General features: G+C 58.2%; 46 protein-coding genes and 2 pseudogenes (1 of these 48 running past the window's edge). 29 read left to right on the forward strand and 19 right to left on the reverse strand.

Annotated features, from left to right (window positions below; genetic code table 11):
* Positions 1–120 precede the first annotated feature (120 nt).
* From I6F33_RS34570 to I6F33_RS34580, 3 genes are all read right to left on the reverse strand, one after another.
* Positions 121–1,310, reverse strand: a protein-coding gene (locus tag I6F33_RS34570) for an IS3 family transposase (protein ID WP_225145499.1) whose coding sequence is annotated in 2 segments (ribosomal slippage) — positions 121–1,061 and positions 1,061–1,310 — 1,191 coding nt in all. Because the reading frame shifts where the segments join, the coding sequence is not laid out codon by codon here.
* 245 nt (positions 1,311–1,555) lie between these two features.
* Entirely contained in the window at positions 1,556–2,083 is a 528-nt protein-coding gene (locus I6F33_RS34575) for a hypothetical protein (protein WP_225145500.1), read from the reverse strand.
* Positions 2,070–2,312: a DUF4160 domain-containing protein gene (locus tag I6F33_RS34580; RefSeq protein ID WP_225145501.1), complete on the reverse strand. Its 243-nt coding sequence runs from the start codon at positions 2,310–2,312 to the stop codon at positions 2,070–2,072. Before I6F33_RS34580 ends, I6F33_RS34575 begins: the two co-directional genes overlap by 14 nt.
* A gap of 166 nt (positions 2,313–2,478) precedes the next feature.
* Here I6F33_RS34580 and I6F33_RS34585 point away from each other — a divergent pair, with 166 nt between their 5' ends.
* Positions 2,479–3,783, forward strand: a complete 1,305-nt coding sequence (locus I6F33_RS34585) for a hypothetical protein (RefSeq protein WP_225145502.1) — start codon at positions 2,479–2,481, stop codon at positions 3,781–3,783.
* An 84-nt stretch (positions 3,784–3,867) separates the two neighbouring features.
* On the opposite strand, the gene I6F33_RS34590 is transcribed toward I6F33_RS34585, so the two are convergent.
* Both I6F33_RS34590 and I6F33_RS34595 read right to left on the reverse strand, forming a co-directional pair.
* Positions 3,868–4,953, reverse strand: coding sequence for a HigA family addiction module antitoxin (locus tag I6F33_RS34590; protein ID WP_225145503.1), 1,086 nt, complete (start codon positions 4,951–4,953; stop codon positions 3,868–3,870).
* A gap of 25 nt (positions 4,954–4,978) precedes the next feature.
* Positions 4,979–5,419 (reverse strand): hypothetical protein, encoded by a 441-nt coding sequence (locus I6F33_RS34595; RefSeq protein WP_225145504.1) that lies wholly within the window; start codon positions 5,417–5,419, stop codon positions 4,979–4,981.
* Between the two features lie 50 nt (positions 5,420–5,469).
* On the opposite strand from I6F33_RS34595, the gene I6F33_RS34600 reads away from it, so the two are divergent.
* The 8 genes from I6F33_RS34600 to I6F33_RS34635 all read left to right on the forward strand — a co-directional run bounded on the left by I6F33_RS34600 (position 5,470) and on the right by I6F33_RS34635 (position 13,077).
* Positions 5,470–5,991, forward strand: a complete 522-nt coding sequence (locus tag I6F33_RS34600; protein ID WP_225145505.1) for a hypothetical protein — start codon at positions 5,470–5,472, stop codon at positions 5,989–5,991.
* Positions 5,991–6,386, forward strand: coding sequence for an E2/UBC family protein (locus I6F33_RS34605; RefSeq protein ID WP_128948228.1), 396 nt, complete (start codon positions 5,991–5,993; stop codon positions 6,384–6,386). Before I6F33_RS34600 ends, I6F33_RS34605 begins: the two co-directional genes overlap by 1 nt.
* Positions 6,383–7,675 carry a ThiF family adenylyltransferase gene (locus tag I6F33_RS34610; RefSeq protein WP_225145506.1) on the forward strand — a complete coding sequence of 431 codons (1,293 nt, stop codon included), beginning with the start codon at positions 6,383–6,385 and terminating at the stop codon, positions 7,673–7,675. Before I6F33_RS34605 ends, I6F33_RS34610 begins: the two co-directional genes overlap by 4 nt.
* Entirely contained in the window at positions 7,668–8,219 is a 552-nt protein-coding gene (locus tag I6F33_RS34615; protein ID WP_128948226.1) for a DUF6527 family protein, read from the forward strand. Before I6F33_RS34610 ends, I6F33_RS34615 begins: the two co-directional genes overlap by 8 nt.
* Positions 8,220–8,477 carry a multiubiquitin domain-containing protein gene (locus I6F33_RS34620; protein ID WP_225145507.1) on the forward strand — a complete coding sequence of 86 codons (258 nt, stop codon included), beginning with the start codon at positions 8,220–8,222 and terminating at the stop codon, positions 8,475–8,477. It abuts the gene before it with no gap.
* Between the two features lie 283 nt (positions 8,478–8,760).
* A complete protein-coding gene (locus tag I6F33_RS34625; RefSeq protein WP_225145508.1) occupies positions 8,761–9,951 on the forward strand; it encodes a phosphotransferase in 1,191 nt (396 codons plus the stop codon).
* Between the two features lie 331 nt (positions 9,952–10,282).
* A complete protein-coding gene (locus I6F33_RS34630; RefSeq protein ID WP_225145509.1) occupies positions 10,283–11,629 on the forward strand; it encodes a DUF4365 domain-containing protein in 1,347 nt (448 codons plus the stop codon).
* A 26-nt stretch (positions 11,630–11,655) separates the two neighbouring features.
* The gene (locus tag I6F33_RS34635) at positions 11,656–13,077 is read left to right on the forward strand and encodes a hypothetical protein (protein ID WP_225145510.1); all 1,422 of its coding nucleotides are present in this window, start codon (positions 11,656–11,658) and stop codon (positions 13,075–13,077) included.
* Between the two features lie 11 nt (positions 13,078–13,088).
* Here the strand turns inward: I6F33_RS34635 and I6F33_RS34640 are convergent, their stop codons facing one another.
* Positions 13,089–15,812: a hypothetical protein gene (locus tag I6F33_RS34640; protein ID WP_225145511.1), complete on the reverse strand. Its 2,724-nt coding sequence runs from the start codon at positions 15,810–15,812 to the stop codon at positions 13,089–13,091.
* A 518-nt stretch (positions 15,813–16,330) separates the two neighbouring features.
* Here I6F33_RS34640 and I6F33_RS38420 point away from each other — a divergent pair.
* Together I6F33_RS38420 and I6F33_RS34645 are read left to right on the forward strand one after the other, a co-directional pair.
* Positions 16,331–16,462, forward strand: a complete 132-nt coding sequence (locus tag I6F33_RS38420; RefSeq protein WP_276573712.1) for a hypothetical protein — start codon at positions 16,331–16,333, stop codon at positions 16,460–16,462.
* 14 nt (positions 16,463–16,476) lie between these two features.
* On the forward strand, positions 16,477–16,767 hold the full coding sequence (locus tag I6F33_RS34645) for a hypothetical protein (RefSeq protein ID WP_225145512.1): 291 nt from the start codon (positions 16,477–16,479) through the stop codon (positions 16,765–16,767).
* A 344-nt stretch (positions 16,768–17,111) separates the two neighbouring features.
* On the opposite strand, the gene I6F33_RS34650 is transcribed toward I6F33_RS34645, so the two are convergent.
* The 9 genes and pseudogenes from I6F33_RS34650 to I6F33_RS38685 all read right to left on the reverse strand — a co-directional run bounded on the left by I6F33_RS34650 (position 17,112) and on the right by I6F33_RS38685 (position 27,663).
* Positions 17,112–17,594, reverse strand: coding sequence for a hypothetical protein (locus tag I6F33_RS34650; protein WP_225145513.1), 483 nt, complete (start codon positions 17,592–17,594; stop codon positions 17,112–17,114).
* Positions 17,595–17,625: 31 nt separating this feature from the next.
* Positions 17,626–18,339 (reverse strand): hypothetical protein, encoded by a 714-nt coding sequence (locus tag I6F33_RS34655; protein ID WP_225145514.1) that lies wholly within the window; start codon positions 18,337–18,339, stop codon positions 17,626–17,628.
* Positions 18,340–18,420: 81 nt separating this feature from the next.
* Positions 18,421–19,704, reverse strand: coding sequence for a hypothetical protein (locus tag I6F33_RS34660; protein ID WP_225145515.1), 1,284 nt, complete (start codon positions 19,702–19,704; stop codon positions 18,421–18,423).
* Between the two features lie 461 nt (positions 19,705–20,165).
* Entirely contained in the window at positions 20,166–20,576 is a 411-nt protein-coding gene (locus tag I6F33_RS38680) for a helix-turn-helix domain-containing protein (RefSeq protein ID WP_369418311.1), read from the reverse strand.
* Positions 20,577–20,982: 406 nt separating this feature from the next.
* Positions 20,983–22,659, reverse strand: coding sequence for a helicase-related protein (locus tag I6F33_RS34675; RefSeq protein WP_346657228.1), 1,677 nt, complete (start codon positions 22,657–22,659; stop codon positions 20,983–20,985).
* Between the two features lie 12 nt (positions 22,660–22,671).
* Positions 22,672–23,222 (reverse strand): annotated as a pseudogene (locus tag I6F33_RS34680) (DEAD/DEAH box helicase); the annotation flags it as partial.
* Positions 23,191–24,513: an ATP-binding protein gene (locus I6F33_RS34685; RefSeq protein WP_225145518.1), complete on the reverse strand. Its 1,323-nt coding sequence runs from the start codon at positions 24,511–24,513 to the stop codon at positions 23,191–23,193. The gene I6F33_RS34685 and the pseudogene I6F33_RS34680, both read right to left, overlap by 32 nt.
* On the reverse strand, positions 24,510–26,576 hold the full coding sequence (locus I6F33_RS34690; protein ID WP_225145542.1) for a TerB N-terminal domain-containing protein: 2,067 nt from the start codon (positions 26,574–26,576) through the stop codon (positions 24,510–24,512). The genes I6F33_RS34685 and I6F33_RS34690 overlap by 4 nt, the downstream gene beginning before the upstream one ends.
* A 547-nt stretch (positions 26,577–27,123) precedes the next feature.
* The gene (locus I6F33_RS38685; protein ID WP_225145519.1) at positions 27,124–27,663 is read right to left on the reverse strand and encodes a DUF87 domain-containing protein; all 540 of its coding nucleotides are present in this window, start codon (positions 27,661–27,663) and stop codon (positions 27,124–27,126) included.
* 1,278 nt (positions 27,664–28,941) lie between these two features.
* Between I6F33_RS38685 and I6F33_RS34700 the strand changes: the two genes are divergently transcribed.
* The 6 genes from I6F33_RS34700 to I6F33_RS34725 all read left to right on the forward strand — a co-directional run bounded on the left by I6F33_RS34700 (position 28,942) and on the right by I6F33_RS34725 (position 36,032).
* On the forward strand, positions 28,942–30,768 hold the full coding sequence (locus I6F33_RS34700) for a hypothetical protein (protein ID WP_225145520.1): 1,827 nt from the start codon (positions 28,942–28,944) through the stop codon (positions 30,766–30,768).
* A gap of 122 nt (positions 30,769–30,890) precedes the next feature.
* On the forward strand, positions 30,891–31,898 hold the full coding sequence (locus tag I6F33_RS34705; protein WP_225145521.1) for a M12 family metallopeptidase: 1,008 nt from the start codon (positions 30,891–30,893) through the stop codon (positions 31,896–31,898).
* A gap of 79 nt (positions 31,899–31,977) precedes the next feature.
* Positions 31,978–32,214, forward strand: a complete 237-nt coding sequence (locus tag I6F33_RS34710) for a hypothetical protein (protein WP_225130035.1) — start codon at positions 31,978–31,980, stop codon at positions 32,212–32,214.
* A 228-nt stretch (positions 32,215–32,442) separates the two neighbouring features.
* Positions 32,443–33,441: a hypothetical protein gene (locus tag I6F33_RS34715; RefSeq protein ID WP_225145522.1), complete on the forward strand. Its 999-nt coding sequence runs from the start codon at positions 32,443–32,445 to the stop codon at positions 33,439–33,441.
* A gap of 706 nt (positions 33,442–34,147) precedes the next feature.
* On the forward strand, positions 34,148–35,236 hold the full coding sequence (locus tag I6F33_RS34720; protein ID WP_225145523.1) for an ABC transporter substrate-binding protein: 1,089 nt from the start codon (positions 34,148–34,150) through the stop codon (positions 35,234–35,236).
* A gap of 4 nt (positions 35,237–35,240) precedes the next feature.
* On the forward strand, positions 35,241–36,032 hold the full coding sequence (locus I6F33_RS34725; protein WP_225145524.1) for a hypothetical protein: 792 nt from the start codon (positions 35,241–35,243) through the stop codon (positions 36,030–36,032).
* A gap of 1,585 nt (positions 36,033–37,617) precedes the next feature.
* Here I6F33_RS34725 and I6F33_RS34730 read toward each other — a convergent pair.
* Together I6F33_RS34730 and I6F33_RS34735 are read right to left on the reverse strand one after the other, a co-directional pair.
* Complete coding sequence (locus I6F33_RS34730; protein ID WP_225145525.1) at positions 37,618–37,920, reverse strand: hypothetical protein; 303 nt, start codon at positions 37,918–37,920, stop codon at positions 37,618–37,620.
* 97 nt (positions 37,921–38,017) lie between these two features.
* Complete coding sequence (locus I6F33_RS34735; protein ID WP_225130044.1) at positions 38,018–38,494, reverse strand: DUF3833 family protein; 477 nt, start codon at positions 38,492–38,494, stop codon at positions 38,018–38,020.
* A 487-nt stretch (positions 38,495–38,981) separates the two neighbouring features.
* Here I6F33_RS34735 and I6F33_RS34740 point away from each other — a divergent pair, with 487 nt between their 5' ends.
* The 9 genes and pseudogenes from I6F33_RS34740 to I6F33_RS34785 all read left to right on the forward strand — a co-directional run.
* Positions 38,982–39,227 carry a hypothetical protein gene (locus I6F33_RS34740; protein ID WP_225145526.1) on the forward strand — a complete coding sequence of 82 codons (246 nt, stop codon included), beginning with the start codon at positions 38,982–38,984 and terminating at the stop codon, positions 39,225–39,227.
* 56 nt (positions 39,228–39,283) lie between these two features.
* A complete protein-coding gene (locus I6F33_RS34745) occupies positions 39,284–39,505 on the forward strand; it encodes a hypothetical protein (protein WP_225130048.1) in 222 nt (73 codons plus the stop codon).
* A 13-nt stretch (positions 39,506–39,518) separates the two neighbouring features.
* Entirely contained in the window at positions 39,519–39,941 is a 423-nt protein-coding gene (locus I6F33_RS34750; protein WP_225145527.1) for a hypothetical protein, read from the forward strand.
* A 472-nt stretch (positions 39,942–40,413) separates the two neighbouring features.
* Positions 40,414–40,734, forward strand: a complete 321-nt coding sequence (locus tag I6F33_RS38555; RefSeq protein ID WP_346657227.1) for a Fic family protein — start codon at positions 40,414–40,416, stop codon at positions 40,732–40,734.
* A 416-nt stretch (positions 40,735–41,150) separates the two neighbouring features.
* Positions 41,151–41,348 carry a hypothetical protein gene (locus I6F33_RS34765; protein WP_225145528.1) on the forward strand — a complete coding sequence of 66 codons (198 nt, stop codon included), beginning with the start codon at positions 41,151–41,153 and terminating at the stop codon, positions 41,346–41,348.
* A gap of 845 nt (positions 41,349–42,193) precedes the next feature.
* Entirely contained in the window at positions 42,194–44,326 is a 2,133-nt protein-coding gene (locus tag I6F33_RS34770) for a hypothetical protein (RefSeq protein ID WP_225145529.1), read from the forward strand.
* A gap of 222 nt (positions 44,327–44,548) precedes the next feature.
* Positions 44,549–44,755: a hypothetical protein gene (locus I6F33_RS34775; protein WP_225145530.1), complete on the forward strand. Its 207-nt coding sequence runs from the start codon at positions 44,549–44,551 to the stop codon at positions 44,753–44,755.
* Between the two features lie 449 nt (positions 44,756–45,204).
* The gene (locus tag I6F33_RS34780; protein ID WP_225145531.1) at positions 45,205–45,588 is read left to right on the forward strand and encodes a hypothetical protein; all 384 of its coding nucleotides are present in this window, start codon (positions 45,205–45,207) and stop codon (positions 45,586–45,588) included.
* Between the two features lie 568 nt (positions 45,589–46,156).
* Positions 46,157–46,462, forward strand: a pseudogene (locus I6F33_RS34785) (transposase); the annotation flags it as partial.
* A gap of 89 nt (positions 46,463–46,551) precedes the next feature.
* On the opposite strand, the gene I6F33_RS34790 reads toward I6F33_RS34785, so the two are convergent.
* Positions 46,552–47,094 carry a hypothetical protein gene (locus tag I6F33_RS34790; protein ID WP_225141948.1) on the reverse strand — a complete coding sequence of 181 codons (543 nt, stop codon included), beginning with the start codon at positions 47,092–47,094 and terminating at the stop codon, positions 46,552–46,554.
* A 233-nt stretch (positions 47,095–47,327) separates the two neighbouring features.
* Between I6F33_RS34790 and I6F33_RS34795 the strand changes: the two genes are divergently transcribed.
* Positions 47,328–47,558, forward strand: coding sequence for a hypothetical protein (locus I6F33_RS34795; protein WP_225145532.1), 231 nt, complete (start codon positions 47,328–47,330; stop codon positions 47,556–47,558).
* Between the two features lie 608 nt (positions 47,559–48,166).
* Here I6F33_RS34795 and I6F33_RS34800 read toward each other — a convergent pair.
* A complete protein-coding gene (locus tag I6F33_RS34800) occupies positions 48,167–49,972 on the reverse strand; it encodes a S8 family serine peptidase (protein WP_225145533.1) in 1,806 nt (601 codons plus the stop codon).
* Positions 49,973–50,128: 156 nt separating this feature from the next.
* On the opposite strand from I6F33_RS34800, the gene I6F33_RS34805 reads away from it, so the two are divergent.
* Both I6F33_RS34805 and I6F33_RS34810 read left to right on the forward strand, forming a co-directional pair.
* On the forward strand, positions 50,129–57,241 hold the full coding sequence (locus tag I6F33_RS34805; protein WP_225145534.1) for a methyl-accepting chemotaxis protein: 7,113 nt from the start codon (positions 50,129–50,131) through the stop codon (positions 57,239–57,241).
* 27 nt (positions 57,242–57,268) lie between these two features.
* On the forward strand, positions 57,269–57,671 hold the 5' portion of the coding sequence (locus I6F33_RS34810) for a hypothetical protein (RefSeq protein WP_225145535.1). 1,004 nt of this gene lie beyond the right edge of the window; only the first 403 of its 1,407 coding nucleotides appear in the window; its start codon is at positions 57,269–57,271; its stop codon lies beyond the right edge, outside the window.

Raw genomic sequence — 57,671 nt, forward strand, 5'->3', positions numbered from 1 at the left:
GATCGAGCCCGATGGTGATAACCTGTTTCACGGAACGGTCCCTCCTTTGTGGCGTTCGAACAACGACCACGTTCTAGCACTTTGATGCTGTTGGAGCGGGCCGTTCCACCACATCAAGTTTTATCCAATCCTGAGTTCGCTCCGGCTATTGGATTTGCCCGGTTGGGTGGTGGTAGCGACGGGAGCTGGCGCGGAGCCCTCGGCATAGCGCAGCGCCAGATCCCGGCGCGGTTGGCAGGTGACTGCAAACTCGGACGGGGTCTTCCATCCGAGCCGCGAGTGTGGGCGTGCATCGTTGTAATCGGCGCGCCAGCATCCGAGCACGACGCGGGCCTGGGCCAGCGAGGTAAACAGCGTCTCGTTCAACATTTCATCCCGCAGCCGGCCGTTGAAGCTCTCGATGAAGGCATTCTGCATGGGCTTGCCTGGCGCGATGTAGTGCCAGGCGACGCGGCTCTGATCGGCCCATGTCAGGATGGCGTTGCTGGTGAGTTCGGTGCCGTTGTCGCTGACCACCATTTTCGGCTTGCCGCGCTCCATCACCAGCCGGTCCAGCTCCCGCGCCACGCGGGTGCCGGAGAGTGAAGTATCGGCCACCAGCGCCAGGCACTCGCGGGTGCAATCATCGACAACGGTGAGGATACGGAAGCGGCGGCCGTCGGTGAGTTGATCCGACACGAAGTCGAGCGACCAGCGGTCGTTCGGCGCCATCGCCACCGTCATCGGCGCCCGGGTCCCGATCGCCCGCTTGCGGCCGCCACGGCGGCGCACCGCGAGCCGCTCTTCCCGGTACAGCCGGAACAGCTTCTTGTGGTTGACCAGATAGCCCTCCCGCTTGAGCAGCACATGCAGGCGCCGATAGCCGAAACGACGACGTTCCTGGGCGATTGCCCGCATGCGCTGGCGAAGGCCGGCTTCGTCCGCCCGGGTCGTTTGGTATCTCATGGTCATGCGGCAGCAGCCGATGGCTTTACACGCCCGCCGTTCGCTCATCCCGAACGCGCCTCGGAGATGGGCGACAGCTTTCCGCTTGGCCGCGGGCGTCACCATTTCTTTCCCACGAGATCCTTCAAGGCGGCGTTGTCCAGCATGGCGTCGGCCAAAAGGCGCTTCAGCCGTGTGTTCTCGTCCTCCAGGGTCTTCAGCCGCTTGGCCTCCGACACCTCCATTCCACCGAACTTCGCCTTCCATTTGTAGATGCTGGCGTCGCTGACGCCATGCTTGCGGCACAGATCGGCAACCGACACGCCGGCCTCATGCTCCTTCAAAATCCCGATGATCTGCTCTTCCGAAAAGCGGCTGCGCTTCATGTTCTGGTCCTTGTTGTGGGCCAGAACGAACTTCAAACTGGATTAAGCCCGTGGGGCAAGGTCAAAGCGATGCTCAGGGCAGCCAGCGAGTCCGCGATGCTATTTAAAGCAAGGTTTCGGGACTTGGGCCAGACCTCTTGCCAGGACGGGCGAACGAGATTCTTACAATAATCCTGGCGCTGCTGAAAACGGACTCGGATACGAACAAGTCCGGAGCAGCACATGCTTTGGCAGATCAATAGAATTTAAGCCGCCTTGTTGTTTTTAGCATGCTCATCCTTTTCAACCTTCTCAGCCATAGATTTGGCCCGTCGATACGCGTCGAAACCATAGCAAGCCCAAGCCACGATCCGGGGAATAGGGCCGGTTGTTGCGTAGGTCGCAATCTGGCGTCGACTGCGTCCAAGATGGGCCGCGGCCGCCTCTTGAGTCAGGTTGTTGCGCGCGAGAAAGGTTGCAAACTCCTTGGGCGTAATGATCTGCTCAGCTAGCGCATAGATCATATCCGCCGACATCGTGAGATCATCGCCACCATCCCAAATGACCGCGTCCCCATCGTCGTCGACAAGGCGCGCCGTCAAAAACCGGCCTTCCTCACGAAGCGGTTTGTAGATTTTGTAACTGAAGATTATTGGACTGATATCAATAGCATCCTCCCGCCCGGCGCGTGGACCATCCGCCCACTTCACGGCGATGGTGTAGGGAGCGAAGGGCTTAATCGATGCCATGCGAGGAAGCGGAATTCCGCTATCGATAGTCTCATTCTCGCTCATTTAGCCTTCTCCACTCTGCTGCCAGAAACGCTTGATTTTCCGCCTTCTTTGCCCACGCGATTACTTCGTCTAGATCCTTCTTCGATGCCTTCCCTTTAATGACGCTCAGCGTCACCAAATCGACAAGTGCGTTCGAATTCGGTCCTTTGATGTGGAAGTGAGGCGGGTTGTGGTCTCCCGGATAAATGTATATCTTACAGTTACTTAGACCGGCGTCTATGCTTGCCATCACAGCCTCTATAACGTAAGCCTAGTGCAATGGTTGCACAATGTAAATGAATAAATTGTGAAGCTATTGCACAATTCGAGAATTGCGGCGGTTTAGTAAGAACACAACCTTAGCGGTTATTTTGGCGCTGCAAATACCCCTTCTCAGAATGCGGCATGGGTCCATTGTGAAACACATTGCTGTTGCATCTACCGCTGAAATTCGTCGAGCTTTGGCCGACCTGCCTGGCAACGCCCTCTTTCGTGGTCAAGTGGCTCACTATGAGAAGAATGGAATTCCATCTGTCGTCACATCGTTCGACAGAAAGGGCTGCATTCCCAGTGAAATGGTCAAATGGTGCCAGTATGCGAGCAACGTGCTCGAGGCTTTCATTGGGGACTCCGTTTCCTCGTTAGACTTCACTCAGGCATTGCTGCAGCATTATGGCTGGCGATCGTTCTTTGTCGATTGCTCAGCAAGTGCGGCCGTGTCGTCCTGGTTCGCTAGCCACGTCTACTCCGAACGCGAGAGATTTGATCTCTGTGAGGATTATGAGGAGCGAGCTGTGATGCTCCTCAAACGGATGGCCCATTACGACTACGCCGAAGGAGATGGGCATCTTTATGTTTTCGACCGCCCCTTGTCTCAGAAGCTCGTCGGCGTCACAGATCTTGCAGCCCTAAAGCTTTCGAACGCACGCGCGCGTACAGAGGCGCAGAGCGCATGGCTTCTGGGGCCCCTCAACAATGCGGCGGTACCCCTCGAATGCTTTGTTGCGCATATCAGAGCAAGCCGATCCGTATTTCGTGATTACGCCTCCGAAGAAGGCTTCCTTCAGACAGATGATCTTTTCCCGTCAACAAAGGAAGATCCGATCCTGCGGGCTTTGCTAGGATTGCCGTGGAAGAGGATCGATCAGCGCAATAACGATACAGGCTTGCTCGTCTTTAGGCGCGCTCTCGAGCTTCCCGAATATCAGGACAGCTTCATCAAAATTGCGTCTGCCTCAACTGCATTCTTCCAGGGCGCTCGCGCAGCGGACCGTGGCAGCATCGACGGCTGTCGATATGGTGGCATTACAGTTGCGGTGCCCGAAGTCGTTCTGTTTGGAACCGCCGGGGCCGCTCCACTCCGTTTCCCGAAGGTTCAAGAGCTGCTCGCTAAGCATCGAAGCGTTGTATTTGAAGTCGACGAACTCATTCAGCATCCCGCGATGCGGGGCAGGGTCCTGTACCAAAAGGGGATTGCTGTTACGGCCCACGAACCGGATTTAATCGAGCTCTCCGCGCTGCTCGTCGAGCACCCCGGGCTGGACATGACGGCTGCCGGCCTGAACCGCGGTTGGTTCTATCGTGTGGGTGGGGACGGTGCTTGGAAACGGGAGTCGCACCCGGATGAGTGTGATTGCGGCAACGAACCAACTCATCTGCGTCATATCTCTTCGCTACACATCGCAGAGCACCACCTCGCTAGCGGCAATTTGGCAGACTAGAAGAAACGCTCGCTGTTCGGACTTTCTATCCAAGCTGGGCGAATAGAGGCTGCGCGAACGCTTTTGCAGTCACCGCAACAGGCGTCACTTTTTCCAAACAAACCGCTGCTTAAGATTGTTCAACTGCCTGTATGTGAGATGCTCTCTCTTCTGGAGTTGCCCCACCACGATGCCAGGGGCAATTCCCTGCTCGCTCGCAAACTCCACGACTGCATCTTCAGAAAAGTCTCCGGAGCGAATGAACCGGGCGAGCCCTGCTGCGGGGATCAAGAACTCGGTAGCCCATCGATTGGCTTCCTCTTCCTCAGTCGTGTTAGCCTCAGGATCGACGACGAAGACCGTTTTGCGGCTATGAAGGAGGAGATGCGCCGCTTCATGGAAGAACGTGAACCAGAAGTGGTCGTTAGCCTTATGTCTCATGGTTTGTTGAATTAGAGCCTTCCGCGGCGTCAACCAACGAGAGATTCCGCTTAGGGCCATCTTTCCAAGTGGACGCGCAAGCACAAATGCGACCCCCGCGCGGGAGCAAATGCTCTCGATTTGAGGAAGAACTTCGTCAACACTTTCGACCGTCAATGCTCTGAGCCGCGTAAGCGATTTCAGGAATGTCGCGCGATCGAAATCCTTGCAATCGATGGCGTCAGCCTCGATCTCGCCAATACGAAGCCACGCGTACAAGGACTTTTTATCCGTCTGGAAGGAAGGTGAGTGACGGTATGCAATCGAGTACGAAGCAAATGAAGCTTCGCACGCGTCTATGCCGGCCACTCCGAAGAATTGGAGCAGCTTGCGCACGCTATCCGCATGGTCCCTTGGCTGGGCAATCACCCCTCTTTCCTGCAATTCGCGCAGGGGAAATTCACGCGCCCAAGAAAAGCTATCGGATAGTTTGACCTCTTCGAGCTGTCTGGCGAGATGTAGGCGGTACTCGGACTCAAGATTGAGCCAGACCGTCGCATTCACATTTGTCACCTTTTCAAACTGCAAGGCTGTCTCTGGTTCAACGGGTGCCTTGCCCGAAAGTATTTCGACAATCAGTTTCGCGGAGCGCCCGCAACGGCGAGCGAGTTCTCTCGCCGAGATTCCCATCGCGTCGAGATTTTCCTCGAGAAACGTGCCTGGACTGAGCGCGTAGTCCGGCTCGAATATGTGCTGCTCCTGCGGCATCATTCTTCTCCGTTTGCTTCTCCCCGCGTCATTCGACGGCAAGGATTTTCACGGTTTTGATCGTGGATTGCGGGGTCCGGCTGCCCTCGGCCGCGAAGCGAAGCACCTTAGGGGGCAGCAGATCCAACGTGTACTCGCCGCGCGAAATCTTGTTCAGGCGGTAGGGCTGGCATGTCGGGACCATTGCCAGGTTCGGTGCGGCCCTGAGCAGCAGCAGCCGCGACTTGATCTTTCCCGAAAGACTGGGCCCGAAGCGCCGATCGAGCAGCTCGGCGGTAGAGAAGAGACGCTGCTCGGCAGCGCTTCCAAACAATATCAACAAGATAAGCCCAATGATTCGTTTAGCAATAGGAAACACTTTTTTAAGAGAGGCGCAATTGGGGATGGCGCGCGGGCCACAACCATTTGAAATGAAAAGCGTTACGCAATAGGTAACGGATTTGTTTGACTTCGCCGGCGAATCTGCCATGTTCCCCGTCACGGGGCGCCGAACCGCGCCAGACACAGGAGACCAGGCTGATGAGCCACGGCGCTAAGATCAATATCTCGGTCGAATACCTCCCGACCGGAGACAAGTTGGAGGACCATGCCGCGGACCGGAATGAGACGGTCGGTACCCTGAAGACCAGAGTGCTCGCGGCCTTCAGTCTGACGGAAGGGGTGGACGACAAGGGGCAGTTGCTCACCTATGTTCTCTTCCACGCACGCGTGCCGTTGCTCGATCCCGATGTGACGATCGGCTCTGTCGCCGGCGAGGTCGGCCACATCAAGTTGGAGCTGGAGCGGGAACGCCATTTCTTCTACTATCTGAAGAACAAGATCGTCTCGCCGACGGCAAGCGCGACCGGCGCCCAGATCAAGGCGATGATCAAGGCAGTCGACCCGTCGTTCGATCTCACCCATGTCCTGATCGAAGAGGGTCAGGGCGGCCACGAGGATCAGGCCATCAACGACAACCAGACCGTATCGTTGGAAGTCGATGCGACGCATCCAGCGAAGCATTTCTTCTCGAAGCCGCCGACGACCTTCGGAGCCGGCTGATGCTTTCGCAGGTCACGCAACGCCAGTTTGAACGGGTCCGGGAGCGCTATCCCTCGGCCACCCTGCAACCGCTACCGTCGGGCGCGGGACTGTTGAGCATTCCTGACGTGACACTGCCCACCGGTTGGTCGGCGGCGCGCACTGCGATCCACTTCTTGGTGCCGATCGGCTACCCTGGTCCCACTCCCGACTGCTTCTGGGCGGATCAGGGATTGCTCCTCTCCTCAGGCGTCCCGCCGCAAGCGAGTAACGTGACCAACATCCCGGAAACTTCGATCGTCGGCCGCTGGTTCTCCTGGCACGTGGTCGACGCGCAGAACAACTGGAATCCCAACCGGGACGACCTGATGACTTACGTGTCGATCGTCTTGGACCGCTTCAGGCAGCCTCAATGATCCGATTGGTCTTCGGCCAAGGCGACTTCGAGCGCTTGCGCCATGACATCTGGCACTCGACCCTGGAATCGGCGGCGATCCTCCTCTGCGAACCTGAGAGTCGGAGCGGTGACTGGCACTTGGCCGTACGCGAAATGCATGTCGTCCCGGAAGATCAGTACGAGGTGAGGACGGCGGTCGCAATTCGACTGAGTCCGAGTTTCGGTCTCCCGATTGAGAAGAAGGCAAGCCTGAACGGCTGGTCGCTGGTATATTGCCACACGCATCCGCATCAGGCTGCGCCTGCGACTTTCTCGCCGATCGACGACAATGCCGAGGTGGCGTTGGCGGAGTACGCGAAGAGACGCAGCCCGTCAGTTCCCCATTGCGCGTTGCTGTTCGCAAAGGAATCGCACGCCGCGCGCGTGTTGGGTTCGCAGGAGATCGTAACCGTGGGTCAAGACGACGCTGGCACCGACTACGACAGGCAAATCCGGGCCTTTGGCTCGGACGGTCAGGCCAAACTGGAGCGTCTTCGCATCGCTGTGGTGGGCGCGGGCGGCACTGGATCAGTCGTCACCCAACAACTCGCCTATCTCGGCGTAAGAAACTTCCTGCTGATCGACCCCGATACCGTCGAGCGCACCAACCTAAACCGGACCGTGGGAGCCACTCCGAACGATATCGGCAACGCCAAGGTCGCGGTGGCGCAGCGTCTCATCCATTCATTGCGGCCTGAAGCGGCAGTGCGAAGCATGGTTGCCGACGTCGTAGACGAAGCGACCGCCAAAGAATTGACGTCAGTCGATTTCATCTTCTGCTGCACGGATTCCCACGCGAGCCGTCACTTGATAAATCAGGTGAGCTACCAATACGGCATTTCCGCGATCGATATGGGCGTTGCCATCGATGCAACGGGACCTGCTGTGCGTTTCGCTGGGCACGTGAAGGCTCTAAGCGCTGAGGAGCCGTGCTTGTGGTGTCTAGGACAGCTGGACTCCCGGCAGGTCCGCGAAGAGATGATGACGCCGGAGCAAGAAAAGGCCGATCCCTACTTTTTGGGTCGCCCAGGCGTGGTGCAGCCCGCGGTGGTAAGCATCAATTCGACAGTGGCGTCGGCCGCGGTGACCATGTTTCTATCGATGGTCACGGGCCTGGACGCCCCAGCCCGGTACCTGGTCTACGACGGCAATCGCCAACGTCTGGCTCCCGTACTCGCCCAAAAAGACCCGAACTGCGTATTTTGCGGTCCCGATTCCGCGGCCGGCGCCGGCGACTCACAACCGCTGCCCGTGAGGCGCAATGGCTAGAGCCAAGACGATAACAATGCGCGGACGAGCCGAACGGCATTCCGACGCTGTCGACCTCGTCCCGAACGCCGGCGACGCCGCGCTCGTCTGGAGAGGGAGCCTGAGGTCGATGGCCATCAGGTGTCCCGACGGGTGCGGCGAGGTTATAAGCGTCAATCTTGACCCCCGAACCGGCCCGGCCTGGCGGCTTTTCGAACGGGCTGGCGCCGTAACCCTCTATCCGTCTGTCTGGCGCGAGACCGGCTGCAGGGCTCACTTCATTCTTTGGAGAAACGATCTCATTTGGTGCGACGGGCTCGACTCTCCGCGCTGGAAGGACGAGGAGCTAAAGCGACGGATAAGGAGTATTCTTCCCCCGAAAGGCGCTGCTCATAAGCATTTTGAAGAGCTGGCAGCCCAAATCGATGCTATTCCGTGGGAGGCCCTTTGGGCCTGCAATTCGCTGGTTGCGGACGGGATAGCGAGTTCATCGGTCAAGGGCTCTCGCTTCGGCTTGACCGATGACCGGCCGGCGAGGTTTTCGATCGTCGACAGGAGAGCTTAGGTGAGCAGCGACGACAAGCATGCCGTGGTTCTCAATGGCCAAAGGCTCGAGGTCCCGTCGGCGAAGGTGACCGGTATCCAGCTTCGTCTTCTCGGAGCAGTTCCGGCTGGCTATGAGCTCATCGCGGAGGGACGGGGAACTGACCCGGACCGCGTCTTGACCGATACCGAAGTGCTCGATCTCTCCGGCCCTATCCGACATGTGTTCGCGAAACCACCGACAGCGTTTGGCAGCCTGATCGATCAACGCCATGCGTAGAGATCGGTTGCTCTGGATTGGTGGTGAACCTGGGCCCCTCTGTTTAGCAGAGTGCGCTAGCAGGGCCCTCAAGATAGACCTTCTCGATACCGCGCTGTCGCTAGTTCATCGGACGCAGGGAAGAGCGATTATCATCGCACTCGATGATGGCACTGTCGAAGCGCGGCTGAGCGACGAACTGCGCATCCTGCTGAATGACGCGGCATGTCACGGCATCAAGTGCATCATCACCTGCTCATATTCGGAGTCGCCAAGAGTCGCGGAGATTCTCCAGAAGTGGCGGATGCGTGACATCGTCGACGTCAAATTGCGGGGTCAAGAAGGCCTAATCATTGAGACGATCGCAAGAATCGAGCACGAACCGCCGGTGAGCGAAACGCTCGCCATCACCGGCGCTGATTTGCTCACGGACGAAGAACTCATCCTTCTCAAGCGTGCATTTGGGGACTGCTCTTCGGTCAAATTGGTGAAGCAAACGACTGGTTCCGCAAAAGTCTATTGCGCGTTTGCCAGCCTGTTGAATTCTCGCGTGGGGCCAGTTCCTCTGCCCTTTTTCGTTAAATTCGACAAAGCTCAAAAGATTATGCGTGAGCTGACAAACTACCGGGAGTGCACCACATTGCATGTGCCGTTTAACCAACGGCCCAACCTGGATCATGATCGCTGCCTGCTCGGCCCGACGACCGGGGTCATCGCCGGCAACTTTATCGAACAATCGGAATCTCTCCAGGAGGTCGTAGACCGCGGGGCGGGCCGAGCGCCGCTGCATTCGTTGTTCGAAGGAGCTCTTCGAGGTTGGCGACGCCAGGCGTTCTACGCGCCGCACTGTGTCATCCATGCTAATATCCTGGAAAGGATGCGCCTGTCGCGGCCGAGCACCTATTCCCTGTTTCGTAAGGCCCGGCTGCGCAAGCGACGCGACCAAAATGGCCAGCACTGCGCGGAATACAACGAACTCGAATCGCTCCTGGCGGCGCTGCCGCAGATAAAACACCGTCTTGGCTTGACCCATGGTGACTTGCACGGACAAAACGTCCGGGTCGCCGGCCATGAGGCGATTATGCTTGATTTCGCCTCGATCGAGAACGGCCCGCTCACCTTAGACCCCGCAGCCCTGGATGTATCCTTGATGATCGACACACGGATCGTCAATGGCGACGATTGGATCAAGGTTGCCGAGGAAGCCTACAAGGTTGAGGCGTTGATGGCACCGGCTATCCCTCCGCGACCAGAGGATCCAAGCGCACATTTGCTCGATGCCGTTCAATATGTCCGTCAAATGGCGTTTAGCGTTCAGCTCACACCATACGAGTATCCGTGCGTGATCGCATTGCAGCTTCTGCGCAAGGCGTCCTACGGAGGGGCAGGCGAGGAGCAGGATCGGCGGCGATGCTTCGCATATCGACTCGCCGACCGCATTATCAAGGACATTGCTCGACGAATGCCGGCGCATGTCAAACATAACGTGGCCTAGCCAAGGTCCCACCTCTTTAAGTCGGGCTCCCCCTCCGCCGGCGGCCTATTCGAGCCCGCTCGAGCGTTGGTCGCCTCAGTGACAAAAGCGGCTTGCGGAGGCGTAGTCAACACGCTGGACATGGATTTACTCGCGGGCTGTTGCGCAGTCTTTTCCTCGCGAGCCTAGTGCTGGCGAATCGGCGAGCCGGCTACTAATTTGGCGGATCGGCGAGTGGCCATAGCCACGTCCCACAATAATGCATTTTCTTGCGAGCCAGATTCTTGCCGGCGTATCGCATCAACCGCACGCCCAGACCAGGGGCGCTCAGGATGTCCGTTTTGGAGCAGCGATGAAGAAGATCGGACGCAACGACATTATCGGCCAAAGAGGCATATCCCACATCCAGGATATCGTCCTCTCTATGGGTTTCATGTTCTACCAGACCGGCGGAGTTGAGACTGGCATCGACGGATACATAGAATTACGGGACGCGGAGACAGGCGAAGTCGGCAATCTGGTTCTTCAAGTGCAGGGGAAGGCGACCGAACGTGAACGCCTACAGGGCGACACTGGCGAGACCTTCGAATTTACATGCACGGATGCCGAAATAGGCTACTGGACGCAGGGCACCGCTCCGGTTCTGCTCATTTTCGTGTCGCTGAGGGACAAGAAGGCATACTGGAAGTCTTTGAAAGAGTGGTTCTCCGACCCTGAAAGAGTGAAGTCGCGGAAGGTCGTCTTTCGCAAGGTTGAGGATGAGTTCACTCGCGCCTCGAAGGACACTCTCATCTCGATCGCGTCAGCAGTTAAACCAGGTGCATCTGGTCCGAACGTAAGACGGCACGAGGAGCTTCTCGCAAATCTGGTAGGCGTCACCTTTGCCCCTCGGCTTTATTGGGCACCCACCGAGCACGCGACCGACAAGGCATTCGGAACGGAGCTTCGGGAGATTAAGAAGGACGCCGGCTCTGAGTGGATCGTACGCTCGAAATCAGTCCTATCATTTCACCCGCTCGATGAGTGGCCTTGGAATAAGCTTTGCGATTTCGGCGCGATGGAGGAGTTTGACGTCGAAGAGTGGTCCGACAGTGACGATGAGGATCGGCAGCGAGATTTCGTCGCATTGCTGAACAGAGCGTTGGGGGAGTTCGTCAGGCCCGCGCTATACAACGATCGAGACTCAGGCGTTCTCTACTTTCGAAAGCCAGGCGACCGAGATATTTTGAATTTTGCATATCGAAGCTTGCAGAATACGACGACGCGTCGCGTTGTCGGGAATTACGGAAGAAGCAAAAAAGATCCGACAAATCCATCGTACTGGCGTCATTCGGGCTTTATGCATCGCTTCGTTCGACTAGCAGAAAAATGGTTCATAGAAGTCACACCGACTTATCACTTCACTTACAACGGTCAGGATCCTGACGCCTTTGCTGGTGAGCGGCTTAAGAAGATAAAGGAAATCGAGAACAATGCTGCCGTGATGGGGCAGTTCGTGATGTGGCGGGACTTTCTGATCACCTACCGCATCGGCGACCTCCTCACGGAACGGTATCCGTTCCTGTCATTCGCCGCTACCGAGCCGCTAGAGCTTGATGTTGGTGTGCCTGACGACCTCTGGAAATCACAGGAAGCGGACCCATCATCCCCCCTATTCGAATTCGCCCTCTCAGGCGAGACGGTTGAGGACGCCCAGTGAAGCTTACGCACCTTAGGGAGCCAGCATTGGAGTTTGGCGGCGCCTTTCGCCACGTCGATATTCGATTTGGCGTCATGGATTACGGGCCATTTGACCTCGGGATGGAGGGCGCACCAACCCGGATCAGGCTGGGCATTGTCGGCAGCGCCGATACAGTCGAAGGCACGGCAAGGTGGATCGAACGCAGTGTTGCTGGCTTTCCAGCGAAGACCAGTCGCCAGCCCAATCTTTTTCCAGCCTTTTCAGGCGTCAACTTCGAGACAACGTTCCGGTGTGAGTTCGTCACGTCGGACGAACTTCAACGCGTAATTCCGCAACGTGAGCTGGCCCGCTTGGCGGCGATACCAGGTCAGCGGGAAGTAACCAGGGCAATAGTGGAGGTCCTTTCAAATGAGATCGCTGCCCTATCTGAACGCACCGTAAAGCCACACGTCGTTCTTGTAGCATTGCCTGTCGAAATCATCGAGCGAACCTATAATGCGCGCGACGTTGCCGGAGGCGAGGACGACGACGATGTGGAAGCGGGCCCAGACCTCGACTTTCGAGGCCTCCTGAAGGCTGCATGTATGCGGCTCAGGCTTCCAATTCAGTTGCTTTGGCCGACAACGTTCGATCCTTCTTACAAAATACCGCGTAAACTCAAGGAAACCAGCGAAAGACGAACCCAAGACCCGGCAACCATTGCCTGGAATTTACTGACGGCAACCTATTACAAAGCAGGAGGTCTGCCGTGGCGTCTTGCCCGTGATGCGCGCCAGCTCAGGACGTCTTACGTTGGCCTAAGCTTCTATCGATCCGCAGATGGCGAGCATGTTCATACCAGCACGGCTCAAATGTTCGACGAACGTGGCGAGGGTTTGATCTTGCGCGGCGGGCGAATGGTAGAGAGCGAAGAAGATCGCAAGCCGCATTTGACCGCACAAGACGCCTATGACCTTTTGCGAAACTCTCTGAAGGTGTTCAGAGATCAGCACGGGCACTGGCCGGCTCGCGTGGTGTTGCACAAGACCTCCAAATTTGACCGCAACGAACTCGATGGCTTTCACAAGGCCATCGATGAGCGCGACATAGACTATGCCGACTTCATCTGGATACAGAAGTCAATGACGCGCCTCTACCGAATGGGCATCTACCCCCCGCTCCGCGGCACTTTGCTTCGCTTCGACAAAGACCAAGCGCTTCTCTATACCCGCGGCAGCGTGGACTTCTTTCGAACCTACCCTGGCATGTACGTGCCGCGGCCGTTGATGTTGAGATGCCAGGCACTCGGGCAGCCGCTGCAGCATATCGCGGAAGAAGTGCTGGCTCTTACGAAGATGAATTGGAACAACACCCAATTTGATAATGGGCTACCGATCACAATCGCCGCAGCGAGGCACGTGGGCGAGGTGCTAAAATACGTCCCCGAAGGCCAGGAAATCGCTCCGAGATATAGCTTCTACATGTAGCCTCACTATCGCTATTCGAGCGATCTCGTCCGAACCTTGATCCCGGTGACCACGGTCAAACGTGGATCCTGTTGAAGCAGCGCATCGGTGGCACTGAAGAGTTCACCAAGAGCGCCGTTAGGCCTCAAACTAACCTCGTTTTTCTCCTGCACAGCCTTGAACGCGATCTCCTTCCCATCTTGGCGGACAATATCGTAGACGAAGAAGTCGGGCTCCTCATGGTGCGAGCGAGCCTGGTCAATTCCTCGCACCAATAGAGGAAAGAGCGGGAGGCCGGCACCACGCTCGACGTCGAGGAGAAAGACAAACTCCTGCGGAAAGTATTCCAGCCCCTCATATTCGTACACATCGATAAACGGAGGGGCCACGCCCCGGGCATTGCGAAAAATGCCTTGAAACATGTTCATGCTGAACGGCTTTCGGCGCGCGTCCTCAAAGTAGCCGAACAGCTTGCCGTTCAGGGTTTTCGCGAGGACATTCCCTATTCTTTCAAGAACGCGCGCATAGTCGAGGCCGTCGGCGCGTTTCCCGTGCTTGGCTTGCGCGAGCTGCGACACAGCGTGATTGAGTTCGGCGAGGTATGGCTCTTGAGTTAGGACCAACAACTCCTTGGCAAACTCCCATTTGGCGCCGTTGAGTGAAGCGCATCGCTTCAGCATATCCCAGAGGGGGCCAGCCGAACGCTTTCGGAAGCTTTTGAAGAGAGTGCCCTGCGGGCCACCTAAAGTGCAGTGCTCGGCATAGGCAATATAGGAGGCGAGGCCTAGAGCGGCCTCAAGGGCTTCCCTGCCCCAGCGGTCCATTTGCTCCAACGCCGTCTCTGAAAGGAACCTGGCGAGCGGGTACGCCGCCGGGTATGGAAGAACGTCGATGAGGTCGCTTAGGCCCATCCAAGTCCGATCCATGGCGCGATCGGCGTACGTCTTGATGTCCCCCGCGTTTACGTAGCAGAGCGACGACGTACTAGTGCCAAAGTCGAACCCGAGATAGGTCTCCTCGCCGGCCTCCTCGGCCGCGAACGTCATGTCGACGTAAAAGGGGCGCCCTTTCACGACCGATTGCTGGCCTTGAGAGCCGCGTCCATAGATGAAGGTGGGCTCCGCCGTACCGTCGTCTCGTACGAGAAGCTCCACACCGATGCCACTGCCGAACACGGCATCCTTCGGAGTACTAACGCGCGAATCGAGATTGTGCCGCGCGCCCACCTCTGCTGGATCGAACGACGAACGCATGAAGTAGTATTCAAGCGACTGTGTCGGCGCCTTACTAAGGCGCACCTTCCACCGAAGCGGTCGATTGACCAGACTTCGCAGGCTCGTGGATGATGGAAGCAGCACCCCCAGATCGCTATCAATACCCTCGAGTTCGGGGCTATCGGGCGCGAACTTCTTGAACTCGACGCCGTGGTTGTTAGGGTTCAACCCGAGACACAGGCGATTGTATGTAACCGCGCGAAAGTCTCCCTGTCCCTCGGTGTAATATCTCCGCGCGCATTCGACGGCCAGGCCTTTTGAAACGATCTCTTGGAAGTTCTCGCTAAGTTCGAGTATCTCGGCCTGCCCAAGCTGACCAGCTAAATCTCGTTCGATTAGCGGCTTAAGCCAACCGATATTCGAGGAACCACCTGACAGGAGGACAATCGAAATTGGACGCCCACCGAGCTCCTGCTCTGCGCGCTTGAGAATAGGCAGGATCTCCGGCAGCAACTTCTGCTTCCAGATGCGATCTGAGAATATCGTGCGAAATTCCGTAGGCTCGAAGCGTATGGGCACCCAAGGCGTCGAGTCCTGAAAGGGCTTCTGCGGGATGTCGACGACGCAGGCCGGCGACGCGGATAGGTTCGCATCCAACTTCCACGAGGTTACGCCCGAGGACACGGTCAGCTTAGCCTGCTCCACCGAACGCAGAACACGCCTATAGTTGCGCACAAAGGCTGCGTGATCGCTGCGAACCAACGCGAGGCTTTCTTCGTCAGCATTCTTTAACTGAGGGAAAGCGTCAAGCGCGCGCATAACCGCGGGTTTATCGACAGAGCGATCCAATCCACGAAACAGTAGCTCGCGAGCTATCGCATTGTTAATGACGAAACCACCCACGGGAACCGAGAGCGCAGCGAGAGGCTTCGAATTTCGTCCGCTTTGGCTGATGTCGCCTGCGATAGTGGTCTCAATGATGGAGGCGTCAAACGTTCCACCGCCAAAATCAAACACGAGTGCGATATGCTTTGTTCGCTGAGCTACGAGAGGATGCTTAACGCCATAGCGGTAGTACTGAAAGACCGCAAACGGCTCCGGCATGAAGTCGATTTCGGCAAACTTTCCGGCGAGAATTCGTCGAATGCTGCCTCGGTAGTTCTTTAGCCAATCGTCATGGGTGATCCGGTCGGAACCACCGACGAGCGATAGCGGTTCTGCCACCAATATCCTTGAAGGAGCCTCGTAGCCCTGTCGGCGAATCGTAGCAAGCGCTTGGGCGACTACCGCGTCCATAAAGTCTTTTGCGATACCAAGCGTCGATCGACCGCCCTTTAACTGCGCGAGCTTTACAGGATCATCGTTACCAATCTGAATCTTGAAGTCTTCTCTCAATTCGCTGGCTTGATCGCTGTTCTCAAGCGCGTCAAAACCGACCCAGGACCTTTTATCTTTATAGAGGACTACTGTGGGAATGACCGAATTCGCCTGAACCCTTACTTGGCGGACGCTGTTGATAAAAAGCTCTTTGGCTTGCGACATGCTTGCTCGAAGTTTCAGATATGGCCGCGGTGTAGCGCTCCAACCCAGGAACTAAACGAATCGTGCTGCGCGGCCCCAGAACGAATATTCAATAGGTAGCAAGATCGGAAAAGTACACCATAAACATATACGAATGGCTACCGGGAAAGGACGGGCATACAACGCCTCGATTCGATGCTGCTCTGCGGCGACGCTCGGAATTCGATTGCATTGTATTTGTCAGAGGGCAAATAAAGCCGCGACTAGCTTCAGTACCGATCCTTTAACTGCATCACGTTCGGAAATCTCAGCGAATCAGCACTTATCGATGCGCCTAAAAGAGTTCGTCGCGCCCGCCCGAGCATTATACTAGGTTGGCTAACAAGTCGGCATCGTCGGCTGCGGCTCTATCGATCTAAAGTGGCAGCGCTGCTGGTGCGCGCTATCACTTTGATCGATGACGACGTTGTTTTTAGCGGGCTCGTTCGCAACAACTCTCGGCGACGGCGAAGCGCCCGCCCCTTCCGTAAGCTGCAGGCATGCGCGTCGTCGTGCCCGCCTTGCTGCTCCCCCTATGGGGTGCCAACGCCGTGGCACAGGACTGGGGCAACATGGCCGTGATCTCATCGACGCTGGGCAACAACACCAATCGGCTTTGCATCGGCGACTAAGGGATCTGGTTCAAGTGAATGACGGCGTACTGGTCCTCGCTGGCCCCGACGACGATGTCGCCAATGAGAAGGCCGGTTGGATCCTGGGCCTGTGGGATGGCGTTCACGCCGACGTGGCGAAACTGAAAAACGTTACCGGCCTTGGACTCGATGATGTCAAGCTCCGCAAGTGCGACGATGAGCTCAAGCCGGAGGCGTTGGCGGTGTTGCGAGACGTCAGCGACGAATATGAGCTGGTAATCTTGGCGGATGGTATATGCGACGGCGGACCTTTGAAATTCGTGATCCCACGAAAGCCGCACTAAACTCCGTTCTCGACTGTAAGGGAAATGCCAAGAGCTGGGATCGACGCCAAGATTCCGACGCTTTAATCACGTTGTCCTATCGAGAGGACGCCGCGGGGTCGCGGCATCAGATTTGGCCATCCGTCCAAGGCCGACGCGACGAAATGCCAGTTAGCATCGCCTGGAGGACGCGGCTATGACTGGCGTGGCACAATTTATTCCAGTCACCCGCGTTTCAGTGCAGAAAGTGCCTATCGCATGTTTGCCGAACGGCAAGCTGAAATAGTTAGCCATTCAGGCGCTGTCGCGAGCCGTTAAGCTTGGTATGTGCTCTTCAAGAGCCCTCAACCCATTATAGGCTCATCCTAACCGACCGACTCTATGCGGTCCGAAATCTTTTCCAGATACTGAAATGCGCGGCCAGCGTGTTCACCGGCCCGCTTCATCCATTCTGCGGATTGTTCAATGCGCCGGGCCTCGGGCGGCACTCCTCCGTTCGAGATAGTCAAAAGCTGTTGGCAGACCACCTCAAAGTCCTGCGCGAGATCGTAGATCAGATAGGCGACGTTATCCAGGGTAAGCACATTGGCGAAATACGGCTCTTGCTCGCCCTCTAGCTTCATCTCGACGAACGGCACGAGTACTGTCCGACCCGGCGCAGTTTCCTCACCGGAAGCGACTTTGCTCTCGTCTCCCGCGGCCTCGATATCACCGACCGAAAGGAGCAAGGACATAAGCGAATTTTTCACGACGCTCACATTGTCGAGGAAATCCCCGTACATGCGGATTGCGTCAGGAGTCCGCGCTTCGCTTTCCGAAGCGGCGTCTACGGCCCGGCTACTCGCCATCTGAAATTCTCCGATCCGAACTTACATCCGCTCAAACAGCCACTGCCTTGCTGAATGCAGCGGGTTCGTATTGGTTTGCGCTTCTGGTTGGATGAAGCAGCTCCTTGGCGTTTTGGACCTGCTTCGCTCCCCCGTGTTTGATTGGATGCGAGGTCACTGTCGTCGGCACTCCGACTCGCTTGTGATTGTGTGCTGGTGTTTCTCTTTCGGCGATTAGCTTGGCGGCTCGCAAGCCGACCGAGGTTAGACTGAAAGCCGCGTGCTTACCGAAACTGGTACGCCGGATAAGACCGGCAACCGTCATCATATTCAGCACTCGTGAGAGATTTGCCTGTCCAAGACCAAAATGGCGCAGCAGTGCTGCCCTGTAGATTCGACGATGCGGCTCACGGAAAATCTCCATGAGGATGTCGCGGACATGCTCACGCTGTAACACATCCGCGGATGACAGACGCTCGCCCGCAGTAATGGATTCAGAGACCAACTCCTTCAGCGCACTGATCTTGTCTGCAAAGGTCTTGTGATCGACCTCCAGATAAGCCCCAGTTCGCGCCATAATCTCGTGCCAGCGCCGCAATTCTTCGTCTCGCCGGCCGTCGGACAAGCACTTCCAAGTCCAGGCGCGGAGGGCTCGGTAGATGCTTTCAGCCGCACGGGCGCCGCCGTCGGTTAGGGCAGCACGAATGATGTGCCGCGCTTCCTCGGGAGAGGCATCGCCTAAAGCGATATCGTCGAATGCCAACATGGAACCGCTATCCCATCTAAGGTTTAAGAGATCGTTTTACAACGTTTTACACCCGATTTGGTCCCGAAGTAACCCCATGTTTCATTCTGAAACAAACTGCCATTTCATAAGTGATTTCAAGGAATTGACAGAAATGGAGGCGGGAGACGGCGGCAGGGGTAGGACGTAGCCAAGCTCCTTCTGTGACGCCAAGCGGGCGTCCGTTTGCTGCACCACGAGAGCGCGGGCACCCGTTTTTGCCTGCACCTCCGCCGCGACGTTGAGGTGAGCGACCATAGTGGACTCCTCCCCCATAGATGGCACAGCGAAAAAATCTACCGGCAAGGTAAGGTAAGGCGATGCCATCGACGCCCGATCGCAGAAATCTCGGCAGATGGCCAAGCCGATCAGTTGGCTGTCGGTAATAAGGACGGGGATACATTCCCCCGATTTGATATCCTCTAGACGGCCCTTTTCATCTCGGGCCGGAACAATTTTATCGAATGAGCGGATCACACGTCCGTAACCGTCCAAGACCGTCGCGCGGTTGAAATAGCCTACATCAGTCTCTTCATGCCAGCTTCCGGCGAGCAGCCAGTGAAGAGGGAATTCATCGTCACTGGCAATGGTGCGTTTCCGTAAGAGGTCGCAGATCTTAAGTCGCGTGGGTCGATCGATCGTCAATTCCGGCCAGACGATGCCTGCACAACCATTCGACATCGATTGCTCGATCTGATTGTCCAGAGTTTCATCGATATCGTCGAACGTGACGTTTTCTGCGATGAAGTTGCCTTCGCGAGTTTCGCGAGTGAAAAGCTGAAGGTTGGAGAACAGCGAGGCCGCAACTCCCGACTTCTCGCCAGCTTCCCGTAGGTCTATGCGGATGGGGACGACTTCGAGACCACCTACCTCGGAGGGAAGTAAGCGATGCCTCAGTATTCCGCGTTTGAGATAAGGTCGCCCAGCGAGCCGAGAGTTGTGCAAGTTTCGCGGGCGAGGCACGACGAGCATGTTGGTCGAAGGACAACGCCACTCGTCTAGCTCCGAATCAGGGTCCCCAAAATCCGTCCCGGCGGTCGTGTACAGGTATTCATCGACTGCTCTAATCTGGCTCCCCAGAGAAAGCATCCAGTCCTCTGGGGATAGCGAGCGCGGCGTCCAACGATGAGTGCCCCGCGCCATCGTCTCGATCCGCCGGCCAGCCAAATGTTTTAGGGTCGCTTCCGAAAGTCGCTCGTAGGCCGCGAGAACAGGGACTGGCGCCTCACACGCAAGCAAATGCAGTCGGCACAATACCGTGGTAAGCGGCTTCTTTTCTATCGAAGGTGCAGCAGCAATTTCCGCCTCGAGATTGCGTGCCTTATCGATCCATTCCTGAAAATTCATGCGCCGACTGGTCACCCCCCGCTGCGACAATGCTAGGGCTTGACGCTTCGCGCAAGCTCCGCCGCCCTAGTAATTTCCCTAGGCGGTGGACAACCTGAACGCGACAGGGGCTCGCTTCGGAGGCTAAGTTCGAGTCGAGCGTTTAGGCCGAAGACGGTCAACGCTGCCCGGATCACTGCAAGCCGTTATCGGAGCCAGAGCTTAGCCGGCCGCGACCACGTCCAATCGGTCGTCGACTTCGCGAATCCGGACTCCTAGCCTCCCTGCTAGGAGCTCAAGCATCCCAAAACCACCTCCCTGAGGTCCCGATGCGCGGCATTTTCATAGATGAGCAGCAGCGAGTCTAGGGTCGGTTGAGACCCGTGTGCCGCGATCATGCGGACCGCACCGGACGCCCCATTATAGGTCACGGCATAGGTTGGAGCCATCGCGAAGCAGCGTGCCCCCTTCGACGGAAGTGTTTAGAGCGAGATGAGCCCATACCGGAGGCCGATAACGACCGCGCTGATCCTGTTCGTCGCCCCAAGCTTTCTCTTTACGTTGCCGAGATGAAACTCGACGGTTTTCTCGGAAATCCGGAGAATCCCACCGATCTCCCAGTTCGTTTTCCCCTCTTTGCACCATTCGAGGCAGGCGACTTCCTGCGGCGTCAGGAGCGGATTGTCGGCGCCGGGCACTTCACAAGTGAACGACTGCGTCGGGACTGGATCTGCACCGTCGTCGCAGGGCAGCGACTCTCCATCAAGCTGCGCGGCAAACGCATCGGCATGTATACGATGTTTTTCGAAGCTTGATTGGTGCGACGCAACGCAGCGCTGACCTTGGTACTCGATAGCGTCGGAGATCAATATGTGAGATCGATTGGAGGGCATTCGGCAAGACACACGTTCTTTCGGCGATGCCGCCGATAGGTCAAAAGAACTTCGGAATCCATGTAAGCGTCAAATATGCGCACAAACTTAGATTGAGTTCGCCTTCGGGCGCAATGAATTTCTGCTGCCGTGAGTGAAAAGCAGGCCTCGGCGTCACGGCAGGTTCCCTCTTAAGGCGAGCTCCAACCCTAACGACCACGCTGCGCTGGTCGGCGGCCGATTGCGAAGCCGCCGGCCCGAATGGCTTGCGTCCGGGACCGAGGTCGAGGGAGTCAAGCTGAGCGGGAGATTGAGCTAGCTAACAAATTCGAAGATCGCTCCCCAGACTAGGACCGGAGCCGATCGCGGGAGCGCGCTAAATCAGCGAGCTTATACATTTTTCCCCTCCGCTACGCCTCGTTGTGGATCAGATACTCCGAGCTATGCCCGGTATCGCACCAATTTCGCAGGTATTCTGTCGGCCCCACAGCGTTCTTGCAAGTTCGGCAGGGACCTGATCTTTGAACTTCCCAGCCGTGATATTCTGGACCGCCGAAGAAACCCGAACTGCGTCTGCAGCAGTGGAGTCCGCCAGACTTGCGAGTTTAGATCTTGCCATCGCGACGGTCGTTTCGGATAGGGTCAATCCCAAATCATGCACGTGGCCGGGAAGACCAACCATAGCGGCAGCAGCTCCAAAAACCGCCGTCACCTGCGATCCACGCCACAGAAAGACGTGAACGTCCTTCTCCTCCTGAAGCACGTTCGTGGTGTCAAGACCTAAACCGCTGAAAGCCTCCCGGCCCTCCGCCAGCAAATCGCGCGCTCTTTGGTCCAGATAAGTGGGTTCGTCCGACGCGAGATAGACAGCCTTCATTTCTGCGGCTAAGCGATCGTGTAATCGCTCGCCATCCGCTCGCTCGAACCGTGGCACGACGCCGCCGGGGTGAGGCGCCACGAAAAGTGTGTTGGTCTTTTCGTCGAGATCTTGCACAATCCATCGTTGCCCGGCAAAAACGACAAGGCTATCCTTATGGACCGGGAACGATATCGGCAATGTCCCCAGTGTCCTCCCGGACACAGTAAGCCGCCACTCCTCCGCTGACTCGAATACGGCAAAGAAGTTGCGCGATTGAACGACTGCCTCTCCTTCGTTGGCCAGCATGATCGTGCCGTCGGGTGCTTGCTCTATAAACCGGATCTCGTCAGATCCCAAGTGCTTCAACAGAAGCGCGAACTCCGCAGCAGAAATCATCGCGAAGGGACCAGAACCGCACAGCAACTCGTACAGTGGGCGGGCCCGTATTCCGCCGCGCTCGGCGATCACCGAAAGTATCTGGTGGACTAGCGTGGAGGCAACCTCGGGTACCTGCCCCGCCGGCTCGACGAATTTCTCGAGCAGGAGTCGGATGACGGCCACCGATCGTATTGTGTTCGAGCGTAGTCGGTCGATGACACCCGTATCCTGATCGGTGTTTGGTTCACGAATGTAGATTCTTAGGACCGACGGAGTACCCCTCCTGCGTCCCGTTCGCCCAAGGCGTTGACGTAGAGAGGAGAGTGATCTCGGCGCACCTATTTGGGCAACCGACTTCACCGATCCGATGTCGACCCCCAGTTCGAGGGTAGACGTACAGATACCGGTCGTCGGTAACTTTCCGTCTTTGAGGCGGTTCTCCAGCTCCTCGCGGATGGTTTTCGAAAGACTCCCGTGATGGGGGTAAAATTCGTTGGGCACTTTCGCCTTTTCAGAGCGCCTCCTGAGCCGATCCGCGGTCGATTCCACTGTCCGACGCGAACCGCCGAAAACAAGATTGTTGGTTCCTCTGAGTGTCGAATAGAGATGGTCCGCAATGTCGTCCAGAGCTATGCGCCGAACTACCGCCTCTTCTAGCACGCCGCTCGCGCCTTCAGCGTGATCTGGGTCGTCCAGCTGCGGAGGCTCAACATAGCCCCGAACCTGAAGTCTGAGTTCGGGTGAATCGGACTTGGCTTCCAGGATTTCGACAAGCTGAGGCGTCGTGGGTCGAAGCCAAGCGGCGGCCTGACCGAGGTCGCCTATCGTCGCGGAAAGCCCGATACGTCGCGCCGGCCGCGACGACACGGCATCGATGCGCCGCAAAAGACTAGCGACATGGAGACCGCGAGCCCCCTGAAGAAAGGAATGCAGCTCGTCCACGACGATGAAGTCCGCCGAGCATAATAATCGCTTCGCGTCGCCCGGACGGCGGACGAACATCGCCTCGATGGATTCGGGAGTGATCAGCGAGATCCTCGCGGGTCGGCCATTGCCCGTTTCTTCGCGGTCTGTGGGGCATCTCCATGCCACTTCACGACCGGAATGGCCATGTTTTCGCAGAGTTCGTCCAGCCGCTTGAACTGATCGTTGATTAATGCCTTCAACGGGCTGATATAGAGGACCGAGAACCCAGCGAGCGCCCGATCGGCAACGCTCGTGAGAACTGGCAGAAACGCGGCTTCAGTCTTCCCTGCTGCCGTGGAGGCGGCGATCAAGATGTCGCGGTCGCCGTCCAGGACTGAGATGATGGTACGGGCCTGTATTTCCCTGAGCTCGTCCCATCCCTGATCCCGGATCCACCGGCGGATCGTCGGATGCAGCTTGTCGTAAGCCCCCTCAAGATTTGAGGCGGAGGCTGGTGAGCTCATCGTCGTCCCCGTTGTTAGGCGTCGCTTCCGCTACGTCGTCGGGTGCGTCTGGAGCGATCGGCACTTGTTCAAGAAGATCCTGCCACCGGCTGTCCGGGTTCTGCTCCAGTACCGACAGCATTTGAACGAACGACCTTATCGTCGAGCGCGGCGTACGGAAGTATGCGGCCCCGATCTTTCGGTCGCAGTGCTCCATGAAGGCGGTAAGCGCATCGTCGGGAACCAGATACTTCGTGGGATCCCCGCCCGCAAAGACCATCCTGATGTTTCCGAGGAGCACAAGCAGATCCTCAGGCGTCAGGCTCTGCAGCCTGATCACGGGGCCCGACATGTCAACGAGACCGCCCGCAGCGAAGGAATTCTCGGCTAGCCGCGACTGAAGAGCTTCGTAACTGAACATGCCCCTGCGCGTGTCCAGAAGAAACTCTGGCGTACCACACATAACGAAACCGATGCCTGATGTATTTCCCTGAAGCGCATCGTTTACAATGTTGAGTACTTGCTCGTAGTTCTGCTTTCGCGCTTGAGCGCTCTGGAGCTTGTAGATGTTGGCCATCTCGTCGATCATAACGAGCAGTCCCGCGTAGCCCGCGACTCTTACCAGGCATGCGAGCGATTTAAAGCTGTCGTAGAGGTTCTCGTCATCGATGATGGTCCGCACACCGAGATCTCTCTTCGCATCGGTACGGGTCGAATACTCACCACGAAGCCATCGGATAGCGTTTTGCTTGAGAAGCTCGTTCGATTCCTCGCTGCCCCGCCAGAATGCCTTCAGCACGGTCGCAAAATCGTACCCACCGGCTAATTGCGCAATCGCTCCGAGCTTTTCGTCGATCACCTTCTCGACAGATACGCTCTTCTCCGCCGCCTCCTTTGCGGCGTCAGTCACCAGGCGCTCGACGACACTTTGGAGAGCTCCCCCTTCAGGCTTGTTGCGCGTTGCCATATTGTTGACGGCCTCGGAATAGAGTGCCCGGGCCTGCCCCCCACTTGCCTGAATACGCCGATTGGGCGAGAGGTCGGCATGCATAGTCACGCATTTTCGCTCGAGCGCGATTAGCCTGACTACACTGGCAAAGAAGGTCTTCCCAGCCCCGTATTCGCCGATAACGAACCTGATCGCGGCGCCCGCGTCGGCAATGCGATCGATGTCCCGAAGCATCGCGGCGATCTCCTTGGCCCGCCCGACCTGGATGTGAGGCAATCCGATGCGTGGGACAACGCCGGCGGAAAGAGCCTGGATAATAGTATCGCGTTCGCGTGGACGGATCGTCTTGACTTGCTTGCTCATGCGGCCTTAGCCTTCATCTCGGCGATGCGTTCTCTCAAGTGCGCCGCTATCACGATTTCGTCTCCCTCTTCGATCAGCGGCTCGTCGAAGTGGTCGAACGACCAGTCATTGATGCGCTCAATTGCGCCGTCCGGCAACAGGCGGACCTCCTTCGCATGTCGCTCAAATTCCGTACGCGACATTGATCCACGAAGCTCAAGTAACTCGACCAATTCGCCGTGAGGACCGTCCAATCCTTCCAAGGATTGATCGGCTGGGAGTGGAGAGGCTTGGACAGGAGGCGGGCCTTCGTCGGTAAAGATGTTGGCGAGCAAGGCGGACACAGCTTCCGTATCCTTTCGGGTCTTCTCCAAGCGGACCGCATCGATTCTGATGCCCGCCGAGGGAGGAGCCGGGGGCGCCTGCTTTGGAATGGGGATGCCTGCCGCCCGAGCCTCCTCCGTCAATGCTACCGGCTCGTCCTTCTCGGCGGCAGCGCGGTGCAGACCGGCATACACACGCTCCGTCGGCAGACCTAGCGACTTGTGTAGTCGCTCAAGGAACTTGACCTCTCCGGCATCGATATTCTGATTTGCGCCGATCACCGCGACCGCAGCCTCGGCTATTGCTTGCCGCTCGCTTTGACTGGTTTCCGCAAGTTTGCGCATGACCCTGTCGCGCTTGGGCGGATTGTTGAATGTGATGACGGCGAACGCGATCAGTCGGGCTTGTTCTACCCCCGATAGGTCGTCTTCCGCCCTAATCCTTGCGATGGTACGCTGTAATTCCTCGTACGATGCATCCCCGTCGGCCGCAGCGGCCAGGACAGCGACTTCGATCTGCGCTCGCATCGCTCGAAACGGCGCCCTGGCTGGATCCACCGGGCCGCCGTCAGCCGCCCGGAACACGAACACTTGGTCGTCCGCCCGAGGCGCGCCGCTCCCGTATCGGCGATCGGGCTCTATTGCGATCCCAACGACATCCAAGGCGCCGCTCAGCGTATCCAGAGCGGCGCTTGGTATTTTGCCTCCTTCCGGTATTTCGATCCCAGCCATCTCCAGGAGCACCTGTGCGGTCGTACTGCCGCGGCCTTGGCTTCCTACCAGGGAATCGATCTGGCGCCTGAAGTCTTCCACGGGACCGACTTTGGCCGCCCGTTGAAGATCGATAGGAAGAAGCGCCGCCGCGGCCATCGAATGCCTTGCTGCCGATTTCCGACCGACCAGACGGCTGAAGCTGTCGAGCTCATTTGTGCAATCGTCTAGCAAAGTCCTCAAAATCTCTAAGTCTCGTACGAGGAGGCTCGCATCAGGCTGGCGCTGATGTTGTCCTGGAACGTCGATTTCGAACGCACCGCTCGCAGCACGATACCGCAGCCAGACGTTGCCCTTGGAATTCACGGCAAAACCCTTGGGAAAGCGTGTGCCGAAACGCAGCTTCCACAATGCGACAAATTCTTCGAAGCACCTCACGGCCGGGGTTCTAAGATAGGTGTCCGGCATCGCCATAACCCAATAGAGCGCGTCGTCAGCCGAAACGCTCGGGGACGCTGCGAGCCGCTCGGCCAGATACAGACGCGTGGCGAGCTCCATCTCCGAACCGACGCTGCGTTCGGCAGAAAGGGGTGGCAACGCCAAGCGGATGCCGCGCGATATCCGAACAACGTTGATGAATTTCGTGGCGTAGTTCTGGAAGGAATTGTTCGCACCGTAGATCGAAAGCAATCTTTCGACTTCTTGAATAACCGCGGGAACGTCTGACCCTTGATCTATGAACACGCGGTGCTCAAGGCCATAGAAGAAGAGAAACACATATCCAATGCCGTAGCTCGGATCTCGCCGTCCAGTACGCATCCAGTCCAAAAAAGAACGTCGGGCGGCCGGCGAGATTTGCTCGTACGATGGCCAATAAGGCATCGACTGACCATCGACATCGGGCTGCCGCGAGTACGCCGGCAGAGCGGGATTTATGGCATACTGCCTGGTCTCACCGGTCGGCCCAGCTATCAAGGCGCCGTAGTAGAACATGCCCCCAGAAATTTCTGCCTTGCCGAAGACTGCCCTTTCGCCCGCCGCCAACCACACTGCCGGCGACTCACTCGAACGAAGCTTGCTTATCGCTGGTGGCGGGCTTTGACCAGAACTCGGAAGCTCGGGATGCCCGTCGGAAGGAGAAACGCTCTGCGACCTGCCCCTCAGAGCGAGATAGAGGAGCCAAACGACCCCGGCCGCCAAAACAAACGCTCCTATTGCGGCTGCGTGTTCCACAACGAACCGGTAGATGGCCATAACGGCCGCCACCAATCCGCCGATCAGGATCAGAAAGATGGTTCCGGCGTCAGATGATTTACCCCGTCGTCGCCCCATGGAATTGTAGTCTCTAGCCCGCGCCCTGTAGCCTTCCTTCGCGCGACTCTTGCACGATGCACCACTCGCGGCAACAGCGTGGCGATAGTCAGTCACAAGGAGGGAAGTGCCGTTCAACGAGGCTCTGTGCCACCCTTATTCGACCACAGAGCTGGTTCCGTGCCGTCATACGAAATCGGCGTAGCCGCATCAGCGCCCGTACACCCTAGGGATTTCCCTAGGTGCGAGCAGCACACTATGGGATCGCAAAAGCCCTGTCGGGCACCTAAGGCGATATCGCATTAACGCTTAGTCCCCGTTGAAACGGTGAATTGCGGTAGGCCTCACCTATGAGCTTAATCTCCAACGTACACTTGGCTGATCGCGCCGTCATGAGCGGATCCTCTCCTGGCACTGCCACCGCGCCGACCATCGAAACGATCCCGTATGCGTTGAGAAAACCGAGAGGAATGCGTACAAAGCTTCCTATCTGACCCGATAAACGCGGCCGTGAACAATGGGGCTCGTTGACGGCAGATCTGGCGAGAGCGTAGCGTAGAACGTCGCCCCGACTACTCGTCTGACCGTGCGGCGCCGTATTCGCTATGCGAAAGGATCCTGTTGTGAGGGCCTTCAAAATTGCTGCGACGGTGTTCGATTTTCCTGCGCCGGTCGATCCAACGATTGCAGCATGTCGCGTAACAAGTTTATCCAGATCTAGCGTGGCTTCCAAGCTCTCTGAAGCGGAATGGCTACCGATGGCTACTGGAGCTGACCCGCTGGGAGCATAGATCTTGCTAAGGTCGTCTTCAGTGACGACGTGCACCTCATCATCAACGGTGATCTAGAGAAGAACCTTATCAAACCACTCAAGGGATCCGAAATCTTACGGTCTACGGGCCTGATGCGGCGCTGGTCGGCGGCACTAAGGGGTCCCTGTGCTGTCGGCGGGCGGGACTTTGATGCTTTCAATCGCGAGCGCGGACGGAAGAGCTGAGTAACACCCAGCTAAAGCTCGAACAGATCCGTAATGCCATCCGGACCCGGCGCGATCTCTTCGATGAAACGCGAAGGAAACGAATACTTGAAGAAATTGAATATTCTGACGGCTACCTTCACCAAGTGGTGGACGAATTTGAGACAAGGAAGGTGACTTGGTGTGATGCGTATTGTCGCATTTCATCGTCGTGCAAGACATTAATGGATTTTCGGCGAAAGTCAGAGATCTGTAGAGATTGAGGCTGATATTCAGATCATGCGTGACGCGAACGGCACCGTGGATCGCTTCGGTGCGTTTCAAAACGATCCTCGGGAAAACTGGCAACCAACGGCACAAACGGGTTTCCGATGCCTGCATGCTGCTCCTAATACGAGAGATGCGGGACATAGTTTTAGAGCTCCAGGGCCGATTATGCGCAGGTCGCGTTGTGCGCGAGTCCATCGACTGCCGCATCATCACCGAACGACGAAATGTCTAATAAGATCCAAGAAGATCGCGGTGCGCTTGAAGGGGTCGGCTAATGTTCGAACCACCGTCCGCGCGATGCGAATTCCCGAAAGCCAATGCCCGGTGCCAAACGGCTCTGCCGCGAGACAAGATGCCATCAGCATCGAACTTTCTAGATTCGAAGCCGCGAGCCTCTCATGAGTGCGACGACGGTTGCGCGACAAGTTGTCCCAGAGACAAAAACTACCTGACGGTTGAGATTTGGACTAAACTACGAAATCTGTCGTAGGGCAGCATATTGACCTTCGAGACCCGAGCAGGCAACGCGACAACCGTGGCCGCGGCAAGCGTCGACTGCGCGAGTTACTTTACCTTTAGCAATACTCTTCGCGGGCACATTGGCGGACCCGCCATTCTTGGCAAGAATTGAACTAAGTTAGGCTGCTAAATGCGTAGGGTGGCTTTTTTCAAGCTTGTAGAGTGAACCAGCTCACACACCGGCGGCCAAGGACGTTGCAATATCTGCGTGCCGCTTTTGACGTGCGATGTCGATAAACTTGGGTCGCCATTCGTACAAAAAGTGTTTCGGTGACCCGGGTGAAATCTACGCCAAAAGGATCGCGCTCTGCTGGCTGAATTGTGCTGGGGAGTCGTTTTATGGATATTCAGGCGCACCCGCCCCTTCCTTACGTGAAGCCTGAAAGGGCATCGAGTGTACCTTTCCCGAAGATCGGCAAGGTACAGCGTGAGCTGACTGCATCGGCCAACTATTTTGTAGTGGACCCGGTCTTTCTAGCTACCGCCTCTTTGCAACCGTATCAACGAACGCATCAGGACCCGATCCATCGGCCGCTCAGGATCTACACGCTTGATCCAGCGGCGAGTCGGCAGGATGGCGCTGTGGCCGTGTTAAATGTCCCATTCGAGCGATTGCGCTCGGGGCCCGCGGGCAGCATCCTGGAGGTGGTCGATTGGGACGAGACGACGGGGCGGCTCAACAAGCCGGTCGAGTTGGATGATCCTCGCATCCTGATAGAAAATGGACGGCCCCCCTCGCCGTCCGACCCTATGTTCCGGCAGCAGATGGTCTACGCGGTCTGCGCGGCCACGTACGATGTCTTCAGACGCGCGCTCGGACGCGATCCGTGCTGGGGCTTTCACTCTCGTCCTGGTCAAGCTTATGCAAAGCTCAGAATTCGGCCACAGGCCTTCTGCGGCCGCAATGCCTATTACGATTCATCAGCAGGGGAACTCAAGTTCGGCTACTACACTGCCGATGGTAGCGTTCAGGGACGAAATCGACCCGGCGGTCGGGTGTTCACGAGTCTCTCACACGACATCATCGTGCATGAGATGACCCATGCGTTGCTGGACGGTCTTCGGCCGCGCTTTCGGCTGCCGACCCACCCGGATGTCGCGGCCTTTCACGAGGGTTTTGCCGACCTCGTGGCGATGCTCATGCACTTCTCGTATTCGGATGTCGTTCGTGCCGCAATTGAGAGGTCAGGCGGCAAACTCGAGACCGATGCGCTGCTTCTGTCACTCGCTAACCAATTCGGACATACCACGGGTTCGGGCGGGCCGTTGCGATCGGCCATCGATGCAGCGGGGCTGGGACAAGACGAGGAGCGCAGCGTCCGACGATATGATCAAGCTGGCGACGAACCGCACGAGCGTGGCTCGCTTCTAGTAACGGCCATTTTCGAAGCATTCGCGACGATACTTCGCCGGAAGACAAAGCGATTCATTCGCCTGGCACGTCTAACTCCCGGTGAGGCTCCAGGTTCGGAGCTTTGCGAAATTCTCGCCGACCAAGCAAGCACACTGGCATCACAGTTCCTTTCGGTTTGCATACGTGCCATCGACTACTGCCCGCCGTTCGACCTGTGTTTTGGCGAGTATCTGCGAGCAGTTATCACTGCGGATTTCGATCTCGTTCAGGACGACCCCTTCGGCTATCGCGAGGCCATCATCGATTCCTTCGCCCGTCGGCGCATCTACCCGGATGACGTGCCCGATCTCGCGGAGGACACTCTGCTATGGCGACCACCTGACAAGCAAATGGAGCCGATCGAAGACCTGCACTTCAAGAGGTTACGTTTCGCGGGCGACCCGGGAAGAGCAGCCGACGAGACCGAACTGCGCCGGCAGGCCGAAGCACTCGGATCCTACGTCATGCGGGCAGGGTACGCACGCGCGTTCGGCTGCGCTTTACCGGGCGACGTGCAACTGAACGGAGATCACGTCGATCCTGCAGTTGTTGGTTCTATTCGCTCCCTTAGCCGCATCGGCCCGGACCGGCAGGTCACCTTCGATACGGTCGCCGAGATCACCCAGCGGCGTTGGTGCAAGCAGATATCGGGAACGTCCACTGAAGTCATCGGCGGCTCAACCGTCATCCTCGGCCCGGACGGCCGAGTTCGCTGCAATCCGAAAGTCCGTGACGGATCAACGCCGAATACGAGCGCAAGCAGACCATCTTGACGGTAAAGGCGGTTCGAAGAGATGGACGAAGCGCGGCAGCCGCCACCAACTGTCGCGATCCGGTATATGCCATCTCTTTGGTGGAACAGTCGGTGTCCAGCAACCAGCAAGAGGAGAACGACATGAGCGATAGCGAACAGAAACTCCGCCAAGCATTAATGAGAATCGCAGAGGTGGCTCAGGCAGCGTCGGATACCGGACGGTATGTGGACGAGGACGATAAGCCGAATGGCGGCGAAGCTGCGCGGCGCCCCCATAACCACGCGGGTGGAAAAAACGCGCATTGTTCAATTAAGCAACTGCCCGGCCGTCTAGCCGAAAAAGCGGCAAAGACTGCAACGACCATCAATCCCATGAACCGAGTTAACTTCGGTGCCATTGGCTCCGTGGCACGCGGCCTGGTACTCTCGCCAGCAGCGATTGCAGTTTTGGTTGGTAAGTATTGGGGCCCGCAACAGCGCCGGCTCACGGTCAGCTTCCTGGATGGCGGGCCAAGTGATCTGCGCCGCCGGATCATTCAGCACATGAATGCCTGGAACCAAACCGCAGGGATCTCATTCGTGGAGACCCGTGGCGTGGGTAAGGTGCGCATCTCGCGAAATCAAGCAGGATACTGGTCTTATCTCGGGACCGACATCCTGCACATTCCCAGTAATCGGCCGACGTTGAACCTCCAGGGTTTCACCATGAACACAGCGGACAGCGAATTCCATCGCGTCGTGCGTCATGAAGCTGGGCACACGCTCGGCTTCCCGCATGAACACATGCGTGAGGAGCTGGTTGACCTCATAGACCCACAAAAGGCCTATGACTTCTTCCTGCGCACACAGGGGTGGTCTCGTGAGATGGTGGACCAACAGGTGCTGACACCGCTCAGCCAGGACTCGATAATGGCCACCCCACCGGACCAAGATTCGATCATGTGCTATCAACTTCCGGGATCGATTACCAAAGACGGTCAGCCGATCCGGGGAGGTTCGGACATCAACGCCACCGACTATGCCTTCGCGGGACAGATCTACCCGAAGGTTTCGTCAGAGGGTGCACCGTCGATCCAAGCTCAAATGGGCCTCGCCGACGAATGGTCGCCATCGGAAGATGTGGAGGTGGACGAGGAACTGGTGCCGTAACGCTTTGCCGCGCCTCGTCGAGATTCAGGCCTCCCAGGACCTCCCACCCGTGCTGCACGTGCGGGTGGGAGACGTACTGATGTTTGGAGCAAGCGGCGGTCGTCTTCTGGAAGGCGAGACGGCGATCGAGCTGTTAGGTGTCTTCTCGACCGGCGTACTCTCGGACGATGGCCGGGTGCTAAGCCCACTCGGACCGCCAACCAACATCTTGTTTCGTGCGCTTCGATCGGGGCAGGCCCGCATCGAGGTGATAAGGGGAGATCCATGGCAAGCTATCCCGCAACGGCACGAGATCGCGATTGTTGTCGTCGTCTGACGGCGCACCGAAGACCGCCCCCCTAGAAAGTCTGAGCGGAACGTCTCGTCGACCGTTAGCACGACTAAAAAACGGCCGGGCAATCGGCGGCTTGAAGACTTTAAAAATGGACCGGGGGCGTCTACTCACCACACTCGCCCCGTCCCGTCGACCCGCGCGCATTGCATGCTTCCAACGCCATCACACAGAAATGTGGCATGCTCAATTGAGCCTCGAGGAGAATTTCACATGCCAATCGGAGACAATCTGCCGACCCAATCTGAGCGATCCTTTCTCAATCTGTTTGAGCCGCCGCCACAGTTAATTGAACCCGCCGTACGCGCCTGCCGCCTATTCAACACGGCGCTGGATATCGTCTTTTACGATGTAGCGACGTTGGCCGCGCAGCTGGCCGAAAAAGACGCGTCCGTGCGAGCTCGGGAGGAGAAACCTCCCTCCCGGATCGTCCAGCTCGATGCACTCAGTGACCCTGAAGGCTCGCTTCTGCTCATCGACGCTAATACCGCACCCTATGTGCACAGATACACCAATGTGGAGGTCTTCTTGACTTCGCCTCACCCGGAAACGCGGGCTGTCGAGATCGTAACAATCACGGGGGTCGGTAGTTCGGCCCTTGGCAGCGCCGCGCTGGCGTGGGACATCTCGATAGCACTCGGAAAACCTGTGCTTGCCATCGTCCCGGGATACGGCATGGCTGACGTCATTCTGCAGGCGCTAGGGGGCTGGTTCGGCTTCGGCCTTTACGACTATCTGCATGCAAAGAGCTTGATCCAGAACGCTCTTGCCAATGCCGCGCCCCGGACAGCGAGCATAGGCCGCCAACTGCCCGCGTCTACGCCGGATGCGAAGACCCTGCACGGCGCGCCAGTCTTTCGCCACGGCTCCGGCTCCTCAGACGTTCTTCACGCACTCCTCCTTCATCGTGACGCGGCATTCAAGCTTCTGGTTGGACACAGCAAGGGCGCCCTGCAGATCGGCAATGCAATCAGATCCCTTCCACCGGACCGATCACACGAACTCCGGGTCGTAACGCTCGGCTGCCCGATTTCGACGGATGTCGAGGGCGTCAGCTACTATCAATACCTTGGGCTTTTCGACGCCCTGGGACAGCTCAACATGTGGGGACACAGGCCGAACCAATGGCCACCGACTTGGCACAGTACGAACCCCAAGTTGCCACCGGCGATGACGGCGGGGAAATACGCGGCAGATGCTTTTCCGGCCTGACTTCTGCTCCGCCCACGCCTGCTCGGTCGTTTCTACGTTTAGATCCGGGCACGTCGCTGATTTGTGGACAGCAACCTGATATTCTACGGTTGGTGCTACCTGACAGCGATCGCGGCGTCTCTAAGAAAGGAGCCAGACGTTAAGTTCGGAAAGCTTATCCCCTCAATCTGCATCATCGCCCCATTTGTTGTTTCGCCGGCTCCGGAACACCACCAACCTCTTCTCAACCAACTAGTTTCTCGGTTTGCGAAGGAGAGTATGAGCGGAGTTGTCCTGATCATGATGCCTTTACCTATTGTGGCACCATAAATGGCTGGGCAGAACAGGCTTGCAAGATCCAAAATTCACGTGAACTACCGAAGTATCGCTTGATCAAGCGCACGTAGACGAGCTTATTCGCTTCTATCAAGGATCTCCGATTGGGGGCTATCGGCCAAGAGATGCCGTGATGCCATTGGCACAGAGTTATCTCTGTTCACTGACTTCACCGATAAAGGTCAAGATCGCGGCAAGTGCTCCGCAGGGAAACGGGGATTACCGAGCGGTTCGAGTCGGCCGACCACAAATTTGCACGTCCCAGCTGGTGCCCTCTTGTTCCTCAAAGCTACCAAAGGTAGAGTTTGGAATTGAATCATTTCGCGCGTTTTATTGCTCGTCCAGAACTATCTGGACAGTACTTGCCATACTGCATCCATGGGAGGCTCACATGGGTCGCTGGAAAACGATCTTTGCAGTAGTCTTAACTTTACTCGTCATGCATCTTCCGGCAGAGGCGCAAGACCCAGTAATTCGTATCGGTGTAGTGGCGACCTTCACCGGTTTCGGGGCAAATGAAGGCCAGCAGTTTCGGGCCGGAGTATCCGCCGCTCAGAATGATCTGAGGCAAATAGCCAACCGACCGGTGGAGGTCATTTTCCATGATCATCAGAATAAGCCGGACATCGCGGTCAACAAGGCCCGCCAGCTTATTGCAGTCGATCGCGTCAACTTCCTGATTGCAAAAGGCGGCGCATCTGTAATGCTGGCCGTGTCCGGGGTGAGCGAACAGCAACAGACGCCAACCGTCTTGGTCGGGCTATCTAAGGCGCCGTTTTCGGACCAGCGACTAAAGTACTCATTCCACATCGGCGATAGCGCCGAGCAGCTTACAAAGCTCGCCGTTCGGTATGCGAAAGACAATCAAGATCGTCGTACGAGCTACATTTTTGAAAGCCAGTTTTTCGCCGAAGCGCTCAGCCGTGAAGCCCAAGTCAGCCAGCTGCCGTTGCAAAATTGGAATGGCACAGCTGGCTCGCCGGCGATTGTGTTCATGTTTGGCGGGGATACTCGTAACATTCGTTTGGACGAACTCCCATCAAACAGCCTTCTCATCGGTGGCATCAGCCTCCTGGAGATCGGCCGCCTCGGAAACCAGATCAAAGTGGCGGCCATCGCGCCGCACGATCCCAGCCTTCGAGAGCCACGTAGCTTGCCCAACTCCTTGAGGGACATGAAGGGAGCGGATGCCTACTATGGCTACGCAGCCTTTCAAATCCTGGCACGCGCCGCGCGGAATGATCCTGCTCCTGACCGAGTTGCTGCGAGCATGCGTGCCGACTCGTTCGATACCGTCCTTGGACAACTCAACTTTATGGCCGGCGGCGAATGTCGTCAGCCTAAGCTCGCCGTGTACGTCATGAACGACAATGGCTCATTCCAGCTGTGTCCCGACTGTGGCGGCGTTCACGATGGCTGTAATGGCTCCGCGTGCAAGTGCAAGGACGGCTCTTGCAACAACGACTGCTGTAACAAATAGGCCAATGATTTCCGATGATCCCAAGAAGGCTATCAAGTTTGTAGCCGCGTTCCTGCCAGGCTTCATTGGTCTGGGCCTCGCAAGTTATTTGGTCGATCTGCGGTTCGGTGAACTTGCATACGCCTTTATTTCGATTGCGATCAGCATCGCATCCTTTGGGATTGCCTCGCTCGCGATGCGGCAATGGCGCGCAAAGAAGCGGAAACCAGCGCAAGCAGTCGCAACGGCGGAGATAGTGCTGGCATATGTAGTCGCGCTGGTTCTCGGAATTTTCGTGTCGGTTGCCTACGATGATGATTGGGTGATCACGGCGGTGAACAAGATACCTTTCGTGTCGCTTACCAAAACAACTCAAGACCACCCGCTTTTATACGTACTAAAGAAGAGCTTCACCTGTGTGGCTGTGCGTCCTATCGATGCTCGTGAGAACAACACGCTGGTCTATACGAAGGCGATGGTACGAGCGATCGTAAAGGATTATGCGACCGTCGAGGGATTTATCCGCGTTTACCCGACCGAACTTGATCCCGCTCAGGTCTTTCTATCTCCTGCGTGCAAGATAGACGGAAAAAAGACGACAGCAATTCCTGGCCCTGGCGTTCTCGTGCAGACAGAAAATGTCATTGCTTGGGAGCTCATTGATGCGACCGCAAGCGAGTGTTGGAAGATCCACTACGGCAGCAAGCCGCCGTGTCTTTGTCCTTCGGAGGAGGTCAAAGACAAATACATGGCGCGAATGAACGTGGAAAGGCATGAACAACAAGACAAGTACCAGCTCTGCACGGCGGATAAATAGCCTGACTTCGGCAGCCGGCTGGCAGCATTTTCGCACGAGCCGTCAAGAAGCGAGTCTCTCAAGACGACCAAGCGGCCTGTGTTCTTACGTATATTTGTACGGTTTCATCCTTATATGAAACTCAAACGTGCTCGACTGAGCATTGACGATGAAAATTGATTGCGTCGCCAGCCTTCACGCCTAGGGCGTCGAGATCAATCCACGAGCCGTTGCAACTATCCAGCGGTTGCCCCAGCGCACGATAGATTCGATTCGCCCGACGCCGGGGACCACATCACCTCGTGCTGCCATTCGAATCCCATCGGGCCCTTCGAGCACCGCTGTTCCGCCGCGAACGTCCAGCACTGCCCAACCTGCCAGGGTCGTTGGTCTTGTCTCGGGAACCGACAGGAGCGGCCCCGCAGGCTGGATCGAGCCCGTCACAGACATGTCCACTTCGAGAGCATCCGCCGATTGCGCCGCATTTGGCGCTTTGGTCCCAGGCTTCGGAGCAACGCTCGCGATGAATGTGGAGGGCTGCCCCAAAGCAGGCGCTGTTCGCGAACCCGATGCAATCTTTCGGACGCCTTCGGCTTTACCGCCTGCCCTTGTATCTGGCATGCGGCGCGAAGCCGTTTCTACCTGAGCAGTCGGGTCGAGAGCCGAGATAGCTGCAGGACCGTACCAAGCGCCAGCCCAACCCAACGCAAAGCCCACCCCCAATGCGGCCGCCGCGACGAGACAAATAGTCAGTTTTGGAGGCCGGCCCGGCGCCAATAGCGCCAAGATCTCAGCTCGATTGGGGGTCGAGAAATCCGATTGATCGCGAGTGATGGGCCACGTGAGCTCGCCACTGCCGTGATCTGGGGCGATCGTGATCCTTTCCAAGGTATTCGCATGGTGCAATTGCATGCTTGGCTCCCTTGCGGTCGCCAATGATCGTACCGGGAGCTAAACTAACCCTTAACTGCCGGTGCGCTCGGCACGGCTAAAGAGAGGTCGTAGAGCGCGAAGGGGCTGCCTTCGCGAGAAGGAGCGCGCCCGGCTAGGCAGCCGTTGCGCGAGTAAAGGGCAGAATGGGACTACCAGCTCGAGAGACCGGGGCGCACGTGAATGCCGCGATACCAGGCCTAGCTTTGCCGAACTGGGCGAACTTTCAGAACGAAACTGACAAGACAAGCGAAAGGAGTGCGCTGTGACGTCGGTATCGGGACCTTTGCGTGGCCCTTTTTAACCGCCGCAGTTTATGGGTTGTATTTTCCTACCTTGGATTGCATATTTTTTTCCGTTGTCGACCGCCTGTTGCCTTTAACAATTATGGTTTCCTAATGAGTAATCGAGGTTGGGTTCACTATTCGACTATTCTGGGCGAGCGGGTCGAGGGACTGGTCGCACTATTTCGAGAACTGCAGACTCTCCGCCGCCGCCTACGAGCCACTCAGGCGAGAACGATTGTCAGGACTAGCCGTATCCCCAAAGCCAGTCGTAGACGGAGAGCACTTCGGCGGACATAGCTGTCGCGAGCTCGTAGAGCCGTTCAGTGCGATGAAAGAATTCGGCACTTCCGCTTTCTAGGAAGCTCGCGCCAGATCGCTCTACCGACACCTCATTGTCCAGTAATCAGGGTATCGAGTGTTGCAGATGGAATAGTCAGCAACAGCTCAATCGTGAAGTGAAAGAGCGTATTTTGGCGGCTCGTCATCTCGGCGGACAACAGCGCGCTGAAGATGTAATTGTAAAGTGAGAGAACAGCGTTGCGGAACCCTTCGTGCTCGGCGGGGGAGTAGGAGTGCGCGTCATCCAGACCGAGAACATGACCATCAAGCTGAAGCCGTGCTGGCAATGAAGAAGGCGATCGCAGCGACCTGTCCGGCCGAACGGACGAGGTGGTTGCAGGTGGCTTTGGCATGCAAGAGCTTGGCGCGCCTTGTCGAAGGATCGGTTCCTGCGCCTACAATCTCATCTTGATGCTGCGCCAGAGCGCTCGACATCCGCGGGCATTGGGATCACAGCTTCCGATAGGTAATGTGTGCCGTCGCAAACGGGATGCCCGCACGTCCGGCGCTCCCACGCACGATGCAGGCGCGATCATCTATTGCGTAGAACCAATCATCGAAATTCAATTTGATCGATTTACCGCCTGGTTGCGGCGTGTCGCGAGTGTACTTCCAATGAAAGGCGCAGCCGGCTTGCTCTCCAAGAGCCTCACCTTCCAGCCGGTTTTCCAATCCGGTGTACTTGCCTTCGTTACCTTTTCGTATGGTCCAGTGCATCGTGTCGCAATGGCCATCATCGAATGTGTACGTCTCGGTGAAGATCACGATTTGGGTATCTGTCTCGAATTCGCCGTGCGCCGCAATCGTCGCGCGCTTTAGCAATCCGCCAACGAGGCTTTCCAGCACCGCCCAGCCTTCGATCCGCCCCACAAAGAATTGCTCCGGAAGAAAGATCGGCCTTGTTTCTCTGAAATCCTCGATCGCCATCGGTAGCACCCAATCAAGGGATTCTCCGTACTAAGTCCCTTGTTACCCATTGGGTTCCGATTAGCCGCGCCTTGCAGCGCCGTACTTCAAGTTATTGCGGCCCGCGAATAAGGAAAGGGCCGCTCGGACATTCCGAGCGGCCACCGGGGCTAAAAACCAGGGCGGTGACCTCAGCTCCGGCGGCATCTGTGATAATTTAAGCTCTGCGGGTGAACAGCCCGGCGTGCAAAGTTCCGAGCCGAAGGTGGAGATCCGTTGCATCTCGGTCACAGAAAGGATGCCCTGGAAGCTTTTGGTTAGTGGCATTCGGCAACTAGATTTCAGTTTATTTCAAATCTGAGATCGAATTTGTAGCCAACTGATCCGCTCAGGCGCTATCTTCTGCATTCAGACCTTTTGATCGCGAAATTGTTTGGCTCACGTGATGAGCCGCTTTGAGTGTCTTCTTACAGAGCATGACCGCATGCGCGTTGTGTAGGGGATAGACATGTTGGATCACGAATTCAATGAACAGCGCGCTAAGTTACTGCGTGAACTCGCAGAGCAGGCTGACCCATTTGTTAAAAGGCGCCTCCTGAAACTGGTGGAGCGGTATGAACCTAAGGGGCGAGCAGCGCCGCTTCACGAGCTCACTTTGGGCCTCGGCGATGCCGCCGATCGCAAGCAAGCGCCACCTCCCGATCCGGGCGTACCGCCGTCTACCATCAGCAGAACACGGGTAAGTTCTGATTGAAGTTCGTCTTCTGAATATCCGTGCGTTCAGCCCGATAAAACCCGCAACTAGCAATTATGGCAATCCAGATCGTCATGGACCGCACCGGCGACAGCCGTCATCTCTTCAATCTTCACGACGCACAGGAATTGGTCAGGGCCGAACAGCGCTTCAATGAGCTGACGAAGGTTGGCTTCACCGCTGCGGTCCGTACCGGAACGGACCAGCTATCACAAATCAAATCATTCGACCGGAATGCGGAAGAGACCATCTTTTTTCCGAGGCTCGTTGGAGGTTAGTGGGAGCCCAGCCATGTTGGCCTTCCGATCGTTGGCCATGGGCAGCCGTTCTCGCATGAGAGCGACACGAGCCCTTTTCATCAAGCACGGCGCCGAAAGCACGCCGGAAGGCCGCTCGCTCCGGCTCTTGCGGGAGTGGCTTTCGCAGGCGCAACGCGAGCAGCTAGCTCGCAAAGGTTACTTCGAGGTGATCGGAAACGAGAGTGGGAGCCAATACAGGGTCTACGCCGGAACTTCCGGTAATGTTTGCGTGGTGGACGAGCGCGATCATCAGCAAGAGGGATTGTGTTTCATGCCGGTGGGCTCTCTGCCGATAGGAGACGTGATGCTCGCCCAGAAGATTGCGTTGGAGACATGCGAAGCCCACGTGCGCGCCGTGGCGAAGGGGTTCACTCCAAGTCGTTTTCATTTTAGGCAAGCCCGACTGCTCGGCTGACTGGCGGTCGCATCATTGCGCTTGCGAGTGGCGGCGCAGGCGTCCTGTTAAGTTGGTTCGCTGCTGAAGCTGGCCGGCGGAGTTTAGTGCTGGGGTTCATCCAATGCCTTGAGTCGCGCGTGGAGAAACGCGCTAGCATGGTCATAATTTGCATCACCGTCCACGACCGCGCGAGCGCGCGGATGGAGCACGCGACCGACCAATTTCGGACCGACTGCGCCAACACGCTCTGACCACTGGTGCAGACGTTCATCGGAAAGGTTTTGGCTCGACGTGAATAATTTCAGCCACCGAGATGCGCCGTCATGCTTGTTGTGGTGTCGGGCAACAAATGCATAGAAGGCGAATAAGCTTTGGACATCCTCACGGGATACTGCTCGCTGGGCCATGAACATTCTCTTGTGAAAATAATCATCAGCGAATCAAATACGGATAATACATTTCTCCGGGTGTCGAATACCAAGAAAATTAAATGCCGCTCGGAGGTGAGCTTCGAGCTCTGCAGCGCAGCGAACCTCCATTTAGCTGCTTTAATGCGAGCCGCGCGCAGCTTGGGCACACTGCCCGTCCGCGCTTTAGCGGAACGCGGCCCCCGGCTCTTCACCCTCCTCCCTTCAAGTGCACCGCCGGGTCGGGGCCGCTGGCCCACTTCCTCTCCGAACTCAACGTCATTCACGCGTTCCGCGAAGGCAATGGTCGCACGCAGCTTTCGTTCTTCCTCCTTCTGGCCGATCATGCCGGTCATCCCATCGACCTCGAAGATCTTGAGCCGGATACTTTCTGGATGCGATGATTGCTAGTTTTAAGGGGGACGAAGGACCTCTCGCCGTGGTTATCAGCGACCTGGTCACCTACTAGGCCCCTATCGACAGCTGCTCAAGACGCGACTTCCTTTCGTTCGTCGCTCGATCTCTTTTTAGGAGATCCGAACTCATGGCCGAAAAGGCTGCGACGCGTTCGCGCATGCGCGCGAGCTCCGCCTTTCAGGACAGCAGCATCCTGATTTTTTGAGCCATTTCAGAAGTCAAAGCCGTCCGACCCACACAGTCTACGCGGTCGAAGGCGAAGGTGATTCACGACCAAGGTCGGCGCCGCCTGGGCGCACGAGGACGGCGACGGCTACAACATCTCGCTCACGGCGGCCCTGCCGCTTAACGGGCGCCTGGTGGTGCGCACCGCCAAGGCCGATGCCAAGAACGAGGCGGCGCGATGAGCGCCGCTGCCTTCCGCCGGTTCGTCGTCAAGGCGTTTGAGTACGAAGAGTGGACGGTCATCGTCGAGGCCGGCAGCTCCGCCAATGCGATCCGCAAGGCCGAGGCGATCTGCCGGGCCGACAATTTCGGTGTAGCGAACCGCTTTGATCTCGGCTGGAAAGCCCAGCCGCTGGTTCAGGAGGTGCGCCAGTGAGCACCGCCGGCAAGCTCCCTTCGCAACCGCGTTATCCAGGGCCACTGCATCCAGGTCATGCGGCAGATGGCAACCGGGTCGGTGGACTTCATCCTGACCGACCCCCGTATGTCTGCCGATACAATCGAGTAGCGGGCAGACCATCCGCAATGACGACAACACGTCGTGGATCCGACCGGCATTTCGCGAGATGCAGCGCGTCGTGAAGAACCCCGGCCTGTGCCTGACCTTCTACGGCTGGGGCCGAGCCGATGTCTTCCTTGACTGCTGGCAGGCTGCAGGATTCCTGGCCTGTCGGCCATCTCATCTTTCCGAAGCGGTAGGCCTCGTCCTCCCGGTTCGTGAAATAGCATCACGAACAGGCCTTCCTCCTTGCCAAGGGTGACGTGCCCCTGCCGGAAAATCCGCCGGCCGATGTCATCGACTGGGTCTGCACCGGCAATCGTCTGCATCCGACGCAGAAATCCGCGAAGATGCTGCAACCGCTCATCGACAGCTTCTGCAAACCAATATCCTCGCGTCGCTTGCGGGCCGAAACGGTACGAGCTGCAGGAGCCAGAGCACTGCCAGTTCCGATCGGGCCGCTCGTTGAGCGATGCCAAGGGCGGACCGCCGCGAGACCACCGTGGCCCGGCGGCGCGCGGGAGAGCCGCGGCAGATCAACGCAAGGAGCTACAGCGACAGCCCATCGACCATTTCACGATCGGTCGCCGGCCGCCCGCCAGCTAGACCAAAAGTTCCCCATCTTGGGCATTGACGTTAGCATCGATACGACCCTAGGTTTTCCCAATTCATTTTACTGCTCGATCCGGTGGGTGCCTTCGAGGCCCATTAAGGAGACAAGCATGATTACTTATTTGATAGCCGCAGGCGGCGTGTTCGGGTTTCTCCTGACAAGGTACGTTGCCGCGCAGACCAGGGAAGGCTCACTCTGGCGCGCAGTATTGCGCAACCTCAATCGTTTCTTCCTGCCGTTCGCTATCGCCGGCATTATCTTTTCCGGCCTTCAGATATGGCTCTCCCTCACCGACGACCTCGAAGGAGCCAGCCGGACCATCCGGGAATTGGAGACGGAACTGGCCCGTTTGCGGACTGTGGCCACCTTTCTGAAACCCTCTCCGGCGCTGGAATTCTCTATTTATCTGGCCTTGATTTTTCTGTTTGTGGCACCCTTCTGGGCCAGCCATCGGACCGTAATTAGCGTCTTCAGCGGCTATCTTCGATCGGTAAGCTTCGCCTACGTCTGGCTGACGCTGCTGACCTCTCTTACCTTCTTCGGCGGCATCGTTGCAGGTCCTGATGGCTTGCTCGCCCAACGAATAGCGACAATCGAGCACCACATCGAACGGATTGATGAACGATATGCAAAGGCCCTTCTGGAAACGAAAGCCGTCCTTCTCGCCGAGCTGATGCCTCGTCTCGTGAAGACCTACGAGACGAAAAAGAAGGATGATGATGACCAGCAATGGCCACATATCGTTCTCCTGGCCGACAAGCTCCGAAAGGCGCTTGGGAACCTGCCAGGACAATATCCCTCTCTGCTGGACGGGCCTCACGGCCCCCCGAACGGACCAACACCATCACCTGTACGTCCGCCAGGACCTCCGCCTGCGAGCGCTTCGGTCGCTTTGTCATCGTTGAATGTCGACGAACCGCCGATCGTCAGGCCTCTTCCGCCTCTGGAGAAGCTGCAAGAGAAACCGGCATCCCAGCCGCTGAGCGAGCGCCGTGTTGCGCCCGCAAAATCGGATGCTCCCACCGCTACACCGCTCGCTCTCCAGTCGGTCGCGTACGCGTATCGTGGGCGGATCCAGCCGTTTGACCAGGCTCTTCGCCTCAAACCGACCTCGGTCGCCGTAACATTCCCGGATGTGCAGGCAACGCGTCCGCAATGGTCGCTCGAAACGGCCGAAGCGATTGAAAAGGAGCTGAAGGCGTCCTCGGCAGAAAAGCGAACTGTTCCGGAAGAACTTCTCGCTTCGACGGGAGCACGCGCAATTGGCGCCGCCTACGAGGGAAGCGTCGACGCCGTGATGGATGTTCTGAAGAACAACGAGGACCTCGGCCTGCCGCTAGGTTTCCTGGCCGGCTTTGTGGAAGCCTTCCTCAATGAATCAGTAAAGACCGCTATCGAACGAGCCATCGAGAAGCAGAGCGCACGGCTTGCGACCGGCGCGAGCAAGCTCGCAGCAGCGGTATCAGGATTCACGGACGACGTGGCCGCCGCTGTAGCCAAGGGGTTTGGGAGCAAGCTCCGCGCGCGCACTGAAGCGGTCGTCGCCAAGATCGATGCCATGGAGAAAAGCATAGCTGACGCTCAATCCAAGATTCCGAACGACATGCAGGCGTTATCGATCCAGCAGTTCGAGCCTCGGTGGGGCGGTCTCGCAGCCGTCTGGGGGCAGGCGACCGGTCGTCTTCCCGACGAGTTGCGCAAGCCAGCCGCAGAGGTGCTTGGCGAAATTCGTGAAGCAATCGAGAAGCTCGGACCTGTCGATCGAATGACCTTGCTTTACAATTGCGAGCAGGTCTGGCTCGACTCGACGGAGACAACCCGCCTCAGCTACATCTCGGCGATGCTCCGGTGCGAGGAGCTCGCCGGGCGCACCACCGCTTCCTTTCAGCAGTCTCTCCGCAAGGCGCTTCCCGGACTACTCGCTGGCGAAATTGCTGATAAAGGTCTTCTTGACATGGTTCCGTCAATGGTCGGCGATACCAAGATCAAGGACAAAGATCTGAATGAGCTAGTGGCAGCCCTGCAAAACGCCCGGTCCGACGCGCTCGGCACTCCCGGTGCAGCCGCTCGCTTCATTGCTGAAAGTCGCAAGGCTTCTCCATCGCGGGCTCGAAGCGGATTCATGGCGGCGATGGGAGCGACTTCTTGCAACATTCGCGGGGAGCTTGTGACAGAGCATTACGTGAACAATGTGCGCGTCTCGGTCACGCGAACTCCGATAACGCTGCCCTGTTTCCGGTAGCTGTTTCAGAGTTCTTCTCACCTCAAGAGGGCCTGCGATCGGGCTCGCGAGTATTGAGGATAGACCGCGATCGCATTCGTCGAGTGGCGGCGCCCCGACAAGAACGTACGGCTCGCGAGCGTATACTTGCCGCCGTTCTCTGAAGCCCTTGCGCGCAACACTCCTGCCACTCTGTTGAACAGACGAGGGACGAAGCGCCCGCCCCTTCCGTAAGCTGCAGGCATGCGCGTCGTCGTGCCCGCCTTGCTGCTCGCCCTATGGGGTGCCAACGCCGTGGCACAGGACTGGGGCAACATGGCCGTGATCTCATCGACGCTGGGCAACAACACCAATCGGCTTTGCATCGGCGACCACGCGCGGAGCTCGTTATCGATGAGTGCCGTAACGGTTGCCAGTTCTCGAATTGAGATAAGTCCCGCCACGGTGTGATGAGCCGGATCCGCCCAAATAGCTGCCGCCATGACTGGTCGTGTGATGTCCGCCGCCGTAGCTGACGCGCCCTCCATGTCCTCCGCGTGCGTTTGCTTGGCCGATCACGCCGAGCAGCAACAGACCGGCAACTATTGCAATCAACTTCATATTTCGCCCGCCCCTTTCGAATGTGGAAGCGTATCCAAGCGCAGCCGATGCGTGATAACAACCTTTGATACGCGCAAAATATGCAGCTTTGCGCCGAGAACAACTGGAGCCGAGCCGTTTTTCGGCGCGAGTAAGGCGCGCGCCTGTCCCCGAAACGTCTCGATCTCCAATGGAGCCGGTGACCTCGTCTGAATGCCCAATCCGATCGTGCAGAAATACCGCAGATGAACGACCCTCTACGCTGATTATCATCATGGCCGCCATGCTAGCATAGGCCTGCTACTTGCTCGGGGCCAACATTGTCATCACAGGAAATTTCCACCCAGTCGACTGCTGCAGCCGATCGGGATCTAATCTTCGTAGTGATTGAGCGTCATCGCGAGCTGTCGGCGCATTACGATGCGGCCTTGTCCGTATCGGCGAAGCTCGATGGGCCCGAGTTTGATGCCGCCGACGAAATCAGCAGTCAAAGGACCCATGCTCTCGCGGAGCATGCGAATGTGCTCATCCGTTCAACGCCAACGACGATCGCGGGCGTTATTGCTCTGACCCGTTACGTCGGCAGCCTACGAGAGTGGGAACTTCCCGATGATGATGCATGGTATCGGGTTTTCTTAGGAGGACTGGCAGACGCGATCGATGGAATCACCATGGCGCAGCGGCTTGGGCGAGACGGCGATTAACATGGCGCTCGCTTTCATCTTCCGCGGCATACTTTTCTGGGGGGCCATTGCTGCGCTTCTCTATTTCGTGTGGAATTTGCCCTTCTGAAGCCCGACGACTAGGGGCTCTCCCGAAGCTGATCCGTCTTGAAATCGTCGACCACGAATGCCTTGGGAGCGGCGCGGCAGGCGCGGCCTGATGGACTGCTGCAGAGGGAGGCATCGCTTGAGCTAGATCAAGAGAACGGCTCCCACCTGAGGCGGCCTTGAGTAACGCGGGCCCAGTGTGCCTAGGAGGCCGCGCCAGCTATCAGCCCCTTAAGTGCCAAAAAAATTCGTTTCCCTGGAAATTGGGATACATCTGGACATTACAAAACAAACGGCCGCACGAGCCGCTTTGGACCAGCCCTTGCGGCCGGTGCCACGACGTTCCTGCACGATCGCGACGGCGCCTGCTGGTTAATACGTCCATCTGCCAGCGTGGACCGGCGCCCCCCGTTACGGCCTCAGCTGGAACTGCCCAAGCGATCCTCGATCACTCGGAGGTCCTCAAGTAGAGCATCTCGAGGATAATATCGCGGACTTCCTCGAGGCGGCCTACAAGTACATTGGCGAAGTCCAAGCCTTGCAGGAGGACACCGTGAAGCACTCAAAGGACGAATACGTTCGCCGCGAGGGCGACAAGGTGATCTCCACCAATACGGTTGAGGGCTACCACAGCATCTTCAAACGCGACATGAAGGGCGTCTATCAGCACTGCAGCGAGAAGCATCTGCATCGCTATCTCGCAGAATTCGATTTCAGGTATAGCAACCGCGCCGCGCTCGGCGTGAACGATTATGAGCGCGCCGAACTCATGGCGAAGGGCATCACTGGTAAGCGTCTCACCTATCGACGGCCAACCGCAAAGCAGACGCCGCGTCGAATTAAGAAGATGCTCGCGGCTTATGCCAAGTGGCGATCCAAACGAGAGAAGTGCAAGGACTAGCCGCCAACAACTGGATAGGTGGCCGCTGGCCGCCGAAACCAGTTTTTAAATAGATTCCCGGTCATGGAGACTTGAAAGCGCAAAGCCTTCTCTCCATAGACGCTTTGTTGCGCAGAATTCCAGCACGTCAGGAACAAAATCCTGTAAGGCGGCTCCTCATCAGCTGAGAATTCATCCAAGCAAACACGCGCTTCGTCCGCTGTTTTGCGTCCCTCGCGCATACTGGCAAGCAGTTCATAGTACCGACGCTTCATCATCGCGTGGGAGCGCGCTCGATTAGACAGATCGAAGGTCAAGTCGAGCGCCGCCAAAATCGCGGCACCAGCCGCAAATACCTCTTTAAGGAGTGCCGCATCGATAGTTACGCTGGCAACGTGCAGCATCTTCGGCAACACATCAGTAAGGGCGGCCGTCCCGAGCGCTATAACAGCAAACATGAACCAGCGATGCACAGTATCAAGAAAAGCCTCACGGCAGGAGTGATACTGAGCATTCGTAAGACAGCTTATCGTAGCTTGCTCTAGCGGCGAGGCGGCCATGGGTCCGGATGCGGCTCCTGATGACGGGGGTCCTCCCGCTTCTCGATGTGTCTGTCGGGCTCCCACCTCGGAGCCGGTCTTGGCTGCTCCCGTTGCGGCTGAGGTTGCGGCGTCGGCTCCGGGCGTCTCGGCTCGTTCGCTGCTCTCCATGGGCTTCCCATTGTGCGCCGCCCCCTACCGCTTGGATTTCCGAGGCGGCCATGGGTCAGGATGCTTAACCGCAGACTTGTGTCTTGCTGCTTTTTTTTGCAGCCTTCTTCGCTTTCTTCGCCTTTTTCGCTTTTTTTGCCATGCGCCCCCCTCTCGCGCAGCATATACAACTAACGGCTGTCTCGGCTATGATCTTTTGGACGGCTTCGTTTTTTTCATTTTACGACGCCTTTCCCGGACCGATGTTGCGGCGGGCTTTTCGCCACCACGTCAACGGCGCGCTCAAAGCGCTGCCAGGCGTCGGGCTCTATTAGTTCCGGCCTCTAGGTAGCTTTCTTGTAGTTGGAGTCGAGTTGGTGAGCGGCTTAAATGGCACTAGTAGCTTCCGCTTGCTCAACGCCGGGCTGATGCTGGGATCGCGCTAGCTCGCACCCGAGTCGCATCAGGTTACATTGCAGCCAGAGCTTCTGCTGTAAATCATGCTTGCTGCGCCGAAATAGGTTCCCGACATACGAGCCCATACGGAGACGGTACAAATGCTTAGCCATGTTCTGCTCCTGTGCAGCAATAGCCAAAACTAGATGTGGCCAATTGTACCGTTGCCTTCCAGACCGCCGAAATTTCCTAAGTGAGGCATCTCGTTCAGCGCCGACATTGTAGCGCTCAATGAAAATCGATTAATGCAACAAATCCAGGATCAGCGCCTAAATTCGGCGGTTTGTCGACTTCTTTCGTGGTTTTTGTTACACGGATTATCGGTTTGCGGCGGCAGAGCGCGATGCTCGACCACCACGCCTGCTGTGATCATGAAAAGCCCGCGACGTAGCGGATTGGGAAGAAAGGCGGTAGCTGTGTTCGGCGCCGCAGGCTCGAGCGTGCCGCAGGGTCGAATTCGCTCCGTCGCGCCAAATTCGTGCTGCGATCAGCTTCCTACCGGTGCTTTCGCTGCGGTCACGGAATTCAGCGCATTGACGCGTCCGCGCCCCCAAATGTTCGGCAATGGCGCAGGCGGGGCGTCGGCGTGGTCACCAAGCAGCTTGGCGACTTGATCTTGCTTGAGCGTGGGCTTCACCTGCAGCATCGCCGCAACCACGCCGGCAACATGCGGAGCCGCCATACTGGTACCCTGCTTGGCCGTAAATGGCTTGCCAGCAACATCGAGCTCCGGGTGCGGCTCGGCGTTGATGGCCTTCGCCGAAATGATCAACTGACCGGGCGCGCACAGGGTAGGAAATTGACGGTCGTCCAACGTCGGTCCCTGGCTCGAGAACGCCGCGGGCTTGTGCAGATCGGCGGACGGTCTCGTAACGTATGCTCCAACCGAGATGGCCTTGAGCGCGGTCGCCGGAATCGTACCGGTACTCGCGGCGCTCGTTTGCGACGAGGTGAACGCGGTTGCGGGAATCCCCTTGCGTCCTTTCGGGGCACGCAGATAACCATGATAAACGCCAGCGTCGGCACCGGTCCCCACGGTGACGCCCGACAAGGTAATCGACCATGTCCCGGGAGCAATCCGCAGACCGTCCCGACGAATGGCGATGCTGATCCGGTTCTTGTTGTGGGCAGGAACGGCAATGGCGGATGCGAGACTAACGGTCGAGCGGCCGAGTGTGCGCCGCACCGAGCCCCCGCTTGCCGCGAGCGACATTGAAACGCCCGAAGGATCGGTGACAACGACATCGAACCTTTCCGCAGTCGACTTCAGACCGTACCAGATTTCGATGTCCAGCTCCTTGGCCATCTGCCTGTCATCGATGCGGAAAGTGATCCGATCCGTGGCGCCGCGCGCGATCCTGCCCCGAACGTGCTTGTTCTTGTTTCCATCGTTGCCGGCCGAGACGACGATGGCGCGCCCTTCAGCCCCGAGCGCAGCATCAATCGCCCTTTCATCCAGGCTACGACCGTCGCGCGCGCCCAACGGTTGGCCCAAACTGAGATTGATAACGCAGGGACAATTGCGCGCTCTCGCTCGTTCCTGGATGTATTCGATCCCCTGCCGTATCAGCGCAAAGTTGAACTTGGTGGCGACAACGATCAGATCCGCGGCCGGAGCCATTCCGACGAAAGCTGTCGCCGGGCTGCCGGGCGAAACGGCGCCGTTGCCAGCGGCAATTCCCATGACATGGCTTCCGTGTGGATCGTCGGGCACGTCCTTGGTGCGCAGCGGCCGTCCACCCGTTCTCAACGCGTCATTTATGGCGGTTTCGGTGAATTCCACGCCACTGCGTGCCGTACCGTCAACGTTGTTTCCCGGGGAACCTTCCGAGGGAAAGCGGGGCGGACGACCCGGTCGTGCCGGCACCGGTTCGAGGCGCTGGTCCCAGATCGAGAGGATTCGGGTCTTGCCATCGGGCTTGCGAAAGCTCGCATGCGTATAATCGATGCCAGTGTCGACGATGCCGATGATCACCCCCTTCCCCACTTCGCTTCCGATCACGGGCTGCAGCACGTCGGCCTTGATGTCGGATCGGCTAACGTCGAATGGCGAGTATAGCGTGCGCGCGAGCTCTATGTATTCGATGCCCAGGCGGTGGACCTCGGGCAGGCTCGACAGGGGCATCTCGGCAGAGATGATGCCGCCGGCCGTCGCGTGCAGCCGCATTCCCAAGGCCACAAGTTCATCAAGATCGCCATGCCATTCGAACGTGACCGGCACCCGTGTCGTCGCCCGCTCGTGTGCGGGCGTGTCGTCGTACATCCATTGCAGATGCGGATCGATGATCGTCATGTCGCTTCTCGCAATCGGTGGAGGGTAAGACACGTTCGATATTGACCGATCAAGCGTTCTACGGCAAGTTGCAAGAGGGTCTCGGACCATTTCGTCCGACCGCATTTCTAGACTTCCTATTTTCGGACACGACGTTTTTGCTTAGGGGATTGGACCATGGCGGGCGTCGCTGGGCCGGCTAGAATTTCCTTTATCGCCATTCGCGCGATGGAAGACAGGTCGGATGGCCCGCTTGAGGCCGTCGTCATCGGCACCAACGATCTGGACGGAACCGACTGGCGCTACGTTTGCTACGATCTTGCGGTCTTCAAAAACCTTCTCAGGGATCGTGACAACCCGTTCGCCCCGAAGAATCCGCTCTACGCGGCGAATGCCCGTTATCACGACGGCAGCGACGCGAACGACCCGCATCTGGGTCACGTCGCCGTCGATGACGATCAAGACCCAACCCCGCCAACATCTGCGATCGAACTTCGCGGCATCGCTCTGTTCACGGCATATCGCGCGCCGACCAACTATGCGGCGGAGAAGGATCCGGTCAAGCGGCAGCAGAAAGCCTGGGACGTCTTCGACGAAGGTCCGCTCGCCCGCTTCGATACGATCGCCCTGGCCCGCACGCTGGCCGACAAGCCGGCGCCGCGATGGCAGGTTTCGAAGCTCGTCATTACGCCGGCGACCGGAAAACCCGGCAACTTCAAAGCGCTCGCGATCAGGCTTCAAGTTCGCCTCGCATTGAACGGCCACTGGATCAGGCCGAAAGTCGCCACCTCAGGCGACCGCTATGACACCCGCTTTCACGTGGGCCTCGATGTGGTCCAGGCGACAACGACACAATCCTTGTGGAAAATCGCCGCCGCGCCGAGAGGCGCGCTTTGCCGGCTTATCCAGATCGCGCTCACGATCGGTCCATGGGATCGTGGAGAACCCGCGCTCAGCATCGTTCCACTACGCTATGCAGATAGCGATTTCATCGACGCGATCGTCAAACCCGATGACGGCAATCTCTCCACCGATCAGGTCGACGTAATACCCCTGTTCGTCGATCAGGGCATTCCCAGTCAACCGCCCAACCGACCGCGCCGCGAATTCGGGCTTCGTGCGGTCGAGCACCAATTCAACAAGGACACGGGCTCCCACGACATCATCCGTGTCGCTCTGCGCTTCGAGCTAACCCTTTGGAACTATAGCGGCAAGATCGGCAGCATCCTCAAGCGGTTCTTTTCCAAACCCGAGCTCCTGCCGGTCAAAGGCCGGGTCCGCTTCTCCCAAGAGCAACGCGTCGGTGACATCGGCGCCCGCGGCCTCAAGCCGCTCTTACCGGTGCAATGGATCGTCGCCGCCCGCCTCGATCCGCTCAACGTCGACCCTAAATCGGACCCAAAGCTTCGGCGACCCGATCAGATAACCGACTTCGTCATCGACGCGTTCGATGTCGTCATCGAGGATGAGCATGACAGTCTGCGTAAGGTCCGTGACGGGACGCCACTAAGCGTCATGCCCGCGCTGGCCAAACGCAAGTCGGAACGCGGAATGCCGTGGCACGCAGTCGGGTTGCTGCGCGAGAATTACGCCTGGCGCCGTGTCATCGTGCCGACCACCGGCACCGTCAAGGATGCGGCCGATAAGCGGCGTCAAACGGCTTTCCTGTCCTTCGAGCCGCGCTTCATCCCCGATATGTGGCAGGGGGTCACCGCATTCGAGCTCGTCGAGAAAGGCAAGTCGGACGAGGATCCGCGCTTCGCCTCGCCCTGTACGGCGACGTTCGCTCGTATGATCGCAACGGAGGGCACGGCGCCGGTCTGCAAGGCGCGCATCTCCGCGCCGTTCGTCGCCGCGAGCACCGATGTCCAACCCGGCGCGTGCACGGACGGGCCGGCATGGCAGCCCGCTATCACGCAGACCGACGATCTCGGCACGGTGCCGACGATCAAGTTTGGCTTCTCGCTCGAAAGCACCGATGGCTCCGAGATAGCGCTCGGCGCGCTGGGCTTCTCGCTTCTGAAGGCCCCGGACCTCACGATGGTCACCAAGGCCGATCTGACCGGGCTTCTTGCCCGATCCGGTGGTGACGAGCTGCCAGATGCGCAATTGCAGGCGGTCGTTAAATTCCCGATCGAGCGCGTTAAGCCAATCGGCCAGGACGACCTGCCTCCTCAGATCCGCAGGCAGTTGCTCGGTCGCCCGACGCCCATTTCGGATGACCCTGACGAGCCGCTCCTGCTCGAACTGGACTACCGCAGCGGCTCCGAGCAACCCGATGACGAAAAGCTCATTCAGGCCTTGGTCGCCACGGAATCACTCGCGCCCGGTGAAAATCAGTCGGTCTCCCTTTCGCTGCGCGCGATCAGATCGATGACGACGACCAGCGCAGCTCCAAAGCGGCTCGCCTTGGTGATCGACCCGACCCCGTTCCGGGTCGCCGCCGTGGAGTATGTCGAGCCTGCTCGGGCCGCCACCGATCAGAGCAACGAAGTCGCGATATGGAGCGACGAAGGTGACGTGTCCTGGCGCGTGCTTGATCCTTCCGAGGCGGTACGGATGGTACTGCCGCCTCAGGTCATCGGCGAGGCGATGGAGAAGAACGCAACCGCAATCGCCGGCGCACCGAAAGATATCGAACCAGGCCGCCCGGCGGCCGCGCGGTTTGGTGCGCACGCACGCCTCGAGGTCGACCCCACCTTTGCGGACACCAACTTCCGCGAGCCGGGCTGGAACCTCCGTCGTAACATGGGCTATCCGACCATGCGGACGCCGGGCTCCCGCTTGAAGGAGCTTCGGCTCGAGCTACTCTACGGTTTGACGACCCGGATCAGCACCACCGACAAGAGCACCGACGCCTTCGTCACCGAGATCGGCGCAACGATCGGAGCGCCCGTATCTCCCCTGTCCGATACGGCGAGCGCGTCCCGTGCGACACTGAAGAGCCATCTTCAACTGGCGGGCCTCGTGTTGCGGGCCCAGCGCAGGCGACTTGCCGTCGACAAGCTCTGGAGCGGTCACCCCGATGCCGAGCTGAAGATCGAGGACGGCGTAAGTTTCAGGCTACGCACCGGAGGATCGGACCCGGCGCATGGACCCGCGACACCTCTTCGCTGGCCCGTACAAGGCGAAATCCCGGCAGATACCGGTGGTCTGATCGAATCCAAGAAGCTCGCGCGGACGTTTTCGACCAGCCAGGACGACCGGGAGAGTTTTCCCGGCGGGGTCGCCTGGGCTTTCGAGAGCGCTAATATCCTGATGAAGGTCTACAGCCGACCGGACGCGGACGGGGGTTCGGCGAAAGGCATCCACCTCTCCGCGCACGGCGGCTATGGCGGCCAGCGGGCGCTGTTCGACGAGAAGAAGACCGTTGTCGAGACCGAGACCGGCCAGGGCCGCGTCCACCGTTACAAGCTCGAGCGTATCGGGCGGATCGGCGGCCTCTGGAATCGAGCCAAACACGTCATCATCTATGAGCGGTCCGTCGTACCTTCCGCGCAATTCTTCAATTTCGACCCGATCGGCGTGTTGCAGGACGAACACGCCGGACGCCCGATCCTTCGCAAGGTCGAGGAGTACGTCGAGCTGCTGCAGCCGGTGCGCCGCTATCCCGAGGACGGCAAATCGATCGCAGCCGCCGGATTTCTCGTCGGCGTGGAGTTCAAGTCGGGCAAAATCCGTGTCGATAGCCGCTGGGGCGGCGATGTGCGCCGTGAAGGCTGGCAAGTGCCTCTGTGGAACAAGGCCTTCGCGAGCCTCCCTCCGGTGTTGGCCCCCGCCAGGCCAGGCGATCCCCCGATCAATCCGGACGATCCCTCGCTGATCTATCCGAAGCCGCAGATTCGTTTCCTGCTGGCGGGAGAAGGCGGCGGCGAAATTTCCGTCGAGGTCGACGAGCCGGAAAAGCTCGTCTTCTACACTTCCGTGGTCGACGGCGAAAGCGGCGACGACACCGATGCATGGCGGTCGGTGCGCGATATCGATTTCATCGATCTACCGCCACCGGCCGCGGGCCGCATGAAGCCCAACAGCGCCAATCTCACCGACGCCATGATGCCGTCAGAGCCGGCGCACGCACCTGGTTTCGAGCGGATGACCATCGGCCTGGTCCGTGCGAAGGAGCCGGCTGTCCTCACCCACGGCCGGGCACCCAGCGGCCCCGGCACGATACTCAAGAACATAACAATCGCCCGCGCCGCACCACTGACCGCCGTCGGCGCCCCGAGCCCACTGACGACTTTCGGGCAGTCACTGACGCAACACAGTTCCGACCTGCGCGCGGCCATCGATGCCAAAGTCGGCCAAGCGCTCGGTGTCCTCGAGAAACTGGACCCCGAGAAGCCTCTCGCCGATGTCAAAAACGACGCCGTCGCAGCCATCGGCGCCGCACTCAGCCATCCGAGTTTCGTCGGCGATCTCAGGTCCGCGACTTCCGATGTCAAGAACTCGCTCAAGTCAATCGATCTGAGCAAGATCGACCCAAAATCGCCCTGCGCCTCGCTCGCAGACCGCCTGAACGATGCTGCCCAAGGACAGGTCGAGCGTCTGCGTAAGATCGCAGGCGAAGCGATCGATTCCACACTTGATGGGGGCCTGAGGCCGATCCGCAACATCGCTGGCATCGTTCGCGACGTGAGCGTGTTCCTCGACAGCGAGGATGCATGGCTATCGCCGGATGAACGCGCCGACCTGATCGACAAGCTGTCGGGACTGCAGAACCGGATCGCCACCATCGCGGACGAAAGGAGAGCGGACATCGAGCTGCTGTCAAAGCGGGTGACGGCGGATCTCGAGGCCATTAAGGCAGTAGCCGGCGCCTCACTCGGTGAAGCGCAAGACGTGGCAATTCCGGCCGCACTCGGCAAGATCCACGATACGTTCAAGACGCTGAAGGACGACGTCGGCGCGGCAACGGTGGTCAACGATTTGATCGCGGCGTCCGCACGCGCGACGCTTGACGAGCTTCGCAAGCAAGCGCAGCAAATCGACACTGAACTTTCGCATATCGACGATACGGCAGCGCTCATGGCAGCGCGCCGCATCCTGCCGGCCATCCACGACACGTTGGGGCAGGCAATCACGCTCGCCGATGGTCTTACTCACGTCGGTGCTGCGATCAGTGACGACGTGAGGACGGCTCTCGCCTCCTACGAGGCGTCGCTCAAGCAGTTTGAGGACGCATTGAAAGCCCGTCTCGGCACCGCCGGCGGATCACTCCAAGCGCTCGCCACCAAACTCGATCAAATCATCGCCGAGGCGCAGAATGCCGCGCGCGGCCTCGTCGTGTTTCTCGAAGACACGATCGACGCGGGCCTTGCCGAGGCAACCAGCATCTTCGATCGGATAGCCGATGCGATCATTGCCCTCTCGGCTCCCGAAGATCCCGACGACGATGCCGATTCCACCGGCGCTATCCATCGGGCGCTGACGGCGATAGCTGACACCAGCGGGTTGATCGAGAAGGCCGTGGTTGCGCAGGGCGAAATTGTCGCAACCGTTCTACGGAAGACACTCGACGCGCTCGCTGCCGGCATCACCGCCGCGATCGTTGACGTGGGGAAGGAACTCAAGGATGCCTGCGCGGTATTCGACAATTTTATAGGAGAGATACGGAAGGACGCGCAGAAGGTCGCCGATTGGCTGCAGAACGCCCTCGACGTCGACGGGTACAAGAAACGGTTGGACGATGCGGTAAAGCAAGCCATCAACGATGCCCAGGGGTCCATCGAAGACCTGAAGCGGCGTGCCGCGGAAGAAGCCGAACGCGTCACGCGCGAGGTCGAAAATCGTGCACGACAGATCTCCGGCGCGGTCCAGGAGACTTTGCGCGATGCGCTGGGAACGGATCCAGTAAAATTAGCCGATCAGGCCAATCGGCTCTATCAGGAAGGCAGCGATACCTTACGGCTCCTTCGTGCCGTCGGCGACCCTCCACAAACGGATCGGCTCGGCTTCAATCGACCAGAAGTCGCCTACGTGCTCGCCGAGGCCAACAAGGTCGTCGACATGACCCCGGCGATTGCGCTGGTCAACCGGGTTTCGGATACGCTTGCGGCGGCCGATAAGGCCGGCAAGGCGGTCGGTGACATGCTTCAGTCGTTCGGCGTGCGGCTGCCCTCGAGCGGCGTTGCCGAGCAGTTCATTCCCGACAAACTGAAGCAATTGTCCGTCGCGGATCTCATACCGAATATGGGCGGTATCGATTTCCGCGGCCTGCTTCAAAGATTTGCCTTCCCGGATCTTGACGACTCCAAGGCCATCAAGGTTCAGCACGGTTTCGACAACGTCCAGATGCGCGCCTGGCTTCAGACCGACATCGACGTCCCCTTCACCGAGCCCGCGCCCCTCCTGTCGTTCGGCCCCGTTGAGATCGTCGTCGACGAAGCCAAGTTCAATGCCAAGGCGCGGATGTCAGTGGGCCGCGACGGGACCCAAAAGACATTCAATGGCCGCATCTTCGGCGACTGGAGAGTCGTGACCGGCGGACAGGACATCCTCACCTTCCGTCAGACTGGCTTGTATTTCGACGACTCCGGCAAGATCGATTTCAAGATCGACCCGGAACGGGTAGAACTCGCCGACGCGCTCGCGTTCCTGACTGATTTTCTCGCCGCTTCCGGCGAGGGGGACGGGCTGGTCATTGAACCGCTGATGCGCGGCGGAGTGCCCGCCGGCATCGCCGCCACGCTCGACATCGACCTGCCGGACCTGCAGCTCGGCGTGTTCGGAATCTCGAACCTTTCGTTGCACATTCTGTTCGGCATCGCCGCGGTTCCTCAGTTCGAGTTGATGTGCGAACTGTCGGTCGCCACCAAGACAATGCCATTCACGCTGAGCGTCTGGATCCTGAACGGCGGCGGATTCCTGACGCAGCGGCTATCGTTCCTCCCGGTCGCCAAACCTCACCCGATCCTGACCTATTCGCTCGAGGTAGGTATCGTCGCCGGCGTTGGACTAGGCTTCAACTTTGGCGTCGTCTCGGGTGGCGTCTGGCTTCAGGTCGGCTGCTCAATAACGATGACGTGGTCGACCGGCGCCGGTGGCAACACCACTGCAATTTCAGTCTTCATACTCGCGCGCGGCAACGTCGACGTCGCAGGCCTGATCACGGCGGCCATTTCGTTGTTGCTGGAGGTCACCTACGACGGCGCGCTGATGATCGGGTCCGGAACGCTCCGGCTCAGTTTCAAGATCAGCGTCTTCTACACGCTGCGTGTCTCCCAGCACGTCGAATATCAATTCGCCGGCGAGAAGAAGCAGTCTGAAGGCTATTCCGATTCTTACGCTTGATTTTGTCGTACCAAGGACCGTTCGTCGATGGCTTCCGATCCGCGCAATCTCAGAATAAAGGTCCAGGCGGATCGTCTGCCAGACGTGAGCAACAAGGCTCAGGTCTCGCTACGGGTAAGCGCCGTCATCGATGGATCCGACGGAGCGCTTCTGACGGACGCGATCGGTGAGATCCTGCCCTGGAAGTGGCGCCTGGCGGATGGCAGCGGGACCTGGAATCCGCACGACGTCACCGCCTGGCGATTCTGGCGCATCGTCGACGTGACCGGAGTTCCTACCATCCAGGATCTGGATGCCGGAACCATCGTCACGGCGGCCGCCAACGCGCCGGCGGATTTCGATCTTCCCGGCGCCGACGGAAGCAGGCGCTTTCACCGCCGGCTCGAGGAGGAAATCACCTCGATCGTCAACACGAGTGGCCTCGAAGCTG

Source organism: Bradyrhizobium sp. BRP20 (assembly GCF_020194215.1).
Classification (GTDB): domain Bacteria; phylum Pseudomonadota; class Alphaproteobacteria; order Rhizobiales; family Xanthobacteraceae; genus Bradyrhizobium; species Bradyrhizobium yuanmingense.

What these genes read in the sequence shown, in the direction of transcription:
- I6F33_RS34575 (WP_225145500.1), bottom strand. Translation starts at nt 2,083, where the DNA reads ATGAGCGAGAATGAGACTATCGATAGCGGAATTCCGCTTCCTCGCATG.
- I6F33_RS34580 (WP_225145501.1), bottom strand. Translation starts at nt 2,312, where the DNA reads ATGGCAAGCATAGACGCCGGTCTAAGTAACTGTAAGATATACATTTAT.
- I6F33_RS34590 (WP_225145503.1), bottom strand. Translation starts at nt 4,953, where the DNA reads ATGATGCCGCAGGAGCAGCACATATTCGAGCCGGACTACGCGCTCAGT.
- I6F33_RS34595 (WP_225145504.1), bottom strand. Translation starts at nt 5,419, where the DNA reads ATGGCAGATTCGCCGGCGAAGTCAAACAAATCCGTTACCTATTGCGTA.
- I6F33_RS34600 (WP_225145505.1), top strand. Translation starts at nt 5,470, where the DNA reads ATGAGCCACGGCGCTAAGATCAATATCTCGGTCGAATACCTCCCGACC.
- I6F33_RS34605 (WP_128948228.1), top strand. Translation starts at nt 5,991, where the DNA reads ATGCTTTCGCAGGTCACGCAACGCCAGTTTGAACGGGTCCGGGAGCGC.
- I6F33_RS34610 (WP_225145506.1), top strand. Translation starts at nt 6,383, where the DNA reads ATGATCCGATTGGTCTTCGGCCAAGGCGACTTCGAGCGCTTGCGCCAT.
- I6F33_RS34615 (WP_128948226.1), top strand. Translation starts at nt 7,668, where the DNA reads ATGGCTAGAGCCAAGACGATAACAATGCGCGGACGAGCCGAACGGCAT.
- I6F33_RS34625 (WP_225145508.1), top strand. Translation starts at nt 8,761, where the DNA reads ATGCGTGACATCGTCGACGTCAAATTGCGGGGTCAAGAAGGCCTAATC.
- I6F33_RS34630 (WP_225145509.1), top strand. Translation starts at nt 10,283, where the DNA reads ATGAAGAAGATCGGACGCAACGACATTATCGGCCAAAGAGGCATATCC.
- I6F33_RS34640 (WP_225145511.1), bottom strand. Translation starts at nt 15,812, where the DNA reads ATGTCGCAAGCCAAAGAGCTTTTTATCAACAGCGTCCGCCAAGTAAGG.
- I6F33_RS38420 (WP_276573712.1), top strand. Translation starts at nt 16,331, where the DNA reads ATGCGCGTCGTCGTGCCCGCCTTGCTGCTCCCCCTATGGGGTGCCAAC.
- I6F33_RS34650 (WP_225145513.1), bottom strand. Translation starts at nt 17,594, where the DNA reads ATGGCGAGTAGCCGGGCCGTAGACGCCGCTTCGGAAAGCGAAGCGCGG.
- I6F33_RS34655 (WP_225145514.1), bottom strand. Translation starts at nt 18,339, where the DNA reads ATGTTGGCATTCGACGATATCGCTTTAGGCGATGCCTCTCCCGAGGAA.
- I6F33_RS34660 (WP_225145515.1), bottom strand. Translation starts at nt 19,704, where the DNA reads ATGAATTTTCAGGAATGGATCGATAAGGCACGCAATCTCGAGGCGGAA.
- I6F33_RS38680 (WP_369418311.1), bottom strand. Translation starts at nt 20,576, where the DNA reads ATGCCCTCCAATCGATCTCACATATTGATCTCCGACGCTATCGAGTAC.
- I6F33_RS34685 (WP_225145518.1), bottom strand. Translation starts at nt 24,513, where the DNA reads ATGAGCAAGCAAGTCAAGACGATCCGTCCACGCGAACGCGATACTATT.
- I6F33_RS34700 (WP_225145520.1), top strand. Translation starts at nt 28,942, where the DNA reads ATGGATATTCAGGCGCACCCGCCCCTTCCTTACGTGAAGCCTGAAAGG.
- I6F33_RS34705 (WP_225145521.1), top strand. Translation starts at nt 30,891, where the DNA reads ATGAGCGATAGCGAACAGAAACTCCGCCAAGCATTAATGAGAATCGCA.
- I6F33_RS34710 (WP_225130035.1), top strand. Translation starts at nt 31,978, where the DNA reads ATGTTTGGAGCAAGCGGCGGTCGTCTTCTGGAAGGCGAGACGGCGATC.
- I6F33_RS34715 (WP_225145522.1), top strand. Translation starts at nt 32,443, where the DNA reads ATGCCAATCGGAGACAATCTGCCGACCCAATCTGAGCGATCCTTTCTC.
- I6F33_RS34720 (WP_225145523.1), top strand. Translation starts at nt 34,148, where the DNA reads ATGGGTCGCTGGAAAACGATCTTTGCAGTAGTCTTAACTTTACTCGTC.
- I6F33_RS34725 (WP_225145524.1), top strand. Translation starts at nt 35,241, where the DNA reads ATGATTTCCGATGATCCCAAGAAGGCTATCAAGTTTGTAGCCGCGTTC.
- I6F33_RS34730 (WP_225145525.1), bottom strand. Translation starts at nt 37,920, where the DNA reads ATGCCAAAGCCACCTGCAACCACCTCGTCCGTTCGGCCGGACAGGTCG.
- I6F33_RS34735 (WP_225130044.1), bottom strand. Translation starts at nt 38,494, where the DNA reads ATGGCGATCGAGGATTTCAGAGAAACAAGGCCGATCTTTCTTCCGGAG.
- I6F33_RS34740 (WP_225145526.1), top strand. Translation starts at nt 38,982, where the DNA reads ATGTTGGATCACGAATTCAATGAACAGCGCGCTAAGTTACTGCGTGAA.
- I6F33_RS34745 (WP_225130048.1), top strand. Translation starts at nt 39,284, where the DNA reads ATGGCAATCCAGATCGTCATGGACCGCACCGGCGACAGCCGTCATCTC.
- I6F33_RS34750 (WP_225145527.1), top strand. Translation starts at nt 39,519, where the DNA reads ATGTTGGCCTTCCGATCGTTGGCCATGGGCAGCCGTTCTCGCATGAGA.
- I6F33_RS38555 (WP_346657227.1), top strand. Translation starts at nt 40,414, where the DNA reads ATGCCGCTCGGAGGTGAGCTTCGAGCTCTGCAGCGCAGCGAACCTCCA.
- I6F33_RS34765 (WP_225145528.1), top strand. Translation starts at nt 41,151, where the DNA reads ATGAGCGCCGCTGCCTTCCGCCGGTTCGTCGTCAAGGCGTTTGAGTAC.
- I6F33_RS34770 (WP_225145529.1), top strand. Translation starts at nt 42,194, where the DNA reads ATGATTACTTATTTGATAGCCGCAGGCGGCGTGTTCGGGTTTCTCCTG.
- I6F33_RS34775 (WP_225145530.1), top strand. Translation starts at nt 44,549, where the DNA reads ATGCGCGTCGTCGTGCCCGCCTTGCTGCTCGCCCTATGGGGTGCCAAC.
- I6F33_RS34790 (WP_225141948.1), bottom strand. Translation starts at nt 47,094, where the DNA reads ATGGCCGCCTCGCCGCTAGAGCAAGCTACGATAAGCTGTCTTACGAAT.
- I6F33_RS34800 (WP_225145533.1), bottom strand. Translation starts at nt 49,972, where the DNA reads ATGACGATCATCGATCCGCATCTGCAATGGATGTACGACGACACGCCC.
- I6F33_RS34805 (WP_225145534.1), top strand. Translation starts at nt 50,129, where the DNA reads ATGGCGGGCGTCGCTGGGCCGGCTAGAATTTCCTTTATCGCCATTCGC.